Genomic DNA, 57671 nt, shown 5'->3' on the forward strand with positions numbered 1-57671 from the left:
AACGGATGCGGATCAACGCTAACGGTAACGTCGGTATCGGTACCCAAACCCCGGAAGAAGCCTTGCATGTGGCCGGCAATATTGCCGTAGACGGCGATATTCGCCTGCTCAACGCCGATTGCGCCGAGGACTTCGACATCTGCGACGCGGATATCGAAGCCGGAACCGTGATGGTATTGGGCGACGACGGCTCACTGCATCCCAGCAGCCAGGCCTACGACAAACGGGTGGCCGGCGTGGTATCCGGTGCCGGGCAATACCAGCCCGGCATCGTGCTGGACAAACAACCCACCGGCAAGCCGCGCAAGCCGATTGCGTTAATGGGCAAGGTGTATTGCAAGGTCGACGCCGCATTCGGTGCCATCGACGCCGGCGACTTGCTGACCACCTCACCGACGCCGGGCCATGCGATGAAAGCCGGCGATGCTGCACGCGCCTTCGGTACCGTCATCGGTAAAGCGCTGCGGCCGTTTGCAGATGGCCAAGGCTTGGTGCCGGTGTTGGTTGCGCTGCAGTAAGGGCAGTGCGCTAGCCAAACGTTTTCGGCCGTTTCCGGCCTGTATCCATCTATTTCTATGGGAGTAAAACCATGGCGACCAATTTGCAGCTAGAAAACGCCCTGAGCGACCAAGCTCAAGCGGTAACCGATCAAAACGGTACTCGCAGTTCCCTCAGTCTATCGGCCGAGCGGGTCGGTATCGGCACTGCGATCCCGCAGGGCAAACTCGACGTCGCCGGCAATCTGGTGTTAAACGGCAATCCCAACACCCAATTGTCGGCCAACGGCGACAGCATCAACTTGAAGGGCAACGGCAGTATCGTGCTCGATCTCAGCCCGATCGGCGGTGGGCAGTTGCATATTGCCTGCAACCGCGACGACAACAAAATTTATCTGGAAGGATTCAGTTCCGACGGCAATGGCCATGCGGCGGAGCTATTGATCACCGGGCGCTACACCCAGCCGATCCCGCAATTTACCGTGAACGCCAAAGCGGCCAAGATCGCCGGCAGCCCCTTGATTTTCGATTTGAGCGGCAGCGGCGGCGGCCAATTGTTGATCGGTAACAATTTGAACGATAACCGCATCTATCTGGAAGGCATCGGTAGCGACGGCCGCGGCACTGCCGCGGAGATTCTGATCACCGGCGCCTTTCCCAACAAGGTCCCGCGGTTTAGCGTGTTGGCGGACACGTCGTCCTTCAATGGCGATGTCGAAGTGTCCGGCGATATCCGTTTGCTGAACGCCGACTGCGCCGAGGATTTCGACATTTGCGACGCGGATATCGAAGCCGGAACCGTGATGGTATTGGGCGACGACGGCTCACTGCATCCCAGCAGCCAGGCCTACGACAAACGGGTGGCCGGCGTGGTGTCCGGCGCCGGGCAGTACAAGCCCGGCATCGTGCTGGACAAACAACCGACCGGCAAGCCGCGCAAGCCGATTGCCTTGATGGGCAAGGTGTATTGCAAGGTGGACGCCGAGTTCGGCGACATCGCCGTCGGCGATTTACTGACCACCTCGCCGACGCCGGGCCACGCGATGAAAGCCGGCGACGCCCTTAGCGCTTTTGGCGCGGTGATCGGTAAAGCCTTGCGTCCGTTGAAAGGCGGTAAGGGCTTGGTGCCGGTTTTGATTGCCTTGCAATAACCAACTTTAAGGAGGCGAACATGCCTAGTTTACGCAGTAGCGGATTAATAATCGGCTCATCGGTCAGTATTCGGCAACTGGCGAAACCCTACAAATTGCCGAAGCCGCTATCGGTAAGGCAGCTGATGGCGGCTATGGGTGTCCCCAATTACCTGGATGCCGGCATCAAACGACAACGGGTGTTACCGTTGGCATTGTTTCAGCGCAAATTCGACGAGTTTGTCAATTTGCGGGAACGCATGTTGTTTCAAGTGCGGCTCTCCGGTAGCCAATTCGGCGAAAACTGGGTGTTCGTGCATTTTGAGGACGAGGTTTACGGCACCCGGCGCCTGCTAACCAAGCAACGTATTGGGGGCAAATTTGTTCGGATCAACGACTTAGGTACCGATCGCATCCGTTTGACCATGGGTTCGCCGCAACCGGGTGCGCCCGCTGAGATCGGCATCGAAGTTGAGTTCGAGACCAAAGGCGTGGAGCCGGAAATCCAGATCGAATGGTTACCCGACGTCAACATCAAAAAACTGAAATTTAATTTTGCCGTACCGCTGATGCTTGATGGCGAGCAACGGCTATTGAATATCGCCGGCTTCGATGACTTGGTGAAGCAGGCTCTGCTTGGCGTTCAATACAAGGCGCTGGATAGCAGGCTTATGCTGGCAGTCGTCGAATTCAGAGGCAAGGTATTCAAGGCGACCGGTTCGGTCGGCGCTAAAGCTTCGCTGCGGGACGATTTGCGAGTGAAGCTTTACAAGGAATTCATCCGTGTCGACATAGACTTTGATTGGGTCCCCGGAGATAGTCTGATCATCAAGAAAGTCGAAAAACTGTTCACTGACATTGGCGCAGCAATACTGGTGCAACTGGCTAAGGGTAGACGGACCGCGAGCGGCCACGAGCCCGGCCTGAACCGCTACCTCAGCGAATGGTTGCTGGGCAAGGATACTGCGGTGGTCGGGGCGTGGTGCGACGGCAGCCGGCTGTTGATCGACTATTTGGGCGGAGAACAGCGTCCGCCGATCCCGGAAACGCCGCAGGTGCCGTTGCCGCCCGGCCGGTTGGCCAACATCGACCATATCGTAGTGCTGATGATGGAAAACCGATCCTTCGACCACATGCTGGGTTATCTGAGTAAAGAAGGCGGCGCCGACGGCCGGATTCGCAGCGACATCGACGGCCTGAACGGCAACGAAACCAATTCGTACAACGGCGTCGATTACCCGTCTTTTCCGTTGCCCGGTACGCTGTTCATCGAAGATCCTTGCCACGGTTTTACCTGCGTCAAGACCCAGGTCAACTGGGACGACGCTAACCCGCCAAAGGGCCGTATGGATGGTTTTGTCACCAGTTTTGCCGAAAAATTTGCCGCCAAAGGCACCGATCCGGGCAAAGTGATGGGCTATTATCAGGCGCCACAAGTGCCGGTATTCGATGCCTTGGCGCGGGAGTTCATGGTTTGCGACCGTTGGTTTTGCGCACATCCGGGGCCAACCTTTCCGAACCGTTTTTATCAAGTCACGGGCCGCTTGAGCCGCAACGCCGAGAATAAGTTTGAAGTGGGAAATCCCAAATTTTCCGGAGGCGCCACTTTGGCTGATGATAAAACCATTTTCGAACACCTGAGTGCGGCCGGTGTGTCCTGGCGTTATTACGAACACGGTTACGGTTTTCTGCGGCTGTTCGACCGTTACGTGTTCGACAATGACCGGGTATTGGATGCGCGCGATCCGGAGCATGGCTTTTATGCTGCCGCGCGCAACGGCACGCTGCCGGCGGTGACGTTTATCGACCCGGACTTCATCGATGCGCCGCCGGGCGCCGACGACCACCCTCCCACCGATATCGGCCACGGCCAGCGTTTGATCGGAGAATTGGTCAATGCCTTGATGGCCGGGCCGGGTTGGGACAAAACCTTGTTGATCATTACATACGACGAACACGGCGGTTTTTTCGATCACGTGTCGCCGCCTGAAGCGCCGCTGATTTCAGGTGCCGTGACAGAGAAGGGTATGGACCGCTATGGCCCCAGGGTACCCGCCTTGGTAGTATCGCCTTGGGTCGAGCGCGGCAGCGTCGCCAAAGAAACCTTCGACCATACCTCTATCCTGAAAACGATTGCCAAACGCTTTCTGCCGAATAACCCGCCGGATATGGGCGAACGCATGGCGCAAGCCAACGATCTGGAGCCGTTTCTGCGTGCCAGCCCGCGCGGCGACAGGCCAGCCATTCCGGTGCCGCCGCCGCCGGCGGTACCGGTGCGTCCGGTGCCGGATTTCTGGGAAGGCGCGGACGACGAGGATTTTCATGCGATGTTGTTCCGCAGACGCTACCAATTCTTCGCCGGCTCGACCCGTGCTAAAGAATGGGATGGCGATGGCGACGGCGATACCGGCCCGTTGCCGGACGGTGGTGGGCCGACTTCGCCGAAATAAGTCGACCGTTCCGGGTAAGGTCGATCGCCATTGAATCGACTCTGATATGTTTTAACCGGTCGCCTTGAGTGCAGTCGAAGGGCTCAGGGCGAAGGGACATAAAAACAGCGCAAGGTCGTATCAATACACCAAGCTCCGGCTGCCTCGAATTATTGGGTATGTTGACTTGTATATCACTATCCGCTTGCGATAATCGTTAGCCTCCGCTGTCGGCAACCGCTGGTAAATCGGCTAATGCCGTGCGATTGAAACGAGGTTAAACGCATGTCTGCCATAGAATCCAAATATCGAAACGAAATCGAAGTGGAGCGGTTGTGGGTGACGACCGTAATCAGCAATTCGGTGCTGTTAATGCTGCCGTTCCCGTTGCTGATTGTGATCGATCTGTGGCATACCGCGCCGCACAATCAATTGCTGGCATGGTTTGCGTTTTCATCCTTGACCCATTTATCGCGTTGGTCGATTTTGCATTACTACCGGTCCCGCAAGCAGCGCCTGGCGGCAAACATCACGCTGTACAAAATGTTGGTGTTATCGGCCGGCGCGCTGACCAGCTTGGGCTGGATACTGTGTATCGTTCTGTTTCTGGATATCGACGACCCCGCCAATGTGTTGCTGGTCTGCTTGCCGCCGATTATCCAGGCCGTAGGCGCGATGATGAGCTGGTTTGCTTACTATCCGGCCGTCTTGATGCTGTCGATACCGATCGGCCTGACTTTTGTCTTTGAGTTGCTCTATTACGGCGGCGAACATTTCGTTGCCGCGGCGATCACGATTTCGTTTTTACCGCTGTTAAGCTACTACTACACACAAAAATTTTCCAACATGCTCAACCACGCGCTGGAGTTGAGTTTCGAGAATGTCGCGCTGCGCCAGGAATCGGAAGAAAAATCGACCTTGTTGGAAACCGCGCTGGAAAACATGGGGCAGGGCATCGCGATGTCGGACGAGAACGATGGCTTGCGGATGTGGAATGCACGGTTCAGCGATACCTTGGCCGCGGTCGGTTGCCAAGTCGAACCCGGCACGAACCTGGCGCAGTTGTTGGCTGCAGCGAATCCGCCGCTGCCGGTCAGCGCCCAAGGCCCGGCCCATTACCATCTGCCCGGCGGCCCGGTATACGAAATTCTGCAGGTACTGTTACGCCACGGCGGCCGGGTGATCACGTTTACCGACATCAGTAACCTGATCAAGCGCGAGTTGGCTCTGGAGAATGCCCGGCGCGACGCGGAACGGGCGAATGCCGCCAAAACCCGGTTTCTGGCCGCGGCCAGCCACGATTTACGTCAGCCGATACATGCGCTGGGTTTGTTTTTCGGGGAATTGTCGGAGCGGGTACGCGGCGAGAACACGGCGCACTTGATTGATCGGATCGATGATGCCATCGACGCCGTCAATTCGATGCTGAGCGCCCTGCTGGATGTCTCTAAGCTGGATGCCGGCGTAGTCACGCCCGAACTGCAAGCCTGCGATCTCGCCGAGTTGTTCGAGCGGCTGCATGCGGAATTTCAGCCTTTGGCTCAGGAAAACCGCAATACCGTCCGCTTCCGGCCCGGCCGATACCCGGTCGCGACCGATCCGGCGATGTTGGAGCGGATGCTGCGCAATCTGATCGGCAATGCCTTGCGCTATACCGAGAACGGCCGGGTCTTGGTCGGCACCCGGCTGCGCGGAGCGGAACTGGAAATTCAGGTGATCGATACCGGCCGCGGCATACCGGAAGACCAGTTGCACGAAGTTTTCGTCGAATTTCACCAGCTGCATAATGCCGGCCGCAACCGCCGCCAGGGTTTGGGGCTGGGGTTGGCCATCGTCAAACGGCTGGCGCGGCTGCTCGGCCACCCGCTCCAGGTGCGTTCTGCGTTGGGCAAAGGCTCGTGCTTTTCGCTGAGGATGCCGCTGGCGCTAAAGTCTGCGCCGCGCCCGGCTCAAGCTCAGACCGGCCAACCGCTGCTGGCGACCTCGCTGCTGACCGGGAAGCAGGTGTTGTTGCTGGATGACGATAGCAGTGTGCTGGAGAGCATGAGCGGCCTGTTGTCGCGTTGGGGTTGCCGGGTATTGGCGGCGGCATCCTTGTCGCAAGCTTTGGACGAGCTGGCGCGGGCGGATTCGACGGTAGATTTGTTGATTACCGACTATCGGCTGGCCGATAGCGTTTCCGGGATCGATTTCGCGCGTGATTTGCGGGAAACGCTGGGCTACCGGTTCGAGGTGCTGGTCGTCACCGGCGATACCTGTCCCGAACGCTTACGCGAGGCCGATGCCAGCGGCTTTCCGTTGCTGCACAAGCCGGTCAATCCCGCCAAACTACGTGCAACCTTGCAGCACTTGCTTGGCGCGGCAAATGTCAGATCGTGAGGGGCGGCATCAAGCAAACTACGACGGCGCTCCAGCAAATTCGAAGTGATCTGCTTGCCAAAACGGGAGGAGTCCATATACGGATTCGGAGCGTAGCGACAATCCGCCAAAATCCAAACCAAGTGCAAGATCAAATGGCGCAGGTATATCGCAAGCCATCAATGGTGGATTGTTTTGCGAATCCACCTTATGCCAATCGTTTATCTGCCGTACGGCCGTGGAAATGAAAAACTGGACTTGAGTCCGTGGTCTGCAGATAGTGTTAAAGGCGTTGCCTCATCGGCAACGCCCATAACAGCTAAAGAAAGGTCTTACTATTTGAGAACTTGACAGTATCCTGCCGCGTTACCCGTGCCTTGGAAGTACCATTCATAACACCAAGCATGCCATTGCGTATCTCTTACATTAGATATGCGGCCATCGTTATAAACGAAGCGGTAGCTACGATTAGTTCCATCACCGAGGCAGAGGCCGGTGGCGCCAGAACAGTATTGCCATGTTTTCGATGGTGCCACGGTTTTCGCATCACCATAGAACTTCGTGAAACAACCTTTTACCGAATCGGTCTCACCACAGGCAATAAGATTTTGAACCGCCGGTATTGGTTGTAGACCTGCTGCTTGCCGCCCATCGCGGCCTATGGCAGGCAGCGTATACAGATCGTCCTTCGCTACGGTACGCGAGAAGGCCAATTCCGTTTCGACAAAGTTTTCGTCACCGATATGACCCAGCGGAATAATCAGTTCCGGATGGTCAAACGGCGCTTTCTCCCAGCGTACTCTTTCGTCTGTCAGCGAGCGCAGGAACGCGACCAATGCGGTCTTTTCGTCGCTGCTCAGGCCCAAACTGGTGATGTCTGGATCTAGGTTCGAACAGTTTTTATCAAGCCCTGTGGTATCGCACGGCGAGCCGTTTTGATCGACACCCGATGTGCGCCGCCAGTTGCCGCCGCGGTTATAGAACTCCACCAATTGCTCGAGAGTCAACTGATCCCCGTTGTGCATATAGGGGCCGGTCAATTCCACATTGCGCAAGATCGGTGTTTTGAAGGCGCCATCAACTGCATCACGCTCATTCGAGGTGACGGGTGAACCCGGATTTAACTCAAAACGATTAGGGTCGGTAAAGAAATTATCCGGTGCCAGATTTGCGTTGCCGCCCGCCCTGAATTTTTCCTGACGAGTGAAGGACAACGGATTGCCCCAAGGATCGCCGGCGCCGACACCGATATCCTCCACAGTGGGGGTAACGCCGATGTTGTAGAAGCCACTGTCATAAAGAGCCACAAAACCCTTCGCCGGGGTTCGTGTCAGTTTCTCACAGCGTCCGGTCGCGTTGCCTGCACCTGTGAAGAACCATTCATAACACCAAACAAACGCTGATGTCTCCTTCGTCGGAGAAATGCGACCGTCCGAATAGACAAAACGATAGGTGTGGGTGGCTCCGTCGCTCAGGCAATAGCCCCAGCTGTCGGCACAACGATTCCAGGTATCGACGGTGGCGCCACTCAGATTGGCCATGTGCATGCGTTCAACCAGCGCCCCTTGTGCGTTCGCGGTTTGCAGTCGGGTCGCCGCCGCAGAGAGCTCCGGGCCGTTATGGCAAGCGACGCACTTTCCTTTGTTCAGGAATACGTCAAGGCCTGCTTGTTCTTGCGAGTTCAGCACTGCGGAATTGCCATCCATGTACTGGTCGAATTTCGAGTCATTCGATACCAACGTAGCCTGATAGGCCTGTAGCGCTAGACCATAGAACAAGGAAAAGTTGGATTCGATCTGACTGAAACCATCAATACTGGCTCCGCCATTCCACCAGCCATCGTGAAACGCGGCTTGAACCAGTGAACGATAGGTGGTGTTCAAGCCTTTATCGGCTTTAGCCAGGTGGCCGAGCACGCTGTCGCTAGTAGACACCCGTTGCAACTCAAGTGGCTGCTTGGGAAGGAGTTTTCTGCCCACATGGCTGATCTGTTTTCCAGCACAATTCATTTCAAGTGTGGAAAGAATAGGGCCAACGGCTTGGGAAGCCAAGCTGGCGTTGGTCATCTCCACTGTCTGTTGGCTGTAGGTGTTATTACCGTTGTGCCAACGGACTACAGCATTCGGGTTCCGCGGTCCAAACGGGTCGACGCCGTTGAACTCATTGTTGGCCCGGCCATCCCAAAATTGCCGGAAGTTGAACACCGCGTTGATAGTCGAGGGGGTGTTGCGGGGTTCCACCTTCCGCGTATTGTAGCCATTCACGTGGAAAGTGATATCCGGATCCATCTTGCAATCGTCGTCTTTGCCGGTGATGCTGCTGGGAGGCAGATTCGACACACTCGCCTGGAAAGTACCCATTGACGTAACAGTGTCGTCAGTATCGTACAAAATCGTTGAGTTCCGATCAGCGGGGTTGCTAAGTGAAAACAACGGAAAATCACCGGTCTTCAAGGTGTAGTTGGGGCCTCCGGAGCCGGTTTTCATCGCGTCAAAATCTGAGTTCCCACTTGCTCCATGCGGGCTGATTTGATTTTTGAATCGCGAATCAGCGCCCGCATGGAAATGGCAACTGGCGCAAGCCTGTCCTTTAAATCCGGCGGCGTTGTCCCAAAATAAAGCTTTACCCAGCTGGACAAGGCTGTCTTGGTTTTTGACAAACCTGGATAGGTTAGACGGAGTTGGCACCGGAACAGTCTTCAGCGATCCAACGCTGGGCGCGATTTCTGCATTTGACCCGACGCTGAACGCTGCCGAGAGAAATGCACTTGCTAGTATTATTCTTCTCTTTTTATTCATTTTTTAATGATAAATTTTCGTTTTCTTGAATATGGATAGTGTTAATAAAATAAATTCTTTAATTGCTCCCCAGCATTTCATTTAGAACCAAACTTAAAAAGGTAAAAGTTATACGGTGACCCAATTGAAAAGTTAGAAATAAAAACGCCAATTAAAGAACCTAAATTCCAATACACATATGTACCAATTGAGCACGTTTAGATGTGAAAATTGAGTGGTGAGCCGTTCCAGGAAGGTCGGCTCAAAGCATGACAAGCAATAGCCATACCCGATAGAAAAAATGTAGACTGGATCACGGTTTGTCGGCAATCAGCCAGCTTTGTTTGGCTACGAGTGTAAAAAAGTACGACAATTCTTACAGCCGTGTAAGCATTTGCTTACTCTAGCCTTACAAGGAACTTCCGGACTCCCTCCTGTTCGCTGACCACTATCCAAGTCACACGGCTTCGCTTGGGGCCTGCGTCCTGGATTTTTAGCGTTGGAGTCTGTTCAAATCTATCAAGTGACAGGATCGCAGTGCGTTTTAACGAAAGCAGAACGCCGGGCGGGGCTAGGTTTTGGTAGATTGCGCTAGCGCTCCGCATCCTCATCACGACACACACCGTCCGATTCATCCGCCGTAAGCTGTAGTGGTCCATAAAACTGGACCCCGGAATAGGTTGATAAAATATCAACCCTCAAGGTGGGCACAACGAAACGAGAAAAGCGAAGTTTTGATGCGGCTTTCAAGGCAGGGTAGAGCAACGCGAAACCCAGCAGATACAAATTCACCAAGCCCTCCAGCCAATTGACCTGAGCCCCCTTTTCTCCAAGCCCCGGTAAGGGCGCTTGTGGAAACCGAATTGGCACTTGTGCCTTGATGGGTATTTAATGATCCGGAAAATAGGCTCGACCCAGGCTCTGCTCGACGCGTAGTTCCGGTTGTGCTTACGCTGGCTGTGCGACAGGTTGTTGCCGGGTTTGCCTTTGTCGTTGATGAACCAATTCAGGCCGAGATGCTGCGAGTCTTTCTTGTCGTCACGGAAGATTTAATCAGCGTTTCCCGCTGCGGCTAAAAGGTCAAATCGGCGCTAGCCGACGGGAAGAAACTCGACTTTGGGCGACTCTGAACATGGACTAGACTCTTTGTTAACGTCGTTCAAAACTTGGCGAAATGGTCCTTGCCGACCAAGCTTGACCCGACAAGAAAACGATTGGCAATTCGCTACTACCTTCACCGTAACCCCAGGAGAGTCTTATGCTACGGCGCTTTAAACCCCTGATAATCGTCACTGCCACTTTGATCAGCATGAGCGGCTGTGTTGTCAATCCGAATAATTCGAACGGAAGTTCTTATAACCACAATCTTGGTCAGGAGCTTAAAACCATCCTGGTCTACGACTTGAAGGGCAAAGACGTTTATCAAGCGGAAAACGAATTGCGTGATCGCGGATACGGCGAATACGGCCGGGAAGGTTCGCACAGTTGGTGGTTTAACGAGCAAAAAAATGAGTGTTATGAATTCGAAGAAGAGAACAACAAAGTTCATAAGATACATCTGAAAGGTCGGCATGATTGCGAGAATGCCCCGGGTAACCGTTACGGGCGGCATCACGATCAACAGCATAATTCCGAGCATAACCAGCGTTACAACAACCAATACAGCAATGGAAACAACAGCCACTTCGGACAAACGCCAAACAGTTTGTCCGACATGGTGGGTGCCCGTGCAGGACAGGCTGAAGGAGAGTTATCGCGGCGCGGCTACCACTTTTCGCGCTCGTCCTCCTCGGTTGACACGCCAACCCAGTTTTGGCGGGAAAACCACAGCGGCGCGTGCGTATCCATCGTCACAAACGAGGGCCGTTACCAGTCCATCGTTTACACGGCAGCCGATGCTTGCAACTGAGTCAATCCAAACAGGTTGGCCAGAGCCGTAGCTGTTTCGACGGGCGTTCGGCTTTGCTGCATGCACGGGATAGCCGCGGCCCGCCTAGCAAGTAGCCTGGATGGAGCGTAAGCGGAATCCGGGATTTGACGAATCGGAATCCGGCGCGGATTTATATCGTGCAATCCGGTTGGGTTTTAATTCGATCCTGTGTTCCGCGTTGCTTAATACGGGCTACGACACGAAATTTCCTGATCGCCGGATTGAGCACGTTCGGCTCAATCGCATGGCCGTAGTCTGGGTAGAGCAACGCGAAACCCAGCGGAGACTTAAATGACCAAGTTTCTTTGCATTTCATGCTACCGGCCATATTCCTTGCGCGTTGGAGCTCGGCCAACCGACCGGCCGCTGCCCGTTTGGGGTTGTTCGCAAGGGCGCAGGCAATGCCGAAGTCCGGATCAATCGCAACGGCCGCGGCGAGCGGCGTATCGAGTTCATTTCCGGTCAGCCGGCTTTTTACGACGACAATTTGACGTTGATATTCTAGCGCTCCGGCGATTTGTTTTTGATTCGAATCGGAAATGAGGAACGCTACGGAATCCCCGAAGCGGTGGTTACCGGTGGCTAGCGCATACGGTTTTCGGGCGCTATCCCCGTTTGTAGCGGTAACAAACGTGACCAATTGACATTGCCGGCGGATGTTATAGTCCGCAACGACCGGCTTGATTGTCCCTAATCGTCGTTAACTTGAAACAACGGAGTACACCATGACCCAATTACTCAGCTTACTCACCGGCATCGTGTTGACGATGAGCCTAGTAGCCACCGCCGAGGCGGCGAGCAAACCCGTGCAATTCCCAAAAGGCAAATCCAGCGCGACCATCAAAGGGACTGTCAAAGGCGGCGAAGACGTCGATTACGTGTTGCGAGCCAAGGCCGGCCAAACATTGAATGTGGATTTTAAAGCCGGCAAGGGCGCTGCCTATTTCAACGTCATCCCACCCGGTAGCACCTATGAAGCCCTATTTGTAGGCATGAACGAAGGCGACCATTATTCCGGGACGCTACCGAAAGACGGCGATTACATTATTCGCGTCTACCTGAAAGGCAATGCCAAAGACTCAGGCAAACCGGTCAGTTTCACTATTGACGTAGGTATCCCTGCCAGCAGTGCAAGTACCAGCAGCGCGGACAGCAATGTCAGCCTGACCAGCGCTGCGGAAAAGTCCTGTCTGGCGGCCGTTGCGAAACAAGTCGGCGCCGACAAAAGCCTGCTGAAGATTAAAGACATCTTTTCTTCTGAAGCCGGCATGGCGATTATGGTGCTGGTCCCCGAGGCCACCGCTCCCTGGAAATGCTTTTCCGACGTGAGAGGCAATGTGTCCGGGGTTGAATTCACCGGCTCGGAAGGCGCGTTGTAAATCTGCTTTAACCGATCACGCTGACGACTCCTTACCGAGTCGGTCTCCTGCGGCATCGATCTTGTGTTCGTCGAGATCGATGCAGTTTATCCGCTTCACCGCAGCCTCAATGCGCCTGGGCCGGCGTGGGCGCTTGGCCTAGTTGGGCCATCGCCTGATAGACATACGCCAACAAGGGCGGATCGATAAACGTACCAAAGAATAGGTAAGGCTCGACCTGATGCGCGGCACGAATTTTGGCATGAGTGTCCGGATTGTCGCCGGCGTAGGCCCGGAACAAACCCAGCCAGGTTCGCGCGAGTGCCTGCATCTCGGGGGCACTGGGCGGCGTGCTGTCATCCAAATGCTGGCGAATCGCGGCGATCAGTGGCGGCCAATCGTCGGCTTGCTTGCCGTAATTCGCGCACATCACGCTGAATTCGTCAGCGCTGAGGTATTTTTCGTAGATCCGCAATTTACTCTCAACGAAAGCGCTTTGGATGTAAGCCACAATGTCCGGAGTGACGCCGGTTTTGGTTTGCATGGTCGGCTCGCCCACCATCATGGCGTTCAGCTTCACCAGCAAGCGGGGATCGCCTTGGGTGTCGCGTACCAGCATGCCTATCCATTGCTTGGCCAAGGCCTGAGCCTGTGTGCTGTGCGCATCCAAACCTGTCTGCATCGCGGCTTGTACCTGCTCGACCAATGCCGCCCATTCGCCGGCGGTAGAAGTCTCGTCGATATCCAGCAGCGGCAGGCGCTTCAGATCGTTGGCGGAAAAATATTTATCATACATAGTCATCATCTCTAAAGTGGTTAGCCAATCAGCCAGCTCCGGCTCCTCGCCACGGGTCAATTGCCGTTGTAGCCCGGACAAACGATGGCGCAAAGCTTGGCTTTGGGCAATCTTTCGGTCCAGGGCTTCAAGCTGGCGTTCGACGATAGTCGCAAGATTCAGGTCGGGCGTTGCCAAAATGTCCCCGATCTCGGCCAGTGACAACCCAAACTGCCTTAAGGCTTGAATTTGATGCAATCTGGCAATGTCGCCCCGCTGATACAGCCGGTAGCCGGTATCGGAGCGCGCGGAAGGTTTAAGCAAACCAATGCTGTCGTAGTGATGCAGGGTGCGGACGGTCAGTCCGCAGCGTTTGGCGAGTTCGCCCACTTTAAGCAACACGATTTGCCTCCTGCCTGATGCGTGCCGTCAGCATAGAGCGTGACGCAACGTCAGGGTCAAGGGCCGTCAGAAAGATAATCCCTTCCCCGACTGCGACTGAATTCGTGAGGTTTTGATGACTCAGCCAAGACCGACTCAAGCCATCACGTCCAGTTTCGTCGGCAAGGCCATCCCATCCAGGCGTTTTACGTTGCTCAGCACCCGTTCCAGAAAGGCGGTGTCCTCGTGACGGTTTTTCCGGAATTCGATCAGTCCCTCTATCTGGCCTAAATAGTCCACCTTCACGTCGCCGGCATCCGTTGCGGCGCTTGGGTTGATGGTAGCGGTCGGCATGTAGGGCACGACATCCAGCAAACCATCCACGCCGGACTTGATCAAGGCATTGATTTCGTTTAGCGAGACATTGCGCATATCAACCGTAGGCGGCGACGGCTGTCTATCGCCGGCAGCATCCGTTTTGACTTGCGGTGGAGATGGCAAAGTTTTTCCGCTGACTGTTCGGGTTGCGGCAAGGTTGGGGCTTATGGTGGAAATATTCATGGCAAACTCCGGCTTTTAAGGTGGCGATCCAGCGTATCCAGCAAAATAGGCGCCATTTGCGTGAGTTCGCGCCAACGGCTTTACGCGTGGTCGTTGTCGGCCACCGGTAATATTCGACACAACAAGGCGTACAAGGCCTCCGGCTCCAACGGCTTATGCAGCACCAGATAGCCCTCCTGTTCGGCTTGGGCCAGGGCCGGCGAATCGAATTCGCCGCTGATCATGGCCCCGGCGGCTTCCGGGCAACGTTCCAACAGCGCTTGCAGTAATTCAAAGCCGCTCTCGCCGGAGCGCAGGCGCTGGTCGCAGAAGATGGCGTCCGGTGCAAAGCCCGCGTCCAACTCGGCAAAGGCTTCGCCGGCCGAAGCCACGCACACGGCGCTGATGCCCCAGGCGCAGAGCAAGGCTTCCCAGGCGCTGCGGACTTGCGGCTCGTCGTCGACCACCAGACAGCGGCCGTGCAGCCGGGTATCGCCGCCCAGCGCCAAGGGCAGCGTCTCGCGCACCGCCAAGCGGCGCTCGCCGGTCTCCGCCGCCGGCAGCCGCAACCAGAAGCGGGAGCCGCGGCCTTCGTGCGAATTCAAGCCCTGGCTGGCACCCATCAGATCGGCGCAGCGGGCCACCACCGCCAGCCCCAGGCCATGGCCGGCATTGTCGATGCGCCAGGCGTGTTCCGGGCGGAAGAACGGCGAATACACCCGCTGCTGATCGGCCTGAGCAATGCCGACCCCGGTATCCCAGACTTCGAATTGCCATTGCCCGGCGCGGCGGCGCACCGCCATCAGCACCCCGCCGCGCTGGGTATAGCGCAACGCGTTCTGCATCAGATTAATCATCGACTGCCGCAGCAACAATGGATCGGCGTTGACCAACGCCTTGCCGCCGCTGGTGCGGACCCGCAAGTCGATGCTGCGGGCCTGGGCTTCCTCCCGAAACAAGGTCGCGATATCGGTCATCAGCGGATCGATCGCCACCGGTTGCAGTTTCACCGGTTGCGCGCCGAGCTCGATCTTGGACAAATCAAGTAACGAATTGAACATCTGAGTCACGGACTGCACGCTTTGCCGCAAATCCTGCAGGGCCGGCCGCAACTCGGCAGCGCGGTTACGGCGGGAAATGGATTCGATCAAAAAGCCCATGGCATGCACCGGTTGGCGCAAGTCGTGAGCGGCCGTGGTCAGAAACCGATTTTTGGCATAGAGCGCCGCTTCGGCTTCTTCTTTGGCTTGCCGGTAATCTTCGGCCAGACGCTTGCTGTCTTCTTCCAATTTCACCTGTTGCAGGAAGAAGCGGTGGGCAATCGCCGAATGGCGATGGATGGACATGATGTAACTGACGCACAACGGCATGATCAAATGCCAATGCTCCGGAAACGCCCACGGCGTTAGCAGGGTGCAGCCACCCCAGCCGGCATTGAAGAAGCGCTTGAAAGCACTGTATACCGGCGATTGGTGGGTGGCGTTAGCGGCCATGACCGCCGCCAGGCTCATGTAAAGCAGCAACGCAAATTCGAACGGTACCCGGCCTGCGATCACCGCAACCAAAGCCGTCAGACCCAGGCCGTGGGCCAAGGCCATGCGCAAGATCACCGGCATCCATTTACCGATCGTTGCGTCCGGATCGAGACGGTTTCTATCTCGCCGGTAGTTCCGGTATTGCAATCGTGCCGCCGTCAACGCCACGAAATAGGACAGCGTCCACATCAGCAGGCCCCAGGCGTTTTGATCCAATTGGTACTTCCAGTAGACGAAGGGCATACCGACGAAGGGGATGATGGTAATGCCGTAGACCAATCGGTTGTGGGTAATGTCCAACAATCGGGCCTGGCTTCCGGCATTCAGGTCTTCGAAGCGCAAACGGCTGTTTGTTGAGTCGGTGGGATCGGAATCGACGATCATTCGCTTTCCAGGCTGCGTCCGCGAAGCTTGGTAATCACTTCGATCCTATTTTTCGCACCGAGACGTTCCAGGATGCCGGTGACGTGTTCTTTCACCGTGTGTTCCGACAAGGATAGATTCAGCGCGATTCGTTTGTTCGGTAAGCCTTTCAGCATCATCGCCAACACTTGCCCCTGCCGCGGCGTCAGGCCCAGCTCGGCGGCGGTGACCGGCAATTCTCGCGCCAGCGTCAGCGCAGCCGGGGACTGACCGCGGAACCAAATCTCGCCGGCCATCACCGCGGTTACGGCTTTGGCGAAGAGCTTAGGCGCGGCCTGTTTGTGAATGAAACCGTCGGTGCCCGTTGTGGCGATTTTTTCGGCGACGGTTCGGTCGTCGTCCGCGCTGATCGCCAGCACCCGAATCATCGGATGCCGTTGTTTCAATTCGGCCAGCAGCGGTAAGGAAGCGCCGTCCGGCAACCAAAAATCGACCACGGCCAGTGCCGGCGGCTGGTCGGTTTCCAGCAACGGCCAAAATTCGGCGATAGCCGATACCGGTTGCGCCCGGCTAAAACCGCAGTGCGTCACTAAAAAATCGGCGATGCCGTGCGCCACCAGCGGATGGTCGTCCACTACCACTGCCCAAGCCGAGTTGTCCACGATCATGTTCTCCTTGCAATTGAGTTCAGGCGGCCGAAGGTTTTATCTCGGCTCTTCCTGGAGAGTCAAGATTGCTTCTATACATGCAAATGATTTGCATCTTAACAGATTCCAACGGCTAAACTACCCCCACTGCGGTGGGGTTCCACCGCCGAAATCCCTTCTCGATAATGCCCGCCAACTGAAACAATTTTTGGTTATTTTTCCGGTTCGGAGCTTATCTTATGAAACTCAAATTGATGGCCAGCGCCGTCACCACTTGCGGCATCTTAGCGGCTCCGGCCGCGCAAGCCCAATTATTCGACCGCGGTGGCGGCCTGATTTACGACAGCGTCCAAAACATCACCTGGCTGGCGGACGCCAACTACGCCAAAACCAGCGGATACGATGAGGATGGGCGTATGACCTGGAACGAGGCGAACGCCTGGGTTGACGGCTTGGCGATCCACGACGCGGTTCGCAACGTCACTTACAGCGACTGGCGCTTGCCGACGCTCACCGATTTGGGCGCCCCCGGCTGCAACTACAGTTATAGCGGCAGCGATTGCGGCTTCAACGTCGACACCACCAGCTCAGAATTGGCTGGCCTGTTTTACGGAGCGCTCGGCAATAAGGCCTTGGTCAATGGCAGCGGCCAGCAGCAACTGGAATACGGCTTGATCGACGATCCGGCCAACCCCAACGACGAGTCCTTGTTTAGCAATCTCCAGTCCGACTACTACTGGTTCGGTACATCTTACTTCAGCTCATCCAGTTTGGCGTGGGGCTTTCGATTGTCCACCGGAGAGCAATATTACTTCTCATCCGCCGGCAGCGCGATGAGGGCTTGGGCGGTGCGCGACGGCGATGTGGCGGCGGTGCCGTTACCGGGCGCGGTCTGGCTGTTCGGCAGCATGCTGATGGGGTTGCTCTACACGCAACGATCGGGGAGTGGCAAGGTTTAGCCGCTAGAAGCAGCCTGTTCACTTAAAGTTTTGGAGAACTACGTATGAAAAAAACATTGATGGCTGCGCTGTTGACGGCGTCGCTAGGTAGCGGTCTGGCCAATGCGGCGACAACCGTGGTCGACTTCGAAGGCATCCGCGACTGGGATCTGGTCGATGGCTACGGCGGTTTGTCGGGCTGGGAATCGTTTCACGTACAGGTGTCGAGTTACTCAGAATTCGAAGCGCACGGCCCGGAATTGGGCGAGAGCCGTTTGCATGCTACAGCCGGCGAGCTGACGTTCGATCAAGGTCCGGTGATTTTTCAAGGTCTGTATTACAACTATTGGGGCTCCGATACCGACGTCAGTTTTTCGCTGTTTTACCGGGGGGAAAAAGTCTACAGCTCGCCGCTGGATGGCGACAATCAACCGCGCGATATCTATTGGCTGGCATCCGGCTACGCCGGACTGGTCGACAAAATCCAGTTCCACGGCCAGAGCGGCGACGGGTTCATCGTCGACAATCTGACCTATACCACTGCGCCGGTGCCATTGCCGGCCGCAGTCTGGTTGTTCGGCGCCGGCTTGCTCGGTTTGGTCGATATGCGGCGCTGGCGGGCTTAAGGAAACGGTTGCCGCTTGGTGGGCCTGTGTTGTGACAGGCCGATTTCTCAAGTCGGGACGAAAACCATGCAACGGCGCCGGATACCAACGAATCTTGGCGGCGCATTTTTTACCTAGCAAACGAGGAGACAGGTGATGTGGAATACTAGATGCCCCGAGACTGGGATTGGAAAATTGACGGTGCTCGCGCTATTCGCTGCGCTGCCTTATTCCGCTGAGGCGGCGCCGATATTTCTCGGGCCGAGCGCTTATGCAAGCGTTACCGATAGCCCGTTCCACGGACAAAATTTCGGCTATTTTCATCTCGAAGACTTTGAGGATGGCGTGTTGAGCACGCCGGGGGTCAGCCTCCGCGAAGTTTTCACCACTGGTATCACCACCGCGTTCAGCGATTCGGTAGACGGCGACGACGGCATCATCGACGGTGTCGCCAGCGGTCAAACCCGAAGTTTGTTCAGCAATTACAGAACCAGCAGTTTTACTTTCGATTTTTCCGCTGCAGCGCTGGGCGGTGCTCTGCCAACGCACGCCGGCATCGTTTGGACCGATGTCGGGCGAAACAACGGCGGCGCTCCGCGAGCCGCCGACCTGTCGGACAATACTATCTTTGAAGCATTCGACCATTTGGGTCGTTCCTTGGGCGTGTTCGGGCCTTACTCCCTGGGAGATTCCAGTATTTCCCGCACCACCGGCGAGGATCGCTTTTTCGGCGTGATAAACGCCAGCGGCATTTCCGCTATTCGAATTTCAATGCCCGGTAAAAACAATTGGGAGGTGGATCATTTGCAATACGGTTACGCGCCGGTGCCGGTGCCGGTGCCGGCAACGGTATTGCTGTTTCTATCCGGCTTGGGCTGCTTAGGCTTGGCGCGGCGCGGCCAATCGACGGTGAGTCCAAACGGCGACACGCTGGATAGCGTTTCGACTATCGGCTGACCGCCGCCTAGTCGTCGTGCGCTGGCTCAGTAGCATATTGGGCTTCCGGTTTTGGTCTGGGGGATTACCATCTTCCAGCGCACACCGCTGAGCCGCAGATATGCTGAGCCGGCAAGTCCTGCTATCGCGGACGTATTGTCCCGAGAAATCGACCTTATACCTTTCCGGTCTCAGAAAGAAACTGACGCAACAGCGTGTACAGCGCCTCCGGCTCCAACGGCTTATGCAGCACCAGATAGCCCTCCTGCTCGGCCTGCGCCAGAGCCGGCGAATCGAACTCGCCGCTGATCATGGCTCCGGCGGCTTCCGGGCAACGTTCCAACAGCGCTTGCAGTAATTCAAAGCCGCTCTCGCCGGAGCGCAGGCGCTGGTCGCAGAAGATGGCGTCCGGTGCAAAGCCCGCGTCCAGCTCGGCAAAGGCTTCGCCGGCCGAAGCCACGCACACGGCGCTGATGCCCCAGGCGCAGAGCAAGGCTTCCCAGGCGCTGCGGACTTGCGGCTCGTCGTCGACCACCAGACAGCGGCCGTGCAGCCGGGTATCGCCGCCCAGCGCTAAGGGCAGCGTCTCGCGCACCGCCAAGCGGCGCTCGCCGGTCTCCGCCGCCGGCAGCCGCAACCAGAAGCGGGAGCCGCGGCCTTCGTGCGAATTCAAGCCCTGGCTGGCACCCATCAGATCGGCGCAGCGGGCCACCACCGCCAGCCCCAGGCCATGGCCGGCATTGTCGATGCGCCAGGCGTGTTCCGGGCGGAAGAACGGCGAATACACCCGCTGCTGATCGGCCTGAGCAATGCCGACCCCGGTATCCCAGACTTCGAATTGCCATTGCCCGGCGCGGCGGCGCACCGCCATCAGCACCCCGCCGCGCTGGGTATAGCGCAACGCGTTCTGCATCAGATTAATCATCGACTGCCGCAGCAACAGCGGATCGGCGTTGACCAACGCCTTGCCGCCGCTGGTGCGGACCCGCAAGTCGATGGTGCGAGCCTGGGCTTCCTCCCGAAACAGGGTTGCGATATCGGTCATCAGCGGATCGATCGCCACCGGTTGCAGTTTCACCGGTTGCGCGCCGAGCTCGATCTTGGATAAATCGAGTAGCGAATTGAACATCTGGGTCACGGACTGCACGCTTTGCCGCAAATCCTGCAGGGCCGGCCGCAACTCGGCGGCGCGGTTACGGCGGGAAATGGATTCGATCAAAAAGCCCATGGCATGCACCGGTTGGCGCAAGTCGTGAGCGGCCGTGGTCAGAAACCGATTTTTGGCATAGAGCGCCGCTTCGGCTTCTTCCTTGGCTTGCCGGTAACCTTGCTCCAGTAAAATCTGCTGCAGAAAAAAGCGATGGACCAGTATGGCGTGTTTGTAGATCGAGAAGATATACAAGGCGGTCAACGGCATCACGTAGGGCCAATGTTCCGGAAATACCCAAGGGATTAATATGGTTGTGATGCCCCAGCCGGCAGCGAAAAATCGCTTAAAACAACTGAGTACCGGCGACTGATGAGTGGCATTGCCGGCCACAATCGAGGCGCTGGTGACCAAAAACAGGATGGCAAACTCGAACGGGTAAGGAGCGCAGGACATGATTACTATCGGTAGCGACAAACCGAATCCATAGACTAGCGCCAGTCCATGCACCCGCGGTAACCAATGGCTGATCGCCTGCTCGGCGTCCAATCGCGTGCAATCGGCCTTGAAACGGTTAAACAGCAGTTTCACCAATAGCGCTACCAGGCTGAAGCAACCGGCCCAAGTCCAAAACGGCACTGCACTCCTGCCAATTTGGTATAACCAGACGATGAAAGGGGTTGCCACCACCGGGAACAAACTGAAACCCAACACGATGCGGGCAAAGCTGAGGTCCAATAGGCGCAATTGGCCGCTGGCGCTGATTTCCGACAAGCTACCCGCGCCTTGTCGAGCCGATTTCGCAATAAGTTTTGCCACTTCGCTACTCCAATACCGGTCAGGTGATTGCGGTGCCCGTATCTTTCCGAATTAATCCGTTTGCCAAGGGGCGGGCCGGCTGTCGGCAGCGGTGCAACGGGCGGCAAAGTCAAGCGGGCAACCTTGCCAAACCGCCGCGACAGAGTCGATCCGCTTGCACCGGCGCAGCGGATTATGTGCGCTTTTTAGAGCGAAAGGCAGCTATCGCAATCAGGCCGGATAGAAACGGCCATACCGCGGCTGGCAATGGCACCGGCGCCAGCGCCAATCTGGCTGACCAGTTATTGCTTGGAATGACCGGTCCGTTCCAGGTGCCGTTGATAATTTCCGTGCCGGATACAGCCAATTCCGCGAAGTAATTCGTCAAGCCGATGCCGCGCGCCGGTTGTACGATCTCGAATCCGGATAATTCGATTTCCCGATTGGCGAAAAGGGTTCCGGTGAACCGCTCGCGGCCGAATGAGCCGTTACTGCCCACCCAATCGAAATATCCGGTCAAGGACAGGCTGTCCCCGATCGCTATTTGCGTTTCGAACACCAGGGTCGAACCGTTCCAGCTGATGCCGCTGATGTCGCCCCCGGATACTAGCCAGCTACCGGAAGTCAAATCGACATTTACCGGAGCGGCATTCGCCGTTTGCGAAACCATCGCCAGAAGAACGAGAAGCAGCGTAAGCAAACGGATAGCGTTATTTTTTAAATTCATTGTTTGTACTCCAAAAAGGTAGAAGGTATTTAGAAATCTTTGAGCTGTTGGATATCTGGGTATCTGCTACCTCCTTCGGTCGCCTGCCGTTGCAATGAGTTTGAGTGGCGCCTGCGTTCCGTCGCCCCGCTTTTGGAGGCTGATGTGCATGCTCCATGCTGATGTCAGCGGCCAATCCCCAGTCTTCCAAATAGGTTGCGGTGCCGGGTAACGGCGGCAACCGGAACGGAAGCCGCCGTTACCTGACAAACCTTTCGATCTGCCGCTGGCAATCGGCCATCGCGATGGGCACTGGCCGGCAAGTGTCGTATGGCTCCGTTCGGCGTGAAGTGGCATAAGCGGAAGACGTGGTATTCAGCAAACACGCCGGATCTCGACATTGGCGTTGTTAGGTGACTTGGCGCCCGTGCCAATCGAATTTCAGACAATTCGTTCCAGATCAAACCTGGTTAAAACATACAATTAAATTGCATCTTAACAGGCCGGCTACGGCTTTCGATACCCCACTCCGGTAGGGTTCCCCAGCGCCATTTGCCTTTCGATAATGCCGGCCAGGCTTGGCATCCTTGACCGGTTTACCGAGTTGACGAATCCGCTCGAGAACTACTGTTTGGAGAAAAATGATGAAACCTAAAGCTTTTCGCACATGGCTGGCCTTGCTCGGCTCGCTGGCTGCCGGCAGTGTGCAGGCGCAGCTATTCGACCGCGGCGGCGGTCTGATCTACGACAGCGACCTTGATGTTACCTGGCTGGCCGACGCCAACTATGCCAATACCAGCGGCGCCTATACCCCCGGCAAGATGAGTTGGCAAAACGCCGTGGCCTGGGTGGATGGGCTGACTTACGCGGATAGCGTGCGCGGCACCACCTACGACGACTGGCGTTTGCCGACTTTCCAAGACTTGGGCGCGGCGGGCTGCGACTACGGCTACAGCGGCACCGACTGCGGTTTCAACGTCGCCTTAACCAGCTCGGAACTGGCCCATTTGTTCTACGGCGATTTCGGGAATAAGGGCTTTTCTGATTCGCGCGGCTTGCCCCAGCCCGGCTACGGTCTGGTCGACGATCCGGCCACGGCCGACGACGAAAGCCTGTTCAGCAATCTTCAGTCCTTCAGTTATTGGCTGGGCACCAGTTACAGCGGCGACAGCAACAAAGCCTGGTATCTGAGCACCGCGACCGGTATGCAAAACTACATCGGTAAAGGTAGCCAATTTTACGTCCTGGCCGTGCGCGACGGCGATGTCACCGCAGTACCGAACCCGGAAAGCTATGTCCTGTTTTTATCCGGCCTGGGCCTGATGGTCGGGCGGATCGGGCGCCGTCGCAGCGGCGCCAGTCCGATTGAATCGATCCACTTGCAAGGAAAAATCCTATGAATTGTAAACGCACCTTATTGGCGGTCGCGATGGCTGCCACGATCAACTTGACTGACGCCCAAGCGGCGTTGCTGGACCGCGGCGGCGGCATGCTGTACGACACCGTCCTGAACGTGACCTGGCTGCAGGACGCCAATTACGCCAATACCAGCGGCTACGACGCCGACGGCAAGATGAATTGGTACGAGGCGATGGCGTGGGCGGAACAACTGGAGTTCGGCGGCTTCGGCGATTGGCGGCTGGCCAGCATCAAACCGGTCAACGGCATTGCCTACAACGAGAACTTTTCCAACGACGGTTCTACCGATTACTCCTGGAACGTCACCAGTCCGAATTCGGAGCTGGGGTATATGTATTTCGTCAACCTGGGGTTAACTGCCTATCAGTTTCCAGATGGTAGCGACAACCCAAATTTCGGGATTTTCCGCGACGGCCGCACCGGCGGCCAAACCGATGTCGGCTTGGTCAAAAATCTGCAATCGGGTGATTACTGGTCCGGCAACGAGGTACCTAGCCGTACCGACGAAGCCTGGTTTTTCCCGACCACGATAGGCATGCAACAAACTTGGTACAAAAACAATCTCGCCTCAAGCATGTATGCCTGGGCAGTCCGCGACGGTGACGTTGCGGCGGTACCGCTCCCGGGTGCGGTCTGGCTGTTCGGCGCCGGTCTGGCCGGACTGTTGGGCAACGGCAGACGGCGCCTGACAGACTGAATAGCACGCTTCAATTAAGAAAATTCAACCAGGAAATCCAATGACGAATCAAAAAATTTGGCTGTATGCCGGTTTGTTTTTAACGCTTGGCGGCTGCGCGGCCTGGGCCGTGACCCAAGACGCGTTGGTGGATCGCACCGCCCACGCCTTGGGACTGGAAAAGAACCAGTTCAAAATCGAGAACCGGGTGGATGACGGCGTCACCACCCGCTATTCGGTGAAGACGGACAGCGGCCAGCAATACAATTGCTACGTCGGCGGCTCGATCTCGGTGCTGGGGCGGATGGTTTCGGAAGCGATCTGCAGCAAAAAAGGCGAGCCGGCCAGAAATCCGTTATTGGGCCAATGACGCGATTTCTGCAATGTGGGCTAGCCGTTCGGGCGGTATCGAACCGAGATCGCCGCGGCGGCGCTGCCGTCCCTGCAACTTCGGTTGATCGATTGCATCCCCGGCGATGAAACTAGCGCTTTCGAACGCGGCCATGCTGCCCTTGTTGGCCGGCCTGCTGAACGGCTGTGGCGGGAACCTTCCCCAGGTGGCGACGACCAATGTCGCCGGCCGCCAAGTCGAATTTGCCTTGAGCCGGCACGATAGCTTGCCGGTGGTGTTCGAAACCGGGCTGGGTGGACACTTCACTTGGTGGGAGGAGGTCTATCCGCCAATCGCCGAGTCGGCAACGGCCTTGGTTTACAACCGCGCCGGTATCGGCAACAGCGATGCAGTCGCATCGCCGCGCGACGGCCGCCATGTGGTGCAAGAGCTGCGCGAATTGCTGATTAGCCAGAAACTGGCGCCGCCCTATGTTCTGGTCGGCCATTCGCTGGGCGGTTTGTACCTGCAATGGTATGCCCGTTACTATCCGCAGGAAGTTGCGGCTTTGATTCTGGTGGATTCCACCCATCCAGCGCAACTGAAAGGCCAGGGGGCTGTGGAACATTGGCCGTTTTGGTGGCGTTGGCTGTTCGAAGTATCGTTGTCGGCCGCGGCCGAAGGCGAGTTTGCCGAAATCGATCGGACCGGCGATGAAGTACTCGCGGCGTCGGCATTTGGCGCCGTGCCGGTGATTGTGCTGAGCGCGGCGCAACCGTTGGCCGATACGTCGTCACTGGCCGTCGATAGCAATCGCAAACGAATGGAGCTGGCCCGGCTCTATCCGGGCGCAATTCAAATTTGGGTGGACAGCGGCCACGCCATGCCGCTGGAACGACCGGAGCCTATCATTTCGGCGATTCGCGAGGTGCTGGCCGCGGTACAGCCCAAGTCCGAACCGGTAACGACGCGGTCGGCGCAAACGCCGGCAGGCGCCGACACTTCGCGCTAAGCCGCTAGCCGGCCTGCGCCAGCAGCCTGGGCAACAACTCCTCGCGTTGGCCGATATCCAGTTTGGTGTAGATTTTGCCGATGTGGTCTTTGACCGTGGTCAGTTTGATGTGCAGGCGTTTGGCAATGTGATCGTAAGACAAGCCTTCGGCAACGCATTGCGCGACTTCCTGTTGCATCGGCGACAGCGGCAAGTCCTGCATCGCCCGCAGAATTTTCAAGGCCACCGGTTCCTGGTGTTCGATGGTGACGCCGATCAGTTGGGAGCCTTGGTCCTGGCAATCGAACAGGCGGTAAGCGCGGAACCAAAATCGGCCGTAAGGGTTGATGTGGCAGAACTGCGGCGGCGGTACGTTTTGGCCGCGATAAACGGCGGTGAGATTGGCGCAAAGTTGCGAGAGACGGCTCAACAAACGGTCTTCGCGGCGGCCGTCGACCAACAGGCGGGGTAATCTGGCCATGCTTAATAACTGTTCGGCTTCCCGGCTCTGGCTCAGCAGTTCGCCCTTGCTGTTCATGATCATCATGCCGGTACGGCCGTTCTCGCTGTATTGCGGTTCGGCATAGGCCGAATTGCCCAAGGCGTGGACGATGTATTGCTGCACGTGTCCGAGCAGCATTTGTTCCTTGGTGCCGAACGGAGCCTGGTTTTTGCTGCGGTATAAACCCAGCACGCCGACCGGCCGCCCGTTCTGTGCTACCGGCATCCATAACACGTGGTGCATATCGAACGGCCGGTAGACCAAGTTGTACATGTCGCTACGGTAAAATTCGGGGTCGACGGTGCGAGCGTCGGCGATTGCCGGGTGGTCTTTAAACCAGGCAATCGCCCGTTGCTGCCTTTCCTGAGTGTGGAATTCGGCGACGATGGCCGGAATGGTGTCACGCATCCCGGCCAAATCGAAGCCGGCGATGTGGTACTGCGGGTAGAGTCTGGCGTCGGTACCCGAAAACGTATTGTGGTGCGATTGAATCAGAGCCGGCAATGCCCGCAAGAATTCGGCAATCACAATCTCCTTACTCAAACCCGAACAGCACAGCCGGCGCAGATAGGCGATTGCGTTAGATTGTTTCATGGCTTATTTCCCCCACTGGTTATTGTTTTGGGCCGGTCGCCAAACGCTGGCGCTTGCCGGCCTTGCAGTTTCGGGAAAAAGTATGCTGGTATTCGGTAGCCCTAGAAAATATGGCTGACAGCCTATGCCTTTCGGGGTAATCGGCTTTTATGTTAGGGCTTTGTCTGTCTCGATCTTAGCGATAGGCGGGCGTGCAATCTCGGGCTTTGCGCGCCGTTTGCGGCCGGCAGCCGGCCGAGCGCGTTGCGAGGCTAGTCCGAAAGAGATAGGCCGTCGTATCGATTGCAGGGCAGCCGCTCAGCCATTATCCTGCAGCCAGCGAAAATGCTCTCCCGATCAAGCTCAGCAGGATCAGCCATGAATAACTCGGACCGGAATCTCGAAGCGCAAATTGAAGTGGAACGGCTATGGGTGACGACCCGGCAGGGCAAATATGTGTTTTTTGTGATGCTACCGTTTACGATCTTGATTGTGGTCGGCTTGTGGCAGACCGCCGCCCATGGCCTGCTGTTGCTTTGGGCTTTGGTTTTGACGGGTATCAACCTGTTTCGCTGGGTTGTCCTGCACTATTACCACGTGCATAAAACGGCGTTGGTCGACAACGTGCCGAAATTCAAACGCCTGATTATGCTGGGTGCCGCGCTCAACGGTTTTTGGTGGGTCATGTGCCAGGTGTTTTTTTTGGACGCCAACGATCCGGTCAACGTGCTGGTGATTACCGTGCCGACGATTACTCAGGTTGTCGGGGTCATGCTGACCTGGTTTACCTATTTTCCGGCAGTGTTGGTCGTCAACATTCCGGCGACGATTGCGATCGACTATTTCCTGTTAAGCGAAGGCGGCGGCAACTACATCGTACCGGCCATCATTTTTTCGGTGCTGCCGATTATCAGCATTCCCAGCTCGCTAAGGCTGGCCGGGATGCTGAACCATGCCCTCCGCCTGAATTTCGAAAATGCTGCCTTACGCCGCGAGTCCGAGGAAAAATCCCTGTTGCTGGAAACGGCGCTGGAAAATATGGGGCAGGGCATCACGATGTCGGATACGGACGATCTGCTGCGCATGTGGAACCGCCAATTTACCGCCTTGCTGGGCGACGGAGCTGGCACTGTGGACAGCCATGCCAGGCTTTCAGAGTTATTGGCGGCCGCCAACCCACCGATCACGATCAGCGCGGAAGGCTCGAGCAATTATCGCGGTCCTGACGGCAAGGTCTACGAAATCCGCCAATCCGGGTTGGCGCACGGCGGCCGAGTTGTCACTTACACCGACATCAGCGATTTAATCAAACGCGAACAAGCTTTGGAAAAAGCCAAGCGCGAGGCCGAACAGGCCAATGCTGCCAAAACCCGGTTTCTGGCTTCGGCCAGCCACGATTTGCGTCAGCCGATACACGCACTGGGCCTGTTCTTCGCCGAATTGTCCGACCGGGTGGCGGCGCCGGAAACCCAGGGTTTGCTGGCCCAGATTGACGATTCGATCGCCGCGATCAATTCGATGCTGAATGCTTTACTGGACGTATCGAAATTGGATGCCGGCGTGGTCAAGCCGGCGATCGAGCCGTTCGCGATGGATGACTTATTCCAACGCCTGCAAAGCGAATTTCAGCCGATCGCCGCGGAAAACCGCAACCAGCTCAAGATTCGCCACGCCCCATTGCTGGTCAACACCGACCCGGCCATGCTGGAGCGGATGTTACGCAATCTGATCGGGAACGCGTTACGCCATACCGGGCATGGCCGGGTATTGGTCGCTGCCCGCCGGCGTTGCGGCAGTGCCGAAATCCAGGTCATCGATACCGGCCCCGGTATTCCGGACAATCAGCTCGACGAGATCTTCGTCGAATTTCATCAACTGCATAATCCGGCCCGCGACCGCCGGCAAGGGTTGGGGTTGGGCTTGGCTATCGTCAAGCGTCTGGCGAAACTGCTGAACCATAAGATTCGAGTCAAATCCCGCTTGGGCCACGGCTCTTGTTTCTGTTTGACCTTGCCGTTGGTGGCGGAAGCCGCGATCACCTTGCCCGGTCCCGAGCCGCAAAATGCAGTGTCGCCGTTACATTTGCTGGAGGATAGACGGTTGTTGGTGATCGACGACGATGTCGCGGTGCGGGACGGCATGCGCGGCCTGCTGAGCCGTTGGGGCTGCCGCGTGTTTGCCGCGGCCGACCTGTACCAGGCTTTGGCCGAGATCGACGATCATCAATTGCGGCCCGAATTGGCGATCGTCGATTACCGCTTGCCGGGCGATTTGTCGGGGATCGAGGTGGCGCGGGAACTGCGCCGCCGGTTGGCATATCCGCTGCCGATACTGATCGTCACCGGCGATACCGGGCCGGAACGTTTGCGCGAAGCCGATGCCAGCGGTTTTCCGTTACTGCACAAACCGGTGCAACCGGCCAAGCTGCGCAGTACCTTGCAGTATATGCTCAGCAAACCCGGTAGGGACTGAGCTCGGCGGAATCAGAGTCCTGTGGCCAGCGGCAACAGGCCGAGCCGAGCCGCCGCGGTGACGGCTTGGGTGCGATTGCCGGCATCCAGCGCGCGTAAGATCGCTGCGACATGCAGTTTCACGGTGCCTTCGGCCAGATTCAAGCGGCGGGCGATCGATTTATTGGGCAGGCCTTGCGCCATCAGTTCCAGTACCTCGATCTGGCGTGCGGTCAACGGGTGTTGGCCGGCATCGGTCTCGACTTTCAGCGTTGGCGCAACGTCGAGCTTGCCGAGCAGGCGCGGCGGAACGTAAATATCGCCCTGCAACACGATGCGCAAGGCAGTCAACATCTCGTGGCCGCTGCAAGATTTCGGAATGTAGCCGACCGCGCCGGATTCCAGGGCGGCGTTGACGTGCTGCGAGCTTTCCGAGCCGGACAAAACCACGATAGGCACGGTCGGCGCCTGCTCCCGCATGCCCGGTAGGGCGCTGAGGCCGTCTTGTCCCGGCAGATCGATGTCGAGCAACACCAAATCCAGATTGCGGCGGTGGCTGAGCAGATTCGAGGCTTCGCCGGTATTGGCCGCTTCGTGGACCAGCACGTTGTTGTCCAGTTGCTTTAACACATGCAACAGCGCTTCCCGAAACAAGGTGTGGTCGTCGACGATTAATATTTGCATGGTTGGGACAAGTCCTGAAAGGTAACGGGTGGCCGCCGTCGGCGAGACATTCAGTCGAGGGTTGCGACTTAGGTTAGCCCGATACCGCTCGCGTCGCCAATATTCCGTGAGGGTGCGGCCTAAGCCCTCAGTGCCAGCAACTTCGGCAATACCTCGTCGCGCTGGCGGACGTCGAGTTTGCCGTAGATTTTTCCGACATGGTCCTTAACCGTAGCCGGCTTGATGTGCAGCGATTGGCCGATTTGCTCGAACGAAATGCCTTGCGTCAATAGCATTGCCACTTCCTTTTGCGTCGGCGACAACGCCGAATGCTGTAGCGAGCGCAGCAGTTTCAGCTTCAGCGGCTCGCGGTGTTCGGCGCTGATGCCGATCAGGCTGCCGCTTTCGCCGCTTTGGCTTTCCAGCCAGTAGGCCCGGAACAGAAATTCGCCGGCCGCACCGGTGTGGCGGTAACAGGGCGGGGCGGCGCTGTGGCCGCGGGAAACCGCTTGTAATTTCGCGCAGAGGCGGGCCAGTTCCGTCATTAACAAGGCTTTTCCCCGGTCGTGATTGGCGTCGAGCGCCGGGGTAGATGCGGCGTGCAGTAACTTTCTCGCCTCCGGGCTTTGAAATAAGATTTTGCCTTGCGGGTCCATGACGATCACTCCGCAACTCGCCTCGCGTTCGTAGCGGAACTGGGCGTCGTTGGCCGCTTTTATCGCGTGGGCCAGATAGGGGAGCAATTGGCCGGCCAGTGCTTGATCCTCTCGGCCGAAGGGTTTTTGGGTTTTCGGTCGGTACAGGCGCAGCACGCCATTCGGTTTGCCGTTGTCGATGGTAGGCAGCCATAGCACATGGTGCATGTCGAAGCGGCGGTAGACGACATTGTAGATATCGCTTTGGTAAAAGCGGTCGTCCAGCAGCAAGGGGTTGGTGATGGCCGGATGGCGTTTCAGCCATGCCGCGGCCCGGCTTAAGCGTTCCGGCGTATAAAACGCCGATACCACCTCGACCATCGTACCGGCCATTTCGCTCATGTCGAAATCGGCAATACAGTAAGTCGGCCTGAGCTGCGCATCGACGCCGGAAAAGACGTTGCTGGTGGAAGGTATCAGGATGGGCAAGGTGCGCAGAAATTCGTTGATCACCAATTCCTTGCTCAGTCCGGAACAGCAAAGTTGGCGCAGATAAGCCATTGCGTGATTTTTTTTCATCGAAACCGCTCCGTTTCGGCCGGGTAGAGTTGTTCGCTAGAGCTTGCGGAGGCCGCCAGCAGCTTAGGCAGTAATTCTTCCCGCTGGTGAATATTGAGTTTGGTGTAGATTTTGCCGATGTGGTCCCTGACGGTGGTCATTTTGATATGCAGGCGTTGGCCAATCTTTTCGAACGGTTCGCCCTGGGCCAATAGTAGCGCTACTTCGCGCTGGGCAGGCGACAGCGGTTGGTCGCGGAGAGCTCTGAGCAGTTTCAGCGTCAAAGGCTGGCGATACTCTACCGTCACGCCGATCAGGCGCTCCGGCTGGTCGCCGCAACCGTTCAGCCAATAGGCTTTGAACAGATATTGGCCGGTGGCGGCATGGTGGCTGAATGACGGTGGCGGCGCATCTTCGCCGCGGTAGATGCCGAGCAGGTTGCGGCATAGTTCGGCGAGTTTGGCCAGCAGGCGGTCCTGACCGCGCATATCCCGCAGTAACCTGGGGTAGCGGGCGAGCTCCAAGAGCCGCGTCGCCTCCGGGCTTTGGAATACGGTCTTGCCTTGAGTGTCCATCACCAACATCCCGGAGCCGCAAGGCGGGCCGAGCTGGAAACTGTTGTCGTTACCGGCGCGGAAGGCATGCGCCAGATAGGGCAATAAACTCAGCACCCGGGTCTGGTCGCGGCCGTCGAACGGTTTCTGATGCTGCGGCCGGTAAAGCCCAAGTACTCCGGCTGCGCCGCCGTCCAACGGGAGCGGCAGCCACAGCACGTGATGCATATCGAATCTGCGGTAGATCAGGTGGTAAAGATCGGTCGCATAAAATCCTTGTTCCATCACCCTGGGATCGCCGATGCAGGGATGAGAGGCGAACCAGACGTTGGCGCGTCGTTGGCGCTCGGGAGTATGGTAGGCGGCGATAATTTCCGGAGCCGTGGCCGCCATGTCGGCCAATTCGAATCCGGCTATGTGGTAGACCGGTCTCAATTGGCTGTCGCCGACCGAAAAGGTATTGCTGTTCGACGGCACTACCAGCGGCAAGGTTTTGAGAAATTCGCCGATCGCGAGCTCACGGCTCAAGCCTGAGCAACAGATTTGGCGCAAATAAGCTAAAGCGTGGCTTTGTTTCATACCTGAGCCTTTGGCAGGGCTGGAGCGCCAGCTGGCGGACGGATTCATTATTGAAACATATTCTGTGTAGTCAAACATCCTCCCTATGGAGGGTGTTTTTGTTAGTGGACGAATATTGGAGGCACAAACGGAAATTAAAATGTTTTTTTGAGAATGATTATCATTTGTGGTATGGTGTCAGCGTCTTTGTTTTAGGCGTAAAACCATTGTTTTCTGCCTGTTCACATTGATCGTTTATATCGATTCTAGCCAGCCTGCTTTCCTAATCGCCGGAAAGCCGCCAGCCAATGATGTTGCAAGGGGACGTAATCCGTCGCTCCCCGGCATCGGCCGGTGCAAGATGTGTTTTTCAGCTTCGTCTCGGTCTTGCCGATCCTTTGCGGATGACGGCCTGCCGTCGCGGTTCGACGTGTCCTTTGCAGCGTTTTCCCGGTCTCGCGTCAGAGCGAGCCAGTAACGTTGGCTTTTTAAAGGGAAAAACTACGTGGATACGCGCGCCGCTTTTCTGAAGACAGCGAAATTCCTGTCGCTCCTCACGCTACCGGGCGCATCAGTCGTCGAGCAATCGGCATGAGTGGGGCGGCCGCTTGGGAGGTTTTTGCCGAGGCGCTGACTTCGCCTCACTATCCGGTCGCCCAGAGCCGGGTACTACGCCAATTGATCGAAGCTTTGCTGTTCGAGCAGGTGCTGATTCCGGAAGTTATACCGGAAGGCCAAGGCATGGCATGCTTTCAGATTCCGGCTCGGACCCAGCAGGGACGTTTGATAGGCTATCGCTGCCATGGCCGTATCAGCGAAAGCTTCGGCCGCATTCGGCTGGACGACTCGCCCATTCTGCGCATCGGCCCGGATACCGAGAGATCGGTTACTTCGATACAGGAGTTTCTGTTCGAGGTCGCAGCCAATATCGATATCGACGAAGTCTTGCTGGTGCGGTTTCTGCATGAACTTCAGCAAACGTTACTGAAGGATACCCTGTCGCGTTATACGCGGCGCTCCCACGGGCACGACCGCGATTTGACGGCGTTGGAAGGCCAAATGCAAGACGGCCATCCTTACCACCCCTGCTACAAGTCGCGGGTGGGCTTCGACCCGCTTGACAACTTTGCCTATGGGCCGGAGTTCGAACCGGAGGTTCGTTTGCTTTGGCTGGCCTTACGGCGCAGGCATGCCAGCCTGGCCGTTTGCCGCGATATGGATATCGATGACTTGCTGCGCGAGGAATTGGGCGCGGCGCAGTATGCGCAGTTCACTTCCAAATTGCGCAGCCTCGGGCTGGCGCCGCACGATTACCTGTTGCTGCCGGTTCACCCCTGGCAATGGCGGGAAAAGATTGCAAGCGGACTATTTCCGCTGCTGCAGCGTCAGGATCTGGTGTGGTTGGGGATGGGGGAGGAACGCTACCGGCCTTTGCAATCGATCCGCTCGCTTGCCAATGCCGACCGGCCATGGGCGGCAAATATCAAGCTGCCGGTCGGTATCGTCAACACATCCGCAGACCGCATATTGTCATGCCACAACGTAGAGAATGCAGCGCCGGTGTCGGACTGGCTGTGCGATATCCGCGAGCGCGATGCCACACTAATCCGTTACGGCTTGGTTTTCTTGCGCGAAGTGGCCGGCGTCACTTACCGCGATCGGAATCTGCCGCCGCTGCTGCAAGCTCAACAGTACGGCATGCTGGGTGCGATCTGGCGGGAAAGCGTCGATAGACACCTGCAAATCGGCGAGTCGGCCGCGCCTTTTTCCGGACTCTGCCAATGCGAAGCGGACGGGCGGCCGTTCATCGCACCGTGGGTCGAACGCCAAGGTCTCGGGTGCTGGCTCGATGCCCTGCTGAAAGCAAGCCTGCCGCCTCTCGTGCATCTGCTGTACGCCCACGGTATCGGCATGGAAGCACATGCGCAAAACATCGTGTTAATCCATCGCGACGGCCAGCCCTGCCGGATTGCATTGAAGGATTTGCCCGGCGGTTTGCGTTTTATGCGGCAGTATCTGGAGCTGCCCGAGCGTTGTCCGCCATTCGCGCCGACGCCACCGTTTCGTAGACAGGCTAATGTCGGCGCCGGCATGGAAGCCGTCGCACCGGAACAGGTGCGCGATTATTTTTTCGATGCGGTGTTTTTCATCAATTTCGGCGAGTTATCGCTGTTCCTGCGTCAACATTATGATTTGAGCGAGGCCGATTTCTGGGGGCGGGTTGCCGCATGCCTCTTCGATTATCAGGCATGCCATCCCGAACTTGCCTCGCGCTTTGCCTGTTTCGATCTGTTCGCGCCGACCGTCCAGGTTGAGCAACTCGCCAAGCGGCGGCTGTTTGCGGAAACCGAGCTGCGCTTGCAAGCAGTGCCGAATCCCTTGCATCGTCACTGGCGTCAGGTCGGCAAAGAGATGTTATGAACAGCCGCCGCATTGTTGCCGCGACGCTGGCGGGCCATTTCGCTGCCGCCGTTGCAGCCTTGGGTATGCCGCCGTTCTACGATCGCATTCTGCGCGAAGCGCTGGGTAGCGACGCCGTTTACCTGGCGGGTTGGTTTTTCGTCATCCCGACCTTGCTGGCGGCATTCGCCAATCCGTGGTGGGGAGCGTTGGCAGACCGGTTCGGCAAACGCCGGCTGTTGCTGCGCGCCCACCTGGGGCTGGCGGCGAGTTTCTGGCTCACCAGTTTGGCCGGTACCGTTTGGCAATTCGGCTTGGCGCTGGCATTGCAGGGCTTACTTGGCGGTACCTTCGCCGCCTCCAACGCTTATTTGGCAAGCATCGTTTCCGGGCATAGGTTGACCCGGTTGCTGACCCTGATGCAAGGATCGGCGCGAGCCGCCTTGTTTCTCGGGCCGGCGTCTATGGGCCTACTGGCGTCGGACCCGGAGCCGCTGGTTTTGTACCGTTATCTGGCCATTTTTCCATTGATCTCGGCGCTGCTGGTTTGCTGCCTGCCGGCCAATGGGTGCCGGGGGACACCAGCTTCAACCGATGCTCCGGCAGACGCCGCGCCGACCTCCGGCGAACGCGTCGACCCAGGCGGGCTATACGGTCTCCAGTTTACCTTCATCTTTGCCACGGTGATCACGTTCCCCTACTTCGTTCCTTACGCGGAGCGGAGCTTGGCCGGGCTGCCAAGCTTTGCACCGGGATTTCTGTTCGGCTTGCCGCACCTGGTTTATCTGGTGTGCGCCCTGCCAATGTCACGCCATTTGGGGCGGCAACGGCTGCTCGCCACGCTGTTTGCCAGTCAAGCGGTGCTGATTGTCACCTTGTTGGGCCAGGCATGGAGCCATGAGGTGATTACGGTGGCGGGTTGGCGACTTGCGATGGGAGTCGCAATGACCGCCGGCTATATCGCGCTGCACGGCCTGATTGCCGCGATCACCGATGCCGGCAACGCCGGCCGGCGCTTCGGTTCCCTCGAAAGCAGTACCAAATGGGGTGCCGTTGCCGCCGGACTGGCGGCGGGCGTCGCCGCCGACCGTTGGGGACTGCATGCGCCTTTTCTGATCGGCGCCGCCACGCTGGTGTTGGCGAACATGCACGCGCTATTACTTATGTCCCGGCACAGCCGGGGTACTTTCAAACAGCCAGCGAGCAGGACAGATTGACTGCGGCCAGCCAGCAACCTTTATTGGAGAATTCAATGCCAAGCCTAGCATTACACCGCAGTCCTAACGTCTCGGCAGCTTATTGCGCCGCCAGTCAACGCAGCCTGGAAACGCTGCTCAACTGTTATTGCCGGGAAGTGGCGATTCCGGAAGGCCATGCCAGCGTCGGCTCGTTTTTCGGCCAGCAGGATTGGCCATTGTCTTTGCGTTGCGCACTGGCCAACGGCCCGGCCTTGCATATTCTGCTGCCGCGTCTCGACAGCCGCCTGGTGGTTACGGTGCAACATGATTCGCCTACCGGCAATTACCGCTATTTATCTCAGGTCTATGCCAAAACGGGCGAGCAAGCGTGGACGAGGTTGGATTGGCGGACGCTGGCCGGCCTGATAATTCGCGATTTGGCCGTGCAGAACGACCAGCCGTTTAACGAAGAACTACTGGCGCAGATCGAAGACAGCGTTCAGGTCACGACGACCATACTGGAAGCCCCTTGGACGAACGCCGTCCCGGCCGATCCGATGCAGGCCTATCTGGACTCGGAGCAGTCGCTTACCTACGGGCATCCGTTCCACCCGGCACCGAAAAGCCGTCAAGGTTTTTCGGCCGAAGACCTACGCCGCTACTCGCCGGAATTGCGCGGCGGCTTTCTGCTGCACTATTTCGCCGTGCATCGGGATGCCGTGCATCAACAGTCGACGTTGGACCGGCAATGCAGCGACATCGTCGCCGCCCACGCACCGCATGGATTGGCAGCGGATGACGGTTATCTGTTGATACCGGCACATCCCTGGCAAGCGCGCTGGTTGCTGGAAAAGCCGTTGATCGCGGCGGCGATGCGCGATGGACGAGTCCGCGACCTGGGGGAGGCGGGCGACTTCTATTACCCGACGTCGTCGGTACGGACGCTGTATCAGCCCGGCAATCCGTACTTCTACAAGTTCTCGCTGAACGTGCGCCTGACCAACTGCGTGCGCAAGAACGCCGTTTATGAGTTGGAAGGTGCGTTGCAGATCAATCGCATCGTCAACCGCTTGGCACCCGAATTGCGCGAACTGTTTCCGGGTACGGCAATCTTGGACGAGCCTGCCTTTCTGTCGGTCGATCTGCAGAACGGCAACCCGCAACTCGACCGGGAAGTAACCGAGGGTTTCGGCCTAATTCTGCGCCGAGGCTTCGGCGCCGACAATCTGCTGCCTGGCGCAGTACCGCAACTGAGCGGCGCTTTGTTCGGCAATCATGTGTTGGGTGAGGCGCGTCTGGCAGCTCTATTGCAGCGGGTTGCCGAACGCGAGCGCCTGACGCCGGAAGCGGTGGCGGAAGAATGGTTTTCGCGCTACGTGCGGCAATTAGTCTACCCGGTGCTGTATTGCTATTTCGCACACGGCCTCGTTTTCGAACCGCATCTGCAAAATGTCGTCATCGGCCTGGTCAACGATTGGCCGGCGCAAATTTTTCTGCGCGACTTCGAGGGCGTCAAACTGGTAGCCGAGCGCTATCCGGCCGACAGCTTGCCTGCGATCAGCCAGCGCGCGCGGGAGGCGTTGTGGTACCCGGTCGAATCCGGCTGGCAGCGGGTGGCGTATTGTTTGTTCGTCAATAATTTCTGCGAGGCCATCCATCAACTTGGCGCCGGCAAGCCGGCATTGCAAGAGCGTCTGTGGCAGACGGTGCGCCGGCATTTGCAGCTTTATCAAGCCCAATACGGCAGCAGCGACTCGGCTCAGCGCATTGCCGCCGTACTAGCCGGAGAGCCTTTGCCAAGCAAGGGCAATTTGCGTAACCGCTTCCTCAAGCAAGCGGACCGGGCGGCGGACTACGTGCCCTTTGCCAATCCATTCGGCTATACGCATGAGGGGGCGGTATGAAGCTGGATTGGGAACGGGCGATTGCAGCGGCGCGCGATGCCCATGCCGCAGCGGATTCCCCTTTATGCGCCTATCTGTACGACCTGAATGCCTTGGCCCAGCATGCGGCGCGCTTACGCGCAGACTTGCCGAAACACTGCGATTTATTTTACGCGATCAAAGCCAATTCGGAACTGCCGCTGCTGACCACGCTGGCGCCGTTGCTGGATGGCTTCGAAGCCTCGTCCGGCGGCGAAATTGCCTGGATACGGCGGCATTTTGCACAGCTGCCGCTGATCTTCAGCGGCCCTGGCAAGCTGGATTCGGAGTTGGAGCTGGCAATAAAACATGGCGCTACCGTGCATGTGGAGAGCCTGCATGAACTGGAGCGGCTGGCAGCATTGGCCCGCGCCAGCGGCCAATCGGTATCGCTACTGTTGCGGGTCAATCCGGCGCTGGCGGAGCTTGCGACAACGACGCTGGTGATGGGCGGCAAGCCGACCCAGTTCGGTATAGCAACCGAACACATACCCGCCTGTCTGGAGCGGCTGCAGCAGGAACCGGCGCTGATTTTGTGCGGCTTTCACTTTCATTTGCTGTCGCATCAGCTCAATGCGGACAAGCATTTGCAACTGCTTGCAGCCTATCTGCGCCAGACCCGGCAATGGTGCGAACAATACGGTCTGCACATTGAACACATCAATGTCGGCGGCGGCATCGGCGTTAATTACCGCGAACCGCACCAGCAATTCGATTGGCCGCGATTCAGCCGGGGATTGGCCGATCTGCCGTTGCCGGAATGGCGCGCCGGCGACAGCCGGTGCCAGCCGCGTCTGCGATTCGAACTGGGGCGTTTCGTCAGCGCGTTCTGTGGCTATTACGCGACCGAAGTTGTGGATATCAAGGATGCCGGAGAACGCACTTTTGCTGTCGTCCGCGGCGGCACGCATCACTTTCGCACGCCTGCTGCGCAAGGGCACAGCCATCCGTTCCGGATATTGGCCGTGGAGGATTGGCCGCGCATCTATCGCCGCCCTGCGGTACGGGGGCGCCCCGTCACTGTGGTTGGCCAACTCTGTACGCCGAAAGACGTGCTCGCCAGCGATACGCCGGTCGAGCGATTGCGGGTTGGCGATCTGTTGCTGTTCCCGTATGCCGGTGCCTACGCCTGGCATATCTCGCATCACGATTTTCTACGCCACCCGCATCCCCGGCATATCTACCTGCCGGCGGAGCAAACGATTTTTTAATGTCATTACTCAGGAACAATACTCATGCCATCCCAATATTTTCGTCCCCATAGTCTGGCTTTAAGTCTCTCGGTCGTTTTCTCCACCGTTATCCATGCCGACGACAACGAACTTGCTCCAGTCGTGGTCAAGGCTACACCCGGTTCCGATTCGGTGAGAGGCAGCGGCGGCAGTGCAACCAAGCTGGACGTGCCGTTACGCGACGTGCCGCAAGCGGTGCAGGTCGTCAGCAAAGAATTGATCCGGGAGCAGGGGGCGCTGGAAATGAAAGACGTGCTGCGCAACGTCAGCGGTGTCATGCCGGCCCAAGGCGAAGGACGGCGCGACCAGTTTTATATTCGCGGTTTCGACGCTTCCCGAGATATGCTGGTGGATGGCATGCGTGACGATAGCCCCTACTTTCGCGATCTGGGCAACGTCGAGCGCATCGAAGTAGTCAAGGGGCCGGCCGCGGTGCTTTATGGGCGCGGTTCTGCCGGTGGCGTCATCAATCGCGTCACCAAAAAACCGGTGGCCCGATCTGTACGTGAAATCGCCGTTAGTGGCGGGAGCTTCGATCAGCGCCGGGTCGATCTCGATTTTGGCGACGCCTTGAACTCGCAGGCGGCTTTTCGCGTCACGGGTGCTTACGAGGCGGGCGACAGTTTTCGAGATATCGTCGATTCGGAGCGTTTCGTATTGTCACCTTCCTTCAGTTGGTCTCCGGGAGCCGATACCCGCATCTTGCTGCAAACCGAGTTCCTGCACCAAAATCGCACCCCGGACCGTGGCATTCCCTCGGTTAACGGTCGCCCGGCGAGGGTGTCGATCCATCATTTTTACGGCGAGAGTTCTGACTTCGCCAATACCGATGCCGGCAGTGTAAGGCTTAATGTGGAGCATGCAGTCAGTGACAAACTGACGTTGCGCAACAACTTTCAGTTTTCGGCCGTGGACCTGGTTGCGGCGAATACTCGCTCGCTGGGTCTAATCAATAACAATACCCAGGTGCGTCGCCAAATCACTTATTTCCCCCAGGATCAGATCAACTATTTGAATCAGAGCGAGGCTGTCTATAAATTGGACACAGGGTTGTTGCGACACACTCTTCTGGGCGGGGTAGAGTTCGGCTATCAGACGCGTAACCTGTTGGCAGCGGGTGTCACTACCAGCCCCGTGAGTCTGCAAGATCCGCAACACGTGCTCGCCGAACCGAATTTGGCAAGTTTACCCGCGTTCATCGACAACGATTTTTCCGCCCGTACCGTAGGGGCATATGCGCAGGATTTGTTGGAGTTGGGCGATCACTGGAAGGCGTTGACCGGGGTGCGTTTCGACAATTTCGAGCAACAACAGGATAACCATCTCACCCGGCTCAGCCAGAGTCGAACCGACTCGGCATGGAGTCCCCGCGGCGGTTTGGTCTACCAACCCAATGCCGAACATGCTTTGTACGGCAATATCAGTCGTTCGTTTCAGCCGGTCGGCAACGACTTCTTTTTTAACGGCTCGGATTTGGCCGCGATCAAGCCGCTGGAATCTTTGCAATATGAAGTTGGCGTCAAAAGCGAGTGGCTAAGCGGCCGACTGGTTTCAACGCTCGCGCTGTTTGATATTACCCAGCGCAACGTAGTCACCAAAGACCCCAACGACCCGGCGGGTCTGCGCACCGTGCAGACCGGCGAACAGAACAACCGCGGTGTGGAGCTCGATTTATCGGGTACTCTGCTTACGGGATGGAAGGTTTTCGGCAGTTATGCTTTCACCGATGCGCGGATCACTCAGTCCAATAATTTTGCCGTCGGCAACCGCCCAGGCAATATTCCGGAGCATGCCGCCAGCTTTTGGAGCACCTATGCGCTCAGCGACGCCTTCACCTTGGGCGGTGGTGTCTTCTATGTGGGAGACCGTTATGCGTTGGAGGACAATGTCGTGCAATTACCCTCGTATGTGCGATTCGACGCCATGCTGGCCTATCGGTACAAGGGGTGGAGGCTGGGCTTGAATGTGAATAACCTGGGTGACAGTGTGTATTACGAGTCAGCCAACAACAACAATCAGATCCAGCCTGGCACGCCGCGAACCTTTATGTTCGCGGCTCGAGCCGAGTTCTGAGGTCAAGTCCCTTGAGAAGTGCGCAACCGTTTGTAAGCGTTGATCAGACCGTTGGTGGAACTGTCGTGGTCGGTCACCGTTTCGTCGTTTTTCAATTGCGGCAAAATGGCCTTGGCTAGCACTTTGCCCAATTCCACACCCATCTGGTCGAAGGAATTGATGTTCCAGACGACGCCCTGGACGAAGATTTTATGCTCGTAAAACGCGATCAGCATGCCCAGTGTGCGTGGCGTCAGTTTTTTGAACAGGAAGGCGTTGGAGGGCTTGTTGCCTTCGAATATCTTCGAAGCGATCAAGGCGTCGTCCAGGTTGGGCTCGTGGCTTAAATCGTGGCGCACTTCGGCTTCGGTTTTGCCGCGCATCAAGGCTTCGGCCTGGGCCAGAAAGTTGGAGATCAAGATATCGTGGTGGTCGGGGAGGTCGTAATGGCTTTGCGCCGCCGCCAGAAAATCGCCGGGGATCAGTTTGGTACCTTGGTGGATCAACTGGAAAAAGGCGTGCTGGCCGTTGGTGCCGGGTTGGCCCCAGATGATCGGTCCGGTGTTGTAATCCACCTTTTCGCCGTTGATCGTCGCGCTTTTGCCGTTGCTTTCCATGTCGCCTTGCTGGAAATAGTCGGCGAAGTATTTCAAGGATTGCGCATACGGCAGAATCGCGTAGGTTTCGGCTTCGAAGAAGTTGTTGTACCAGATGCCGAGCAGGCCCATGATCACCGGGATGTTTTGCTCGAACGGCGCACTACGGAAGTGTTCGTCGGCCAGATGCGCGCCCATCAGCAGTTCTTCGAAATTATCCATGCCGATGTACAGCGCGATCGACATGCCGATCACCGACCATAACGAGTAACGGCCACCGACCCAGTCCCAGAACTCGTACATGTTCTCCAGGTCGATGCCAAATTCCTTGACTTTGGCCTCGTTGGTGGAAATCGCGACAAAGTGTTTGGACATGTGTCCCTGCTCTTGCGCCGCTCTCAGGAACCAGTCGCGGGCCGAGCGGGCGTTGGTCATGGTCTCCTGGGTGGTGAAGGTTTTCGAGGAAATCAAAAACAGCGTGGTTTCCGGGTTCAGCGGTTTTAAGGTTTCGACGATGTCGGTCTGGTCGACGTTGGACACGAAATGGGCCTTCAAACCCTCTTTGCCGTAAGGAGCCAAGGCAGTATCAACCATTTTCGGGCCCAAGTCGGAGCCGCCAATACCGATATTGACGATGTCGGTGATTGTTTTGCCGGTGTAACCGGTCCAGGCGCCGGAACGGACTTGTTCGGTAAACACTCGCATTCTGGCCAGCACCTGGTTGATTTCCGGCATGACGTCCTGGCCGCGGAAATAAATCGGCTTGTTGCTGCGGTTGCGCAATGCGGTATGCAACACGGCGCGTTTTTCCGTGGTATTAATGATGGAACCGGAAAACATGGCTTCGGTCTTTTCCGAGAGCTGGGCGCGGTTGGCCAATTCGATCAACAGCGGCAGAGTCCGATCGGTGATCAGATTTTTTGAGTAGTCGAATAACAGATCGTTGAAGGTTATCGAAAACTTGTCGAATCGCTTGGGATCTTTGTCGAAGGCATCCTTCATGCAAAATTTGCCGGCAATCTCGCGGTGGTGTTGCTTGACGGCGTTCCATTCGGCAGAGTCTACTAATTTGGACATATGATTTGGTTGTTAATTGACCAGAGAGGTTAATTCGGTGGAAAAGATCGGGCGGAGGCTTTTCGAGGAACGGATCATAACCCCATTATAAGGATTGTCTTTGGCTGCTGACAAAAAAAATTAAGCAACGAATAGTGCCCGCCAAGTATGGAACGCCAACCTTTCTTTGCCTAGGGCGATGTGCTAGAGTTAGCCATTGTTTCGATCCAAATCAGGCATTTAGATTCGCCGGCGACGAAAACAGGTTTCATGCATAACCACATGAAAGATAATAAAAATTAAAGCATTTACTAATACAGGAAGGGGATTTATGAAAAGCTCTCGCATGATAAAAAACGGTTTCCTGGGCTTGCTGGGCCTGGTTTTTTCTGCGTCGGTTTGGGCGCACGGCGGTGCGGCCGGTACCGATACCGACCAATGTAAGTTCGAACTGGAAAAAGACCACTGGATCCACTATACGGCTTATCAGCCCAAAGCTTATCCGGCCGAAGAATTTTGCGGCAATATTCCCGACACCGGTTCGCTGACCCAATTGGTCTTCGATTACCAAGACCAACGTTACCGCGGTATGGCCGTCGAATTCGAAGTCACCAAAGAGCCGGAAGGCAAACGCGTATTCTTCCAGGCTGCCGAAAAACACAAATCCGGCACCGTGGTATTGAATCTGCCTGAGGGCGTGCCCGAAGTCGGCAAATACCTGATCCACATCACTCTGTTGCAAGATAGCGGCGAACGTTTGGATGCCCACATGAGCTTCAAAGCGGGTGGCGGCCAACCGACCAGCAAAGGCAGCTATGGCCTGTATGCATTGGTTCTGTTTGCCGGTCTTTACATCTTTTATTTGTCCAATGCCGGTTTCAAAAGCAAAGTTGACGGCATGCTCGGTAAAGCCAAAGAATTTTAAATGTTGACCCGCCCTTTGTCGGCCAAGCCGGTAGAGGGCGGATGCAGTAATCCACTAGTAAAACCCGCGGTTTGCGGTAGATTCATGATTCACCAACGCCTCACAGGTACTCGCGCCATGGTCAAATTTCTTTCACTAGCTTCTTTAGTCTGCGCTCTGTCGGTCTCGACTGTGTCTGCAAAGGAGGTTCAGGATCATAACCAGATGATGAACCACGGCGACGGACATTTGATGGATATGGACGGTGCGATGGTGATGGGCCAAAACACCGACACCCTGCCGGGCGGATGTGAAAAAATCGCCGCCACCAAGGAAATCACCGTGCGGGCCGGACACAAGTATTCGGAAAAATTTCCCGGCACCATGTTCGCGTTCGACCAGCAGGAATACCAGTTCGAGCCTTGCACCAAGCTGACCGTGCATTTCATCAACGAAGACGAAATACGCCACCAATGGATGATGCATGGCCTGCCTAAGTATTTATACCCAAAAGGCATGTTCCATCTGGAAGTCAGCGGACCGGGTAAAGTGTCCGGTACCCTGATCTTGCCGCCGGGCGATAAAACCTATTTGGTTCACTGCGATATCGCTCAGCACATGGAAAAAGGCATGAAAGGCCAGTTAAAGGTCGGTAAAGGCGGTGAAGATTTGCCGAGCATTCCGGGTGTCACCGCAAGCATTTTTCCAGACGATTACAGCGGTAAGCCTTACGATCCAAAGGTCGACGCTCCAGTAACTCCAGCGCCGGTTGCGGCGCAACCGGCGGCGGCCAAAGCCGTTTCGGCTCCGGTTCAGTCTGACGATTCAATCGTTTCCGGCGTTACCGTGATCGGCCTGGCCATCGGCTTGATTGCCGCACCTTGGTTGTCAAAGCGCTTTGCCGGCATGAGTGCCGGGGAAATCGTCGCGACGATTCTGGAGCAATCGGCGCATCTGGTTGGCTTGGTTGTGCAACTGATTAGCAAACTGGTGAAAATGGTCTCCGGCAAAAACGCTATCGCTCTGCCGGACAAATAGGCCACATGAGCAAAAGCCCCTGAAGCTTTGCGGTTTCAGGGGCTTTTTTATGGGACACGGAAATGCAATTCGAATCCTGGGGCCTGTTGGGCTTGTTCGCCAGCGCATTTATTTCGTCGACGGTCGCGCCTGGCGGTTCCGAAGCGGTGTTGGCTTACTTGGTCAGCCAGCAGCAAATTCCGGTAATCTCGCTGGTGGCCGTAGCCACAGTCGGCAATACCCTGGGGGCGCTGACCACCTGGTGGCTTGGATTGTGGGCGGCCGGCAAATATCCAGCCGAGACTGTGTTGGCTAGCGAGCGGCAGCGTTCGTTGCGCGCCGTGCGCCGCTGGGGCAGTTGGGCTTTATTGTTCTCCTGGTTGCCGCTGGTCGGCGACGGCTTGTGTTTCGCGGCCGGTTGGTTGCGTTTGTCCTGGTTTTCTTCGCTGCTGGCGATCTTTTTCGGTAAAGTGTTACGTTACCTCGCCGTGGCTTACGCCTTTATTTGATCCGCTATGAGTTTTTTTTCGCTACCCCATTTTCCGCCAGTCGATAGCTCAGCCGAGCACCGCCGCCGCGATTACCAAATCGCCGGATTCACCTTTGTGACTACGACGATTTGTTTGACCATGGATGGCTTCGCGCCGCAATTCATGCAATACGTGCTGGCTTTGTTCGGCTGGCTGTTTTTGTTCGCCTGGCTACGCGGCGAGTGCAAATACGTCCGTACTCAAGTGGCGGTTGCGGTGACGTTTGCTTTAATCGGCGAATATTTTGCTTCAGTCTACATGAAGGGATACATCTACCGTTTCGGCAACGTACCGGCTTATGTGCCGGCCGGCCACGGTTTAGTCTATTTGACTGCCGTCGCCTTGGGCCGCTCCGGTCTGTTCCAGCGCTACGCGCGGCGTATCGCTGTTTTCGTCGTCGCGGCTTGCGGCAGTTGGGCGGCCTGGGGCTTGAGCGGTTACACTCGGCCCGATGTGATTGGCGCGGTACTGTTTATCGTGTTCTTGGGCTACCTGTTCAAAGGCCGTTCGCCGATGGTTTACCTTGGTGCCTTTTTCATTACCTCGTGGTTGGAAATCGTCGGCACCAGCGCCGGGACTTGGGCTTGGGCCGAGATCGATCCCGCCTCGCATCTGCCGCAAGGCAATCCGCCCAGCGGCGTGGCCGCTTGGTATTGTCTGGTCGACGCGGTGGCGATTGCCGGCGCCGGGCCGCTGCTGCAAGTATTAAGTAAAACGGCGCTGGTACTGCAACGGCAACGGGCTTGATCAATCCGGGCGGGCGGTTTTTCCGGGCAGCGTTCTGACTGCGTGCAAACTGACGCGGTCGCCGATTCGGATCACGCCGCCGGCTAAGATTGTCGCAGTCATGCCGCCGTGGCCGCGCAAGGCGTTGTAACTGCCGGCACCTAATTCTGCCGCCATTTTCGAGCACGGGTCGCAAGGTCCGGTGATTCGAATCCTGACTTCGTCGCCGATGACCCATTCCAGTTGCGTATCCGGAAACGGCGAGCGCATGCCGACCAGATTCAAGCCGGAGATTAGCAGATTCCGCCGCAGCCGGAGCGGGTCCAGGTAGTCGAGTCCGCACCAACCGGCGACTAGCGGCAGGTGTTCGACTTGAAATAGCGTGATCTCGCGTTTCGACGATTGTCGTCCGGATTGTTTGGCGGCCGAGCGGCGGTCGCCGAGCAAGCCGCGGCCGGGTTCGGCGACGGCCTTGCTGACCGAAACCGCCGGTTCGCCGCGCGCCGGACGCAGAATAATTGCTTCGATACACCCGTCCGTAGCGAATTGTTGGCTGAGAGCGGAAAGGGTCATGATAGAGCTTGGGAAGGTAACCGAGGTCACCTTGGCGTGACCGTACCAATATACGGGTCGATCGCTCCGATGGCGTTTCCGCAATCGGAGCCAGGGCTTTAAAAGGTCTATACCGAACGGCGGCTACGAACCAAGAAGCCAGCCAAGGCAGAGCCGAACAACCAAACGGCGCCAGGCAACGGGACGGCGCTCACGCCATAATCAACTGCACCGATGCCCGTCCACCATGGGCTGGTCCATTCAATCCGATAGCCGCTGCTCGACGTCAAACTGTTGAAACTGAATAGATTCGATACATTACCTACGCCGATCAGTCCGGTAAATTCATACACCGGCACGGCTACGCCCAACTCATAGACTTTGACGGTCTCGGTTTTGCCGGGTGTCCCCGCCCATGAGCCAAGGCGAAAGCTATTCAAGGTTACGCTACTACCCCCCACCGCGGCGAGCTCGACTTCGGCTTTATCTCCCCCACTCTGGTTTCCGTTCCAAGCGGCAAACGGGAGCTCGTCATAGCCGCCAGGCCAGGTTCGCAGGCTGCTGGTATGTTTCCCTGTGTTGTCGTAATAGCGATAGGAAACGTCTACTCCAGCCTGGTCGCCGTAGGATTGATTGATGGGCCCGACACTACCGACTGGCAACAAGGGGCCTAAGCCGAAAGGATCGTTGCCAGCACTAGCAACTTGCTTGGTGGTGTAATCGAAATCCAGGACCGACGCCTGGCTGGCCGGTGAGGTGAAAATGCAAGCGGCGCCCAGGATCGCTAACAGCGAACGATTTCTGGCTCGGCGAGACATGATGTTGGCGGAATGAATGGTTGGTTTACTGTTTGGCATCTTTCGCTCCTGTAAAAAAAATCGACACAATCTACGACACGCTACATGATCTTGGCAGCGTAAAACCGTGCATAGCAGAGTTAGAGTGGTGGCTTTACATGCGTAATCACCACAGATCGACTAACGCCAATCTGACAGCACATATTGAGCCAACTTATCAATTCAACCTCGGCTTAGACATTGCTGACAGTCAAAACATGATTACTCGAGTTTTACAATCAACCTCAAGTGGCCTGGGCTGATGAATTCGTGGCAATCCAGACCAGTGTTCGAGAGAATTGGCTGACGCGATATCTGTCGTGCAGTTGCTGGACTCAGCCTTACGCCACTCCGTTAAGCCAATTTTTGGCTTGAGAACATGCAGGCTGACTGGATGTAAACATTTACGACAAAGTATTTTTACCGAATGCCAAACTGTCGGCCGCCAGCACGACTTTAACGCACCAAGCGGCTGATAAAGTTGTGAAATGCCAGCCCGCAGCGAATTTACGGGTAAAATAACTTCATTTAAACCCACGCCGATTCAACTCGAAAAATGGACAAAACCTATTCCCCGCACGCAATCGAACAAAGCTGGTACAAAATCTGGGAAGAAAACGGCTATTTCGCCGCCAACCGCGACGGTGCATCGTATTGCATCATGATCCCGCCGCCCAACGTTACCGGCAGCTTGCATATGGGACATGCGTTTCAGGACACCATCATGGATGCGCTGACCCGCTATCACCGGATGAAGGGCCATAACGCCTTGTGGCAACCGGGAACCGACCACGCCGGCATCGCCACCCAGATGGTGGTCGAACGCATCATCAATGCCGACGGCAAAACCCGCCACGATTACGGCCGCGACGCCTTCATCGAAAAAGTCTGGGAGTGGAAAGAACAATCCGGCGGCACCATCACCCGCCAGTTGCGGCGCATGGGCTCATCCTTAGATTGGGACAAGGAACGCTTCACGATGGACGACGGCATGTCCGCCGCCGTGCAGGAAGTGTTCATCAAATTGTACGAAGAGGGCCTGATTTACCGCGGCAAACGTTTGGTGAACTGGGACCCGGTGTTGCACACCGCGGTGTCCGACCTGGAAGTGTTGTCGGAAGAAGAAAACGGTTCGATGTGGCACATGCGCTATCCGCTGTCCAATGGCACCGGCCACTTGATCGTGGCGACCACCCGCCCGGAAACCATGCTCGGCGACGCGGCGGTAGCGGTGCATCCGGATGACGAACGCTACAAACACCTGATCGGCGAACTGGTCGAGCTGCCGTTGACCGGCCGCTTGATTCCGATCATCGCCGACGACTACGTCGATCCGGAATTCGGTACCGGCTGCGTCAAGATCACCCCGGCTCACGACTTCAACGACTATGAAGTCTGGTCGCGCCACAAGCAAATGAACGTGATCGCCGACCAACCGCACGGCGGCTTGATCAACATCTTTACCGTCGATGCGGCGATTCGAGGTAATGATGACGGCTTTAACATCATTCCCGAGGCCTATATTGGTCTGGATCGTTTCGAAGCCCGCAAACGCATCGTCGCCGATCTGGACGCCCAAGGCTTGCTGGAAAAAATCGCCGATCATAAGTTGATGGTGCCGCGCGGCGACCGTACCGGCGCGGTGATCGAACCCTTCCTAACCAACCAGTGGTACGTCAAAATCGCCCCGCTAGCCAAGCCGGCCATCGAAGCGGTCGAAACCGGCGCGATCAAATTCGTGCCGGACAACTGGAAAAATACCTATTTCGAATGGATGCGCAACATCCAGGACTGGTGCATCTCCCGGCAAATCTGGTGGGGTCACCGGATTCCGGCCTGGTACGACGATAAGGGCAATACCTACGTCGGCCATTCCGAATCTGAAATCCGCGCCAAGCACGGCTTGGCCGCCGATTATCCGCTGCAACAGGATGAAGACGTGCTGGACACCTGGTTCTCGTCGGCGCTGTGGCCGTTCTCGACCCTGGGCTGGCCGGACCAAACTCCGGAGTTAGCCGCACATTACCCGACCAGCGTACTGGTGACCGGTTTCGACATCATTTTCTTCTGGGTAGCGCGGATGATCATGATGGGCTTGAAATTCATGGGCGATGTGCCGTTCAAGGAAGTCTACATCCACGGCCTGGTGCGCGACGCCGAAGGCCAGAAAATGTCCAAATCCAAGGGCAACGTGTTGGATCCGATCGACATCATCGACGGCATCGAGCTGGATGCGTTGGTGGAAAAACGCGTGTCCGGCATGATGCAGCCGCATTTGGCCAAGAAAATCGAGCAAGCCACCCGCAAGCAGTTCCCGGACGGCATCCCGTCCTACGGTACCGATGCGCTGCGCTTTACTTTCGCCTCGCTGGCTTCGACCGGCCGCGACATCCGCTTCGATTTGCAGCGTACCGAGGGCTACCGCAACTTCTGCAACAAATTGTGGAACGCGGCGCGCTACGTGTTGATGAATACCGAAGGCCAGGACAACGGCGTCGATTGCGCCGAGTGCCGCTACAGCCCGGCCGATCATTGGATTTTGTCCCGACTGAACCGCACCATCGCCGACACCCGCAGCGCCATCGATAGCTATCGTTTCGACCTGGCGGCACAGGCGATTTACGAATTTACCTGGAACGAGTACTGCGACTGGTATCTGGAGCTGGCGAAAATCTCGCTGCAAAGCGACGATGCACTGCTGCAACGCGGCACCCGCCAAACCTTGTTGCGAGTCCTGGAAACCGTGCTGCGCCTGGCGCATCCGATCATGCCGTTCATCACCGAGGAAATCTGGCAACGGGTCGGGCCACTAGCTGGCGTCACAGCGGCAACCATCATGCTGCAGCCGTATCCGGACAGCGATACCACCGCCATCGACACCGCAGCCGAAACCCAAGTGCAATGGGCGATGGATATCATCCTCGGTATCCGCCGCATCCGCGGCGAGATGAACATCGCGCCGGGCAAGCCGTTGAATGTGTTGTTGCAAAACGGCTCCGCGACCGACCAAACCAATCTTAAAGAATTGGAAAGCTATCTTTTAAAGCTGGGCCGACTGGAAGGCATCGTTTGGTTGAACGCCGGCGACAACGCGCCGGAATCGGCGATTGCGCTGGTCGGCGAGATGAAAATTCTGATCCCGATGGCCGGCTTGATCGACAAAGACGCCGAACTGGCAAGGCTGGACAAGGAAATTCAACGCATCGAAAAAGAATTGCCGCGCATCGAAGGCAAACTCGGCAACGCCGCGTTTGTCGACAAGGCGCCGCCTGAAGTCATTGCCAAGGAGCGCGAGAAACTGGCCGGTTTGCAATCCTCGTTGACCAATCTGAAGGAACAGTACGCCAAAATCAAAGCCTTGTAAGCCGATGGGCGGACCACAAAAAGCCCCGGAAAACCTGGAAGACTGGACGGAGCTGTTGCGCGGCCAGGAAATGCCGATTTTCTCCAACACCGCGCACAATATTTATGCGGCGTTGGATGATCGCAAGAAAGGGGCAATGGAGTTGGCGACGGTGATTCTGCAAGACCCCAACCTGACCGCCAAGGTGCTGAAAGTCGGTAGCAGCCCGTACTACAATCCGTCCAAGCAGAAGATGAGCACCGTTTCGCGGGCTATTGTCGTGTTGGGTGCCGAAATCATCCGCGAATTGACGCTGGCATGTTCGTTTTTCGAAGCGATTTTGTCGACCAGCGATAAAAATCGGGCCAACCGGGAGATCGCCAAGGCTCTGCATGCGGCGGTCCAGGCCAAGAATCTTGCGGTCGCCGTGGGTGATATTTCGCCGGAGGAGGTGTTTGTTGCGGCCCTGCTGCACAATCTCGGCCACGTCGCGTTTTGGTGTTCCAGCGATCCGCATTCCAAGCAGGCGCACGCGAAACTCGAAAAATGCGGTTTGAGCGGCGCGGAAGCCGAGAAAAAAATCCTCGGCTTTTCGTTGCGCGATCTCGGCAAAAAGCTCAGCAAGTCCTGGAGCCTGGGTGGATTGATCGAAGAAGCGATCGCCAAACCCGATTCTGCGGACAAACGGGTGCAGATGGTCAAGTTGGGTCACGATATCTGCCAAGCGTTGCAGGCCGGCCCCGATTCGCCGCTAATGACCGCTTGTCTGACTAAGTTCAGCGAGCTCACCCGGCTGCCGCTACCGGAAATACGTGCCAGAATCGAGAAAAATACCCAAGAGGCGGCGCTGATCGCCCGCCAATTCGGTGCGGACGATGCGTCGCGCTTTATCAAAGTCGATGCGGTGGCCGACGAAACGCCGGTCGAAGAAGCGTTCGACAAGAAGCAATTGCAGTTTCAGATCCTGCAGGATATCAGCAGCCATATCAGCGGCCAAATCAACCTGAACCAGTTGTTCGAGATGGTGCTGGAAGGCATCCATCGCGGGGTGGAAATGGATAGGACCTTATTCATGCTGCTAAGTCCGGATAAACAGGCGCTGAACGAAAAATTTTCCTTGGGTTGGCGCAAACCGGTTCCGGAACAGAAGCTGCGGATTCTGAATTCGGAAAATTCCACCAATTTGTTTTTCAACGCCCTGCGCCAAACCGAAGGCGCCTGGCAATTTCCGGAGCAGCATCCCGGCCTTTATACCCCCCAAATCGTGCAGCATATCGGCCGCCACGAATGTTTTGTCTTTCCGATTCGGGCCGAGAACAAGATGGTCGGTCTGATCTATTGCGACCACTCCATTCATGGGCTACCTTTAACCCGCGAAGATTTTATCGCCGCCAACCATTTCGCCAAGCAAGCTCATATCGGCTTGACTCTCTACTGTATGAAGGGCCATTAATCCATGACCGATCGCGAGCTGTCGAATCTCCAAGTGTTTCTGGTGGAGCCGTCCCACACCCAACAGCTCATCATCATCCAATATTTACAGAGTTTCGGGATCAGCGACATCATTTGCGTCGCCAGCGGCCGGGAGTTGTTTCAGGGTTTGCAGCATAGCCGGCCCGATTTGGTGGTCAGTGCGATGTATTTGCCGGACATGACCGGTGTGGAATTGGTTCACGCCTTGCGCGAGGACAGTGCCTCCTACGAAATGGCCTTTTTGTTGATTTCCAGCGAGACCAATATCAAATACCTGGAGCCGATACGCCAAGCCGGTGCGATTGCGATTCTGCCCAAACCGTTCGGTCGCGAAGCCTTGCGTACGGCCTTGCAGTCCACGCTCGAATACGTGCATCCGGAAAAGCTCGGGCTGGAGCATATCGATATCGAAGACTTGCGGGTGCTGCTGGTCGACGACAGCGATTTTTCTTTGAAATATCTGACCAAGGTGTTTAACAACATCGGCGTTGACCAATTGACCGTTGCCCACGACGGCAAACAAGGCTTGCAGCTTTTCAGCCAGCACTATTTCGATCTGATTGTCACGGATTACAACATGCCGGAAATGGACGGCTTGCAATTGGTCGAACATATCCGTAACCATCCGGAGCGAGGCTCCACGCCGGTCCTGATGGTGACCAGCGAACAGAACCAAAGCCGGCTGGCCGCTATCGAAAAATCGGATGTGTCTGCCATTCTCGACAAGCCGTTCGAACCGGCGTCGATCAAGCGGTTATTGATTAATCTGCTGAATTGACCCATTCCCGCAGGCGTGCGGATATTTCACGACGCACACGGCAAAAAGCGGCATTTGCGTACCCCCCAAAACCGGAAATTCAGCTAGATTTAGTAATGTTATTTCCTGAACGGTGCGCCCATGAAACCCGGAATTACTCCCAACAATCATGAAAAAAAACTGGGCGACGAGGATTTTATCGTCTCCAAAACCGACCCTGCCGGGCGAATTACCTACGCCAACCGGATTTTCATGGAGATTGCCGGCTATCCGGAACACGAACTGCTCGGCATACAGCACAACATCATTCGTCATCCCGACATGCCGCGCGGCGTATTCCGATTTATGTGGAATACCTTGAAAGCCGGCGACGAGTTTTTCGGATTCGCTAAAAACCTGTGTGCCGACGGCGGTTACTATTGGGTGTTCGCCAACATCACGCCCGACTACGACCGTAACGGCAAGTTGCAAGGTTACTATTCGGTGCGGCGCAATCCGCCGCGCTCGGCGTTGGAGGTGCTGATTCCGATTTACCGGGAGATGCTCGCCATCGAAAAGCGCAGCTCCGCCAAGGATGCCCCGGACTTATCCCTGGCGTACCTTCTGGATCAGGTCAAGCAAACCGGGGCTAAGCATTACAACAGTTTAGTGCTCAACCTGTACAAGCCCAACGGAGTTTAAGCGATGAGTTCCAATGCCAACATTCCGTTTTTAAGAACCAAGCTGAATTATGCGGTAGCGGCGATACTGGTCTCGGCGCTGGGTGCCTTGGTTTACTCCGTGATCATGTTCGGTTTTTCCTGGATCATGTTGCTGCTGTTATTGCCGTTGCCGCTGGTGGCTCTGATCGCCTGGCAGACCGGCAGACAAAGTCTGCTGGTGTTGGAGCGGATGGAGCAAGTGCTGAAGCATACCAATGACGGAGAGCTCTACCATCGGGTCACCAAAACCCGCGGCATGGGCGAAATCGGCAAGGTGGCCTGGGAGTTGAACGAGACACTGGACATCATGGAATGTTATTTCAAGGAAATCAGTACCTGTTTCAGTCATGCCTCGCAAGGTAACCATGAACGCTATGCTCTGGTCGACGGTTTGCCGGGTTTGCTGAAGCAGTCGGCCAAAAACATGAATGCGGCGATCAAGTTGATGGACGAAAACGACCAGCTAATGATCAAAAACCGCTTGTCGGCCGGCTTGCACGCGCTGAATACCTCCAATTTGCTGACTAATCTGAAAGGCAACCAAAACGATCTGATCAATATCACCGAGCAGATGCAAAAGGTGGAGAGCATCGCCACCGAAACCGGACGCAACGCCGACGATAGTTTGGCCACTGTAGAAACGATCAGCCACTCGTTGGCCGATATCAATTCCAACGTGCATTCGGTGTCCGACGTGATCGGAGCCTTGATCAGCGACAGTAAAAAAATTACCGAATCCTTATCGATGATCACCGGGATTGCCGACCAAACCAACCTGTTGGCATTGAACGCGTCGATCGAAGCGGCACGGGCCGGGGAACACGGTCGTGGCTTTGCGGTGGTGGCGGACGAGGTGAAAAACTTGTCCGAGCATACCAAGGACGCGGCAATGGAAGTCTCGAAGACGCTGAGGGCCTTTAACTCGCGCGTCGAACAAATGCATGGAGAAGCCGAAACTTCAGCGGCCATTTCGCAGGAGATCATGGCCCAAGTCAGCTCGTTCCGGCAACAGTTTTCCAACCTGTCGCAATCCGCCAAAGCTTCGCTGGGCTTTATCGCCTACGCCAAGGACAAATCCTTCGGTTTGCTGACCAAGTTGGACCATATCATCTACAAGCAGAACGGCTATATTTCGATAGAAACGCCTAGCGATTGTCCGCAACGTCAGGCCATTATGGTCGACAACCATAATTGCCGATTGGGCAAGTGGTATTACGAAGGACTGGGCTACGAATCTTTTCGGCATACCGCGGCTTACGCCAAACTGAACCAACCGCATGCCGACGTCCACACCACAACCCAGCGCGCATACCAAATCTCACGCGGCAAGTGGCAGGAAGATCAAGCCATGCTGAACGAAATCATCCATCAGATGCAGTTGGCCGAAAACGCCAGCGCCGACGTTATGCTGATGATCGACGCCATGGTCGAGGAAAAGCATAAAGGTAGCTGATGCCATGCCGGTCAGGTTTTGGCTGATTTGCGCCAAATCTCCCCCGCCGCAAAACAGGCCCAGCCCCAACGTAACCAGTTCAACATAGCCGCCGCCAGCCACAGCGCCCAAGCCAGCATCAGGCCGCGGTACGCTGCCAGCGGCAGGCTGAGTACCGTGGCGCTGGGCAACTGCGGGTCGTTGCGGTCCTGGTACCAATTCAGTTGGTAAGCCGTCGAATGGTTGCCGGCGATTTGCATCTCCGGGCTACCGAGCAGGCCTTGTTCCACCGCCCAGGCCAATACCAGCAAAGCCAATACGCTGCCGCTTGCCAGACCGATTTGTAACAGGTTGAAGCGGTATACTCCGGCAGGCGGCTGCCTGGCGCGCCATTGCAACGCAAACAGCCAGCCGGTGATGAAAATGCCGGCGGCAACGTGCAATTGGCTCAGGCCGGTCAGCAGTAAAAACCATTCCCAGTGCTTCAGCGGCGTGGCTCCTGTTTTGCTCAGACCGAAGTCGATCAGAGCCAGTACCAACAACAAGCCCCAGATTAAAGCAGCCGGGCCGAATGAGGGGCCTGCGGTCCACAGCAGCCAGCGGTTTTGCGGCATGATCAACTGAATGCGGCTATTGACGCTGGCGCTGCCGAGATTGGCACTGGGCGTGGAGGTCGTGAAACCGAGTGGCAGCGGGGTCTGCCACTTTAACACCGCTTGCTGGTGACCGGGCCGCAACGGCAGGCTGACACTGGTGCCTTGCTGGCGTATCGGCTGGCTGACGCCGTCGATCGCCACTTCTTGCAGTTGGGCGGTGTCCGGCAAAATGATCGTGTGTCGGCCGCCTTTCGAACTGCGGATAGCCAGCGTGAGTTCCGCAGTCTGATTACGTGCGCCGGGCTGAACTAACAATTCGCTGTTGTCTATCGTCAGCGTGGCCCCGGCGACCGCCGCCGGGCGTTCTACTTTCAACGATACGCGCTCGCCGGGCCAGGGATGCCACTCCGGCAGCCAGGGGCCTTGCGGATTTTCCCGGTAAATCGGAGCCGGGCCGTCGCTATGCAGGCGCCAAACCGGGCTTACCTCGACCTGCCAGACTTCGTGCCATTGGCCGCCGGCATCGGCCAGCAAGTCGATTTGGTCCGATTTTTCCAGGACCGACTCCCATTCTGCGCTGCCTTCGCTGGCGGCAATATTCACCAATACCTTGCCGTCCTTGACTCGGACTAGCGGTGTGGTTACCGCCTCGCCTTTTAGCAACGGTAGTTCGAACATGATCGGATTGCCGGATTCGGCCAGTGATTCGACTCGGGTGTTGATGCGCCAATCCAGGCCCAGGTGCAGAGTGCGGCTGACGCGGACGAACGCCGGCAGCGCCGTTTGCGGCAGGACTTTACCGGCCGGTGTTTCGGTTTGCAGCCGGCTGAATTCCAGTTGCGGACCGACTTTGCCGTCTTCGTAGCCGCCGTCGATACGCCAGCCGTCGGCGGCGAGGCTGACATGTTGCGGGATCAGCGGCAACGGCAGTGTGAACTTGACCGGTTCCCGGTAGCGGCCTTGCATCGACACACTGTGTACGCCGCGCGGCAACGCCAGCCAGACGTCGCCGGAGGCATTGCGGAACAGGGCCTGCCCCGGTGTGCCGTCGACCTCAACCGTTTCCGGCAGCCATTGGTCGGCCTGTGCCGGCAACGGCACCGCCAGCGCTTGCTGGGCGTGGATTTGCAATTGCAGGTGCAGCAGGTCCGGTTTGGCTTGCACTTGCATTTCCGCGATCTGAGCACAGTCGGGCAAGCAAGCGGGAGCTTGCAACAGCCGGGTTTTCAGCTCGGCCAGCAATTGCGGATCGGGCAAATCCGCATATGCCGGTCGGCTCGGCATAGCCAGCAGCGGCGCCAGCACCACACAGGCAGCAGTGGGCGCCATCCGGCGCCAGCAGCCACCGAGCGTGACGTCGGTCAGCCTTAGAAGCAGCGCCAGGGTTATCCCGGCCTGCAAAAAATGCAGCAACATCATGGCCCAGGGCGGCAGGTACCACAGCTGCACTTGCTGTTGGCTATCCACCCCGCCGTTCCAGGCCAGATGGACGCTACGCCAATGCCAGTTCGGCAGACCGGGGCCGGTTTGCAGATTGGCGTCGGGATCGGTCCGCTCCAGGTCGGCGGAGCTGCTGACTCCGCCGCCAGCTTGGGATTTCGTCGAGTAACTGCGTTTCAATACTCTTGCCTCGGGCAGCGCGGCAGCCAGTTCTGCCGGCGCCGCATCGCTTTGCAACGCTTCAGGTGCGGCGGGCGCGCTGGTGTAGGCGGCGCTCGGCTCGATCTGTTCCGGCTGCTCCAGTTGCGGATAAATGCCGATCCGGATTTGGTCCACTACGAATGGAACCGCCAACGCAACCAGCGTCAGCCAACACAAATTGCGGCAAGCGGCCAACCAGTGCCGGGCTTTGCCTTCTGGTAATACCCGCAGCAAGCCCAGCGTTGCCAGAGTCAGCAGCCAAATCAGGCGCGGTGCATCGGGTTCGTGCCAGATCAGACTCAAGCCGAGCAGGGCCGTGCCGCCCCATGGCCAAGACCACAGGCGTCCGGCCGCCAGGCCGCCGATCAACACCAGAAACAAATCCAGCAAGGTCCAGCGGTTCAGCCAGGTGTCCGGGGCGTTGTCGACCCCGGTCACCGCCAGTAAGCGCCAGCCGGGCGGTGTTTTCAGTTCAGCCCGGACCTGCTGAAAGCGTTGCTGCCAGCCGCTGGCGGACAAACTCGAGATATCGGTCTCGATCCGGCTGTCGGCATTCAGTTGCAGATTGCCGCTACGAATTTCCACGCCTTGGCTATGGTCGGGCAATTGAGTGACCAGCTGGTTTTGACCGTTCAGTTGTACTTGGCCGAGATGTAACTCCGGCTCCGCGTTCAGCCGCCAGTCGCGGCGCATGCTGCCGCTAATCCGGTCGTTGACCGTGTAACCGGTGCCGGCAAAATCCAGCCACAGGGTGCGGGTCAGGGCTAGCTGGTTGGGTTCGGGTTCGGGATCGCCGCGGCGGATTACATTGAATACCATGCTATCGCCTTGGTGCAAACGGTAGGTCGGCAAATGCCGCCAGTCCTCAGGCAGGTTGGTCTGGCTGCCGTCGATCGCCGCAGGTTGGGCGATTTCGGTCAACCGCAGGGAGGGTAAGGCTTGAAACGTCCATAATTCTTCCTGCGGC

General features: G+C 57.1%; 45 protein-coding genes and 1 pseudogene (2 of these 46 only partly in view). 28 read left to right on the forward strand and 18 right to left on the reverse strand.

Going from position 1 to position 57671, the window contains the following annotated elements; all coding sequences use genetic code 11:
* The 4 genes from ACH518_RS06845 to ACH518_RS06860 all read left to right on the forward strand — a co-directional run.
* Window positions 1-518 carry the end of a hypothetical protein gene (locus ACH518_RS06845; protein ID WP_445372354.1) on the forward strand. 553 nt of this gene lie to the left of the window's left edge, so the window shows 518 of its 1071 coding nt (coding positions 554-1071); the start codon falls outside the window, past its left edge; it ends in the stop codon at window positions 516-518.
* A 71-nt stretch (window positions 519-589) separates the two neighbouring features.
* A complete protein-coding gene (locus ACH518_RS06850; RefSeq protein ID WP_445372355.1) occupies window positions 590-1648 on the forward strand; it encodes a hypothetical protein in 1059 nt (352 codons plus the stop codon).
* Between the two features lie 20 nt (window positions 1649-1668).
* A complete protein-coding gene (locus ACH518_RS06855) occupies window positions 1669-4077 on the forward strand; it encodes a phospholipase C (RefSeq protein WP_445372356.1) in 2409 nt (802 codons plus the stop codon).
* Between the two features lie 264 nt (window positions 4078-4341).
* Window positions 4342-6435 (forward strand): ATP-binding response regulator, encoded by a 2094-nt coding sequence (locus ACH518_RS06860; protein ID WP_445372357.1) that lies wholly within the window; start codon window positions 4342-4344, stop codon window positions 6433-6435.
* A 314-nt stretch (window positions 6436-6749) separates the two neighbouring features.
* On the opposite strand, the gene ACH518_RS06865 is transcribed toward ACH518_RS06860, so the two are convergent.
* From ACH518_RS06865 to ACH518_RS06875, 3 genes and pseudogenes are all read right to left on the reverse strand, one after another.
* A complete protein-coding gene (locus ACH518_RS06865; RefSeq protein ID WP_445372358.1) occupies window positions 6750-9212 on the reverse strand; it encodes a cytochrome-c peroxidase in 2463 nt (820 codons plus the stop codon).
* Window positions 9213-9782: 570 nt separating this feature from the next.
* Window positions 9783-9983: a hypothetical protein gene (locus tag ACH518_RS06870; RefSeq protein ID WP_445372359.1), complete on the reverse strand. Its 201-nt coding sequence runs from the start codon at window positions 9981-9983 to the stop codon at window positions 9783-9785.
* A pseudogene (locus tag ACH518_RS06875) lies at window positions 9966-10231 on the reverse strand (IS5/IS1182 family transposase); the annotation flags it as partial. The gene ACH518_RS06870 and the pseudogene ACH518_RS06875, both read right to left, overlap by 18 nt.
* 218 nt (window positions 10232-10449) lie before the next feature.
* On the opposite strand from ACH518_RS06875, the gene ACH518_RS06880 reads away from it, so the two are divergent.
* Window positions 10450-11100, forward strand: coding sequence for a hypothetical protein (locus ACH518_RS06880; protein ID WP_445372360.1), 651 nt, complete (start codon window positions 10450-10452; stop codon window positions 11098-11100).
* Window positions 11101-11251: 151 nt separating this feature from the next.
* Here ACH518_RS06880 and ACH518_RS06885 read toward each other — a convergent pair whose 3' ends face one another.
* Window positions 11252-11761: a hypothetical protein gene (locus tag ACH518_RS06885; protein WP_445372361.1), complete on the reverse strand. Its 510-nt coding sequence runs from the start codon at window positions 11759-11761 to the stop codon at window positions 11252-11254.
* Window positions 11762-11846: 85 nt separating this feature from the next.
* Here ACH518_RS06885 and ACH518_RS06890 point away from each other — a divergent pair, with 85 nt between their 5' ends.
* Complete coding sequence (locus ACH518_RS06890; RefSeq protein WP_445372362.1) at window positions 11847-12500, forward strand: hypothetical protein; 654 nt, start codon at window positions 11847-11849, stop codon at window positions 12498-12500.
* A gap of 106 nt (window positions 12501-12606) precedes the next feature.
* On the opposite strand, the gene ACH518_RS06895 is transcribed toward ACH518_RS06890, so the two are convergent.
* The 4 genes from ACH518_RS06895 to ACH518_RS06910 all read right to left on the reverse strand — a co-directional run bounded on the left by ACH518_RS06895 (window position 12607) and on the right by ACH518_RS06910 (window position 16741).
* The gene (locus tag ACH518_RS06895; RefSeq protein ID WP_445372363.1) at window positions 12607-13656 is read right to left on the reverse strand and encodes a MerR family transcriptional regulator; all 1050 of its coding nucleotides are present in this window, start codon (window positions 13654-13656) and stop codon (window positions 12607-12609) included.
* A gap of 135 nt (window positions 13657-13791) precedes the next feature.
* The gene (locus ACH518_RS06900) at window positions 13792-14196 is read right to left on the reverse strand and encodes a hypothetical protein (RefSeq protein WP_445372364.1); all 405 of its coding nucleotides are present in this window, start codon (window positions 14194-14196) and stop codon (window positions 13792-13794) included.
* A gap of 80 nt (window positions 14197-14276) precedes the next feature.
* Window positions 14277-16094, reverse strand: a complete 1818-nt coding sequence (locus tag ACH518_RS06905) for an ATP-binding protein (protein WP_445372365.1) — start codon at window positions 16092-16094, stop codon at window positions 14277-14279.
* A complete protein-coding gene (locus ACH518_RS06910; RefSeq protein WP_140913938.1) occupies window positions 16091-16741 on the reverse strand; it encodes a LuxR C-terminal-related transcriptional regulator in 651 nt (216 codons plus the stop codon). The genes ACH518_RS06905 and ACH518_RS06910 overlap by 4 nt, the downstream gene beginning before the upstream one ends.
* Before the next feature lie 218 nt (window positions 16742-16959).
* Here ACH518_RS06910 and ACH518_RS06915 point away from each other — a divergent pair, with 218 nt between their 5' ends.
* From ACH518_RS06915 to ACH518_RS06925, 3 genes are all read left to right on the forward strand, one after another.
* Window positions 16960-17679 (forward strand): Lcl domain-containing protein, encoded by a 720-nt coding sequence (locus ACH518_RS06915; RefSeq protein ID WP_445372366.1) that lies wholly within the window; start codon window positions 16960-16962, stop codon window positions 17677-17679.
* Between the two features lie 44 nt (window positions 17680-17723).
* Complete coding sequence (locus ACH518_RS06920) at window positions 17724-18284, forward strand: VPLPA-CTERM sorting domain-containing protein (RefSeq protein WP_445372367.1); 561 nt, start codon at window positions 17724-17726, stop codon at window positions 18282-18284.
* A 135-nt stretch (window positions 18285-18419) separates the two neighbouring features.
* Window positions 18420-19220, forward strand: coding sequence for a PEP-CTERM sorting domain-containing protein (locus tag ACH518_RS06925; RefSeq protein WP_445372368.1), 801 nt, complete (start codon window positions 18420-18422; stop codon window positions 19218-19220).
* 154 nt (window positions 19221-19374) lie between these two features.
* Here ACH518_RS06925 and ACH518_RS06930 read toward each other — a convergent pair whose 3' ends face one another.
* Complete coding sequence (locus ACH518_RS06930; RefSeq protein ID WP_445372369.1) at window positions 19375-21165, reverse strand: ATP-binding protein; 1791 nt, start codon at window positions 21163-21165, stop codon at window positions 19375-19377.
* A gap of 172 nt (window positions 21166-21337) precedes the next feature.
* A complete protein-coding gene (locus tag ACH518_RS06935; protein WP_445372370.1) occupies window positions 21338-21871 on the reverse strand; it encodes a VPLPA-CTERM sorting domain-containing protein in 534 nt (177 codons plus the stop codon).
* A gap of 620 nt (window positions 21872-22491) precedes the next feature.
* Here ACH518_RS06935 and ACH518_RS06940 point away from each other — a divergent pair.
* The 4 genes from ACH518_RS06940 (at window position 22492) to ACH518_RS06955 (ending at window position 25288) form a co-directional block, all read left to right on the forward strand.
* Window positions 22492-23250: an Lcl domain-containing protein gene (locus ACH518_RS06940; RefSeq protein WP_445372371.1), complete on the forward strand. Its 759-nt coding sequence runs from the start codon at window positions 22492-22494 to the stop codon at window positions 23248-23250.
* On the forward strand, window positions 23247-23966 hold the full coding sequence (locus ACH518_RS06945) for a hypothetical protein (protein ID WP_445372372.1): 720 nt from the start codon (window positions 23247-23249) through the stop codon (window positions 23964-23966). The genes ACH518_RS06940 and ACH518_RS06945 overlap by 4 nt, the downstream gene beginning before the upstream one ends.
* A gap of 40 nt (window positions 23967-24006) precedes the next feature.
* Window positions 24007-24315, forward strand: coding sequence for a hypothetical protein (locus ACH518_RS06950; RefSeq protein WP_140910557.1), 309 nt, complete (start codon window positions 24007-24009; stop codon window positions 24313-24315).
* A gap of 106 nt (window positions 24316-24421) precedes the next feature.
* Entirely contained in the window at window positions 24422-25288 is an 867-nt protein-coding gene (locus ACH518_RS06955) for an alpha/beta fold hydrolase (RefSeq protein WP_445372373.1), read from the forward strand.
* Window positions 25289-25292: 4 nt separating this feature from the next.
* Here the strand turns inward: ACH518_RS06955 and ACH518_RS06960 are convergent, their stop codons facing one another.
* Window positions 25293-26363, reverse strand: coding sequence for a helix-turn-helix transcriptional regulator (locus ACH518_RS06960; protein WP_445372374.1), 1071 nt, complete (start codon window positions 26361-26363; stop codon window positions 25293-25295).
* Between the two features lie 357 nt (window positions 26364-26720).
* On the opposite strand from ACH518_RS06960, the gene ACH518_RS06965 reads away from it, so the two are divergent.
* The gene (locus tag ACH518_RS06965; RefSeq protein ID WP_445372375.1) at window positions 26721-28814 is read left to right on the forward strand and encodes an ATP-binding protein; all 2094 of its coding nucleotides are present in this window, start codon (window positions 26721-26723) and stop codon (window positions 28812-28814) included.
* Window positions 28815-28825: 11 nt separating this feature from the next.
* Here the strand turns inward: ACH518_RS06965 and ACH518_RS06970 are convergent, their stop codons facing one another.
* From ACH518_RS06970 to ACH518_RS06980, 3 genes are all read right to left on the reverse strand, one after another.
* A complete protein-coding gene (locus ACH518_RS06970; protein ID WP_278209656.1) occupies window positions 28826-29476 on the reverse strand; it encodes a response regulator in 651 nt (216 codons plus the stop codon).
* 119 nt (window positions 29477-29595) lie between these two features.
* Window positions 29596-30669, reverse strand: a complete 1074-nt coding sequence (locus ACH518_RS06975; protein WP_445372376.1) for a LuxR C-terminal-related transcriptional regulator — start codon at window positions 30667-30669, stop codon at window positions 29596-29598.
* Window positions 30666-31781 (reverse strand): helix-turn-helix transcriptional regulator, encoded by a 1116-nt coding sequence (locus ACH518_RS06980; RefSeq protein ID WP_445372377.1) that lies wholly within the window; start codon window positions 31779-31781, stop codon window positions 30666-30668. Before ACH518_RS06980 ends, ACH518_RS06975 begins: the two co-directional genes overlap by 4 nt.
* A gap of 570 nt (window positions 31782-32351) precedes the next feature.
* Between ACH518_RS06980 and ACH518_RS06985 the strand changes: the two genes are divergently transcribed.
* From ACH518_RS06985 to ACH518_RS07005, 5 genes are all read left to right on the forward strand, one after another.
* Window positions 32352-34181, forward strand: a complete 1830-nt coding sequence (locus tag ACH518_RS06985; protein ID WP_445372378.1) for an IucA/IucC family protein — start codon at window positions 32352-32354, stop codon at window positions 34179-34181.
* The gene (locus ACH518_RS06990; protein ID WP_445372379.1) at window positions 34178-35377 is read left to right on the forward strand and encodes an MFS transporter; all 1200 of its coding nucleotides are present in this window, start codon (window positions 34178-34180) and stop codon (window positions 35375-35377) included. Before ACH518_RS06985 ends, ACH518_RS06990 begins: the two co-directional genes overlap by 4 nt.
* 35 nt (window positions 35378-35412) lie before the next feature.
* Entirely contained in the window at window positions 35413-37242 is a 1830-nt protein-coding gene (locus ACH518_RS06995; RefSeq protein ID WP_445372380.1) for an IucA/IucC family protein, read from the forward strand.
* Window positions 37239-38471, forward strand: a complete 1233-nt coding sequence (locus tag ACH518_RS07000; protein WP_445372381.1) for a type III PLP-dependent enzyme — start codon at window positions 37239-37241, stop codon at window positions 38469-38471. The genes ACH518_RS06995 and ACH518_RS07000 overlap by 4 nt, the downstream gene beginning before the upstream one ends.
* Window positions 38472-38675: 204 nt before the next feature.
* On the forward strand, window positions 38676-40565 hold the full coding sequence (locus ACH518_RS07005; protein WP_445372382.1) for a TonB-dependent receptor: 1890 nt from the start codon (window positions 38676-38678) through the stop codon (window positions 40563-40565).
* Window positions 40566-40567: 2 nt separating this feature from the next.
* Here ACH518_RS07005 and pgi read toward each other — a convergent pair whose 3' ends face one another.
* On the reverse strand, window positions 40568-42217 hold the full coding sequence (gene pgi / locus ACH518_RS07010) for a glucose-6-phosphate isomerase (protein WP_445372383.1): 1650 nt from the start codon (window positions 42215-42217) through the stop codon (window positions 40568-40570).
* Window positions 42218-42527: 310 nt separating this feature from the next.
* Between pgi and ACH518_RS07015 the strand changes: the two genes are divergently transcribed.
* The 4 genes from ACH518_RS07015 to ACH518_RS07030 all read left to right on the forward strand — a co-directional run bounded on the left by ACH518_RS07015 (window position 42528) and on the right by ACH518_RS07030 (window position 45394).
* Window positions 42528-43121: a hypothetical protein gene (locus tag ACH518_RS07015; protein ID WP_278209651.1), complete on the forward strand. Its 594-nt coding sequence runs from the start codon at window positions 42528-42530 to the stop codon at window positions 43119-43121.
* A gap of 117 nt (window positions 43122-43238) precedes the next feature.
* Window positions 43239-44138: a copper oxidase gene (locus ACH518_RS07020; RefSeq protein ID WP_445372384.1), complete on the forward strand. Its 900-nt coding sequence runs from the start codon at window positions 43239-43241 to the stop codon at window positions 44136-44138.
* A gap of 62 nt (window positions 44139-44200) precedes the next feature.
* Window positions 44201-44626: a YqaA family protein gene (locus tag ACH518_RS07025; RefSeq protein WP_445372385.1), complete on the forward strand. Its 426-nt coding sequence runs from the start codon at window positions 44201-44203 to the stop codon at window positions 44624-44626.
* Between the two features lie 6 nt (window positions 44627-44632).
* The gene (locus ACH518_RS07030; RefSeq protein ID WP_445372386.1) at window positions 44633-45394 is read left to right on the forward strand and encodes a hypothetical protein; all 762 of its coding nucleotides are present in this window, start codon (window positions 44633-44635) and stop codon (window positions 45392-45394) included.
* Here ACH518_RS07030 and ACH518_RS07035 read toward each other — a convergent pair whose 3' ends face one another.
* Together ACH518_RS07035 and ACH518_RS07040 are read right to left on the reverse strand one after the other, a co-directional pair.
* Window positions 45395-45946 carry an MOSC domain-containing protein gene (locus ACH518_RS07035; RefSeq protein ID WP_445372387.1) on the reverse strand — a complete coding sequence of 184 codons (552 nt, stop codon included), beginning with the start codon at window positions 45944-45946 and terminating at the stop codon, window positions 45395-45397.
* Between the two features lie 107 nt (window positions 45947-46053).
* On the reverse strand, window positions 46054-46782 hold the full coding sequence (locus tag ACH518_RS07040) for a hypothetical protein (RefSeq protein ID WP_445372388.1): 729 nt from the start codon (window positions 46780-46782) through the stop codon (window positions 46054-46056).
* A 535-nt stretch (window positions 46783-47317) separates the two neighbouring features.
* Here ACH518_RS07040 and ACH518_RS07045 point away from each other — a divergent pair.
* The 5 genes from ACH518_RS07045 (at window position 47318) to ACH518_RS07065 (ending at window position 54488) form a co-directional block, all read left to right on the forward strand.
* Window positions 47318-50125, forward strand: coding sequence for a valine--tRNA ligase (locus ACH518_RS07045; RefSeq protein ID WP_445372389.1), 2808 nt, complete (start codon window positions 47318-47320; stop codon window positions 50123-50125).
* A gap of 4 nt (window positions 50126-50129) precedes the next feature.
* Window positions 50130-51557: an HDOD domain-containing protein gene (locus ACH518_RS07050; protein ID WP_445372390.1), complete on the forward strand. Its 1428-nt coding sequence runs from the start codon at window positions 50130-50132 to the stop codon at window positions 51555-51557.
* A gap of 3 nt (window positions 51558-51560) precedes the next feature.
* On the forward strand, window positions 51561-52355 hold the full coding sequence (locus tag ACH518_RS07055) for a response regulator (protein ID WP_445372391.1): 795 nt from the start codon (window positions 51561-51563) through the stop codon (window positions 52353-52355).
* A 120-nt stretch (window positions 52356-52475) separates the two neighbouring features.
* Entirely contained in the window at window positions 52476-53015 is a 540-nt protein-coding gene (locus ACH518_RS07060; protein ID WP_445372392.1) for a PAS domain-containing protein, read from the forward strand.
* 3 nt (window positions 53016-53018) lie between these two features.
* Window positions 53019-54488 (forward strand): methyl-accepting chemotaxis protein, encoded by a 1470-nt coding sequence (locus ACH518_RS07065; protein ID WP_140910539.1) that lies wholly within the window; start codon window positions 53019-53021, stop codon window positions 54486-54488.
* Window positions 54489-54499: 11 nt separating this feature from the next.
* On the opposite strand, the gene ACH518_RS07070 is transcribed toward ACH518_RS07065, so the two are convergent.
* A protein-coding gene (locus ACH518_RS07070; RefSeq protein WP_445372393.1) for a hypothetical protein crosses the window boundary here: on the reverse strand, window positions 54500-57671 show its 3' portion. Its footprint extends 839 nt past the window's final position; 3172 of the gene's 4011 nt are visible here — the last part of the coding sequence; its start codon lies beyond the right edge, outside the window; its stop codon occupies window positions 54500-54502.

Source organism: Methylomonas sp. HW2-6 (assembly GCF_052474525.1).

Excerpts from the sequence above, each read along its gene's own strand:
- ACH518_RS06850 (WP_445372355.1), top strand. The coding sequence starts at position 590 with ATGGCGACCAATTTGCAGCTAGAAAACGCCCTGAGCGACCAAGCTCAA.
- ACH518_RS06855 (WP_445372356.1), top strand. The coding sequence starts at position 1,669 with ATGCCTAGTTTACGCAGTAGCGGATTAATAATCGGCTCATCGGTCAGT.
- ACH518_RS06860 (WP_445372357.1), top strand. The coding sequence starts at position 4,342 with ATGTCTGCCATAGAATCCAAATATCGAAACGAAATCGAAGTGGAGCGG.
- ACH518_RS06865 (WP_445372358.1), bottom strand. The coding sequence starts at position 9,212 with ATGAATAAAAAGAGAAGAATAATACTAGCAAGTGCATTTCTCTCGGCA.
- ACH518_RS06880 (WP_445372360.1), top strand. The coding sequence starts at position 10,450 with ATGCTACGGCGCTTTAAACCCCTGATAATCGTCACTGCCACTTTGATC.
- ACH518_RS06890 (WP_445372362.1), top strand. The coding sequence starts at position 11,847 with ATGACCCAATTACTCAGCTTACTCACCGGCATCGTGTTGACGATGAGC.
- ACH518_RS06900 (WP_445372364.1), bottom strand. The coding sequence starts at position 14,196 with ATGAATATTTCCACCATAAGCCCCAACCTTGCCGCAACCCGAACAGTC.
- ACH518_RS06905 (WP_445372365.1), bottom strand. The coding sequence starts at position 16,094 with ATGATCGTCGATTCCGATCCCACCGACTCAACAAACAGCCGTTTGCGC.
- ACH518_RS06910 (WP_140913938.1), bottom strand. The coding sequence starts at position 16,741 with ATGATCGTGGACAACTCGGCTTGGGCAGTGGTAGTGGACGACCATCCG.
- ACH518_RS06915 (WP_445372366.1), top strand. The coding sequence starts at position 16,960 with ATGAAACTCAAATTGATGGCCAGCGCCGTCACCACTTGCGGCATCTTA.
- ACH518_RS06920 (WP_445372367.1), top strand. The coding sequence starts at position 17,724 with ATGAAAAAAACATTGATGGCTGCGCTGTTGACGGCGTCGCTAGGTAGC.
- ACH518_RS06925 (WP_445372368.1), top strand. The coding sequence starts at position 18,420 with ATGTGGAATACTAGATGCCCCGAGACTGGGATTGGAAAATTGACGGTG.
- ACH518_RS06935 (WP_445372370.1), bottom strand. The coding sequence starts at position 21,871 with ATGAATTTAAAAAATAACGCTATCCGTTTGCTTACGCTGCTTCTCGTT.
- ACH518_RS06940 (WP_445372371.1), top strand. The coding sequence starts at position 22,492 with ATGATGAAACCTAAAGCTTTTCGCACATGGCTGGCCTTGCTCGGCTCG.
- ACH518_RS06945 (WP_445372372.1), top strand. The coding sequence starts at position 23,247 with ATGAATTGTAAACGCACCTTATTGGCGGTCGCGATGGCTGCCACGATC.
- ACH518_RS06950 (WP_140910557.1), top strand. The coding sequence starts at position 24,007 with ATGACGAATCAAAAAATTTGGCTGTATGCCGGTTTGTTTTTAACGCTT.
- ACH518_RS06955 (WP_445372373.1), top strand. The coding sequence starts at position 24,422 with ATGAAACTAGCGCTTTCGAACGCGGCCATGCTGCCCTTGTTGGCCGGC.
- ACH518_RS06960 (WP_445372374.1), bottom strand. The coding sequence starts at position 26,363 with ATGAAACAATCTAACGCAATCGCCTATCTGCGCCGGCTGTGCTGTTCG.
- ACH518_RS06965 (WP_445372375.1), top strand. The coding sequence starts at position 26,721 with ATGAATAACTCGGACCGGAATCTCGAAGCGCAAATTGAAGTGGAACGG.
- ACH518_RS06970 (WP_278209656.1), bottom strand. The coding sequence starts at position 29,476 with ATGCAAATATTAATCGTCGACGACCACACCTTGTTTCGGGAAGCGCTG.
- ACH518_RS06975 (WP_445372376.1), bottom strand. The coding sequence starts at position 30,669 with ATGAAAAAAAATCACGCAATGGCTTATCTGCGCCAACTTTGCTGTTCC.
- ACH518_RS06980 (WP_445372377.1), bottom strand. The coding sequence starts at position 31,781 with ATGAAACAAAGCCACGCTTTAGCTTATTTGCGCCAAATCTGTTGCTCA.
- ACH518_RS06985 (WP_445372378.1), top strand. The coding sequence starts at position 32,352 with ATGAGTGGGGCGGCCGCTTGGGAGGTTTTTGCCGAGGCGCTGACTTCG.
- ACH518_RS06990 (WP_445372379.1), top strand. The coding sequence starts at position 34,178 with ATGAACAGCCGCCGCATTGTTGCCGCGACGCTGGCGGGCCATTTCGCT.
- ACH518_RS06995 (WP_445372380.1), top strand. The coding sequence starts at position 35,413 with ATGCCAAGCCTAGCATTACACCGCAGTCCTAACGTCTCGGCAGCTTAT.
- ACH518_RS07000 (WP_445372381.1), top strand. The coding sequence starts at position 37,239 with ATGAAGCTGGATTGGGAACGGGCGATTGCAGCGGCGCGCGATGCCCAT.
- pgi (WP_445372383.1), bottom strand. The coding sequence starts at position 42,217 with ATGTCCAAATTAGTAGACTCTGCCGAATGGAACGCCGTCAAGCAACAC.
- ACH518_RS07015 (WP_278209651.1), top strand. The coding sequence starts at position 42,528 with ATGAAAAGCTCTCGCATGATAAAAAACGGTTTCCTGGGCTTGCTGGGC.
- ACH518_RS07020 (WP_445372384.1), top strand. The coding sequence starts at position 43,239 with ATGGTCAAATTTCTTTCACTAGCTTCTTTAGTCTGCGCTCTGTCGGTC.
- ACH518_RS07025 (WP_445372385.1), top strand. The coding sequence starts at position 44,201 with ATGCAATTCGAATCCTGGGGCCTGTTGGGCTTGTTCGCCAGCGCATTT.
- ACH518_RS07030 (WP_445372386.1), top strand. The coding sequence starts at position 44,633 with ATGAGTTTTTTTTCGCTACCCCATTTTCCGCCAGTCGATAGCTCAGCC.
- ACH518_RS07035 (WP_445372387.1), bottom strand. The coding sequence starts at position 45,946 with ATGACCCTTTCCGCTCTCAGCCAACAATTCGCTACGGACGGGTGTATC.
- ACH518_RS07040 (WP_445372388.1), bottom strand. The coding sequence starts at position 46,782 with ATGCCAAACAGTAAACCAACCATTCATTCCGCCAACATCATGTCTCGC.
- ACH518_RS07045 (WP_445372389.1), top strand. The coding sequence starts at position 47,318 with ATGGACAAAACCTATTCCCCGCACGCAATCGAACAAAGCTGGTACAAA.
- ACH518_RS07050 (WP_445372390.1), top strand. The coding sequence starts at position 50,130 with ATGGGCGGACCACAAAAAGCCCCGGAAAACCTGGAAGACTGGACGGAG.
- ACH518_RS07055 (WP_445372391.1), top strand. The coding sequence starts at position 51,561 with ATGACCGATCGCGAGCTGTCGAATCTCCAAGTGTTTCTGGTGGAGCCG.
- ACH518_RS07060 (WP_445372392.1), top strand. The coding sequence starts at position 52,476 with ATGAAACCCGGAATTACTCCCAACAATCATGAAAAAAAACTGGGCGAC.
- ACH518_RS07065 (WP_140910539.1), top strand. The coding sequence starts at position 53,019 with ATGAGTTCCAATGCCAACATTCCGTTTTTAAGAACCAAGCTGAATTAT.